The sequence below is a fragment of the Actinomadura geliboluensis genome, from assembly GCF_005889745.1.
Lineage (GTDB): Bacteria > Actinomycetota > Actinomycetes > Streptosporangiales > Streptosporangiaceae > Spirillospora > Spirillospora geliboluensis.
In genome coordinates this window covers 1-41975 of sequence record NZ_VCKZ01000021.1, presented here as the reverse complement: position 1 = coordinate 41975, position 41975 = coordinate 1, and the positions used below count along the sequence as shown (strand labels likewise).

General features: G+C 71.0%; 45 protein-coding genes and 1 pseudogene. 16 read left to right on the top strand and 30 right to left on the bottom strand.

Going from position 1 to position 41975, the window contains the following annotated elements; genetic code table 11:
• On the top strand, positions 1–372 hold a 372-nt coding region (locus ETD96_RS44430; protein ID WP_171068873.1), incomplete at its 5' end, for an HNH endonuclease signature motif containing protein.
• A 316-nt stretch (positions 373–688) separates the two neighbouring features.
• On the top strand, positions 689–1243 hold the full coding sequence (locus ETD96_RS05550) for an AAA family ATPase (protein ID WP_171068872.1): 555 nt from the start codon (positions 689–691) through the stop codon (positions 1241–1243).
• A 52-nt stretch (positions 1244–1295) separates the two neighbouring features.
• Here the strand turns inward: ETD96_RS05550 and ETD96_RS05545 are convergent, their stop codons facing one another.
• Both ETD96_RS05545 and ETD96_RS05540 read right to left on the bottom strand, forming a co-directional pair.
• Positions 1296–2276: an XRE family transcriptional regulator gene (locus ETD96_RS05545; protein ID WP_138635048.1), complete on the bottom strand. Its 981-nt coding sequence runs from the start codon at positions 2274–2276 to the stop codon at positions 1296–1298.
• A 109-nt stretch (positions 2277–2385) separates the two neighbouring features.
• Positions 2386–2643, bottom strand: a complete 258-nt coding sequence (locus tag ETD96_RS05540; protein ID WP_138635045.1) for a winged helix-turn-helix domain-containing protein — start codon at positions 2641–2643, stop codon at positions 2386–2388.
• 85 nt (positions 2644–2728) lie between these two features.
• On the opposite strand from ETD96_RS05540, the gene ETD96_RS05535 reads away from it, so the two are divergent.
• Both ETD96_RS05535 and ddaH read left to right on the top strand, forming a co-directional pair.
• Positions 2729–3223 (top strand): ATP-binding protein, encoded by a 495-nt coding sequence (locus ETD96_RS05535; protein WP_138635042.1) that lies wholly within the window; start codon positions 2729–2731, stop codon positions 3221–3223.
• Positions 3224–3333: 110 nt separating this feature from the next.
• Positions 3334–4173, top strand: a complete 840-nt coding sequence (gene ddaH / locus ETD96_RS05530; RefSeq protein WP_138635039.1) for a dimethylargininase — start codon at positions 3334–3336, stop codon at positions 4171–4173.
• Between the two features lie 21 nt (positions 4174–4194).
• Here the strand turns inward: ddaH and ETD96_RS05525 are convergent, their stop codons facing one another.
• Together ETD96_RS05525 and ETD96_RS05520 are read right to left on the bottom strand one after the other, a co-directional pair.
• Entirely contained in the window at positions 4195–5433 is a 1239-nt protein-coding gene (locus tag ETD96_RS05525; protein WP_240807268.1) for an MFS transporter, read from the bottom strand.
• Between the two features lie 70 nt (positions 5434–5503).
• Positions 5504–6076, bottom strand: coding sequence for a helix-turn-helix domain-containing protein (locus ETD96_RS05520; RefSeq protein WP_138635036.1), 573 nt, complete (start codon positions 6074–6076; stop codon positions 5504–5506).
• Between the two features lie 63 nt (positions 6077–6139).
• Here ETD96_RS05520 and ETD96_RS05515 point away from each other — a divergent pair, with 63 nt between their 5' ends.
• Both ETD96_RS05515 and ETD96_RS05510 read left to right on the top strand, forming a co-directional pair.
• A complete protein-coding gene (locus ETD96_RS05515) occupies positions 6140–7060 on the top strand; it encodes an NAD(P)/FAD-dependent oxidoreductase (RefSeq protein ID WP_138635033.1) in 921 nt (306 codons plus the stop codon).
• Positions 7061–7102: 42 nt separating this feature from the next.
• The gene (locus ETD96_RS05510) at positions 7103–8098 is read left to right on the top strand and encodes a transcriptional regulator (RefSeq protein WP_138635030.1); all 996 of its coding nucleotides are present in this window, start codon (positions 7103–7105) and stop codon (positions 8096–8098) included.
• On the opposite strand, the gene ETD96_RS05505 is transcribed toward ETD96_RS05510, so the two are convergent.
• On the bottom strand, positions 8085–9530 hold the full coding sequence (locus ETD96_RS05505) for a WS/DGAT/MGAT family O-acyltransferase (RefSeq protein ID WP_138635027.1): 1446 nt from the start codon (positions 9528–9530) through the stop codon (positions 8085–8087). The genes ETD96_RS05510 and ETD96_RS05505 overlap by 14 nt on opposite strands.
• Before the next feature lie 259 nt (positions 9531–9789).
• Between ETD96_RS05505 and ETD96_RS05500 the strand changes: the two genes are divergently transcribed.
• Positions 9790–10467 (top strand): uracil-DNA glycosylase, encoded by a 678-nt coding sequence (locus ETD96_RS05500; RefSeq protein WP_138635024.1) that lies wholly within the window; start codon positions 9790–9792, stop codon positions 10465–10467.
• A 177-nt stretch (positions 10468–10644) separates the two neighbouring features.
• Here the strand turns inward: ETD96_RS05500 and ETD96_RS05495 are convergent, their stop codons facing one another.
• Positions 10645–11505 (bottom strand): hypothetical protein, encoded by an 861-nt coding sequence (locus tag ETD96_RS05495; RefSeq protein WP_138635021.1) that lies wholly within the window; start codon positions 11503–11505, stop codon positions 10645–10647.
• Positions 11506–11640: 135 nt separating this feature from the next.
• Here ETD96_RS05495 and ETD96_RS05490 point away from each other — a divergent pair, with 135 nt between their 5' ends.
• Positions 11641–12417: a lysophospholipid acyltransferase family protein gene (locus ETD96_RS05490; protein WP_138635018.1), complete on the top strand. Its 777-nt coding sequence runs from the start codon at positions 11641–11643 to the stop codon at positions 12415–12417.
• Positions 12418–12468: 51 nt separating this feature from the next.
• Positions 12469–13632 (top strand): DUF5925 domain-containing protein, encoded by a 1164-nt coding sequence (locus tag ETD96_RS05485; protein ID WP_240807266.1) that lies wholly within the window; start codon positions 12469–12471, stop codon positions 13630–13632.
• On the opposite strand, the gene ETD96_RS05480 is transcribed toward ETD96_RS05485, so the two are convergent.
• Both ETD96_RS05480 and ETD96_RS05475 read right to left on the bottom strand, forming a co-directional pair.
• Entirely contained in the window at positions 13629–14813 is a 1185-nt protein-coding gene (locus ETD96_RS05480; protein ID WP_138635015.1) for a trans-sulfuration enzyme family protein, read from the bottom strand. The two genes, ETD96_RS05485 and ETD96_RS05480, sit on opposite strands and share 4 nt — an antisense overlap.
• A gap of 316 nt (positions 14814–15129) precedes the next feature.
• A complete protein-coding gene (locus ETD96_RS05475; RefSeq protein ID WP_240807264.1) occupies positions 15130–15897 on the bottom strand; it encodes a DUF2470 domain-containing protein in 768 nt (255 codons plus the stop codon).
• A gap of 67 nt (positions 15898–15964) precedes the next feature.
• On the opposite strand from ETD96_RS05475, the gene rpsD reads away from it, so the two are divergent.
• Positions 15965–16570 (top strand): 30S ribosomal protein S4, encoded by a 606-nt coding sequence (rpsD, locus tag ETD96_RS05470; protein WP_138635012.1) that lies wholly within the window; start codon positions 15965–15967, stop codon positions 16568–16570.
• Positions 16571–16574: 4 nt separating this feature from the next.
• On the opposite strand, the gene ETD96_RS05465 is transcribed toward rpsD, so the two are convergent.
• From ETD96_RS05465 to ETD96_RS05420, 10 genes are all read right to left on the bottom strand, one after another.
• A complete protein-coding gene (locus ETD96_RS05465) occupies positions 16575–17072 on the bottom strand; it encodes a MarR family winged helix-turn-helix transcriptional regulator (protein WP_138635009.1) in 498 nt (165 codons plus the stop codon).
• A gap of 82 nt (positions 17073–17154) precedes the next feature.
• Positions 17155–18126: a hypothetical protein gene (locus tag ETD96_RS05460; RefSeq protein ID WP_138635006.1), complete on the bottom strand. Its 972-nt coding sequence runs from the start codon at positions 18124–18126 to the stop codon at positions 17155–17157.
• A 24-nt stretch (positions 18127–18150) separates the two neighbouring features.
• Positions 18151–19446 carry an MCE family protein gene (locus ETD96_RS05455; protein ID WP_138635003.1) on the bottom strand — a complete coding sequence of 432 codons (1296 nt, stop codon included), beginning with the start codon at positions 19444–19446 and terminating at the stop codon, positions 18151–18153.
• On the bottom strand, positions 19443–20501 hold the full coding sequence (locus tag ETD96_RS05450; protein WP_138635000.1) for an MlaD family protein: 1059 nt from the start codon (positions 20499–20501) through the stop codon (positions 19443–19445). The genes ETD96_RS05455 and ETD96_RS05450 overlap by 4 nt, the downstream gene beginning before the upstream one ends.
• Positions 20501–21526 carry an MCE family protein gene (locus ETD96_RS05445; protein ID WP_138634997.1) on the bottom strand — a complete coding sequence of 342 codons (1026 nt, stop codon included), beginning with the start codon at positions 21524–21526 and terminating at the stop codon, positions 20501–20503. The genes ETD96_RS05450 and ETD96_RS05445 overlap by 1 nt, the downstream gene beginning before the upstream one ends.
• Positions 21527–22546 (bottom strand): MCE family protein, encoded by a 1020-nt coding sequence (locus ETD96_RS05440; protein WP_138634995.1) that lies wholly within the window; start codon positions 22544–22546, stop codon positions 21527–21529.
• A complete protein-coding gene (locus ETD96_RS05435; RefSeq protein ID WP_240807262.1) occupies positions 22546–23613 on the bottom strand; it encodes an MCE family protein in 1068 nt (355 codons plus the stop codon). Before ETD96_RS05435 ends, ETD96_RS05440 begins: the two co-directional genes overlap by 1 nt.
• An 8-nt stretch (positions 23614–23621) precedes the next feature.
• A complete protein-coding gene (locus ETD96_RS05430; RefSeq protein ID WP_138634992.1) occupies positions 23622–24698 on the bottom strand; it encodes an MlaD family protein in 1077 nt (358 codons plus the stop codon).
• Positions 24695–25549 carry an ABC transporter permease gene (locus ETD96_RS05425; protein WP_089326540.1) on the bottom strand — a complete coding sequence of 285 codons (855 nt, stop codon included), beginning with the start codon at positions 25547–25549 and terminating at the stop codon, positions 24695–24697. Before ETD96_RS05425 ends, ETD96_RS05430 begins: the two co-directional genes overlap by 4 nt.
• Complete coding sequence (locus tag ETD96_RS05420; RefSeq protein ID WP_138634989.1) at positions 25549–26352, bottom strand: MlaE family ABC transporter permease; 804 nt, start codon at positions 26350–26352, stop codon at positions 25549–25551. Before ETD96_RS05420 ends, ETD96_RS05425 begins: the two co-directional genes overlap by 1 nt.
• Before the next feature lie 286 nt (positions 26353–26638).
• Here ETD96_RS05420 and ETD96_RS05415 point away from each other — a divergent pair, with 286 nt between their 5' ends.
• The 3 genes from ETD96_RS05415 (at position 26639) to ETD96_RS05405 (ending at position 28863) form a co-directional block, all read left to right on the top strand.
• On the top strand, positions 26639–27196 hold the full coding sequence (locus ETD96_RS05415; RefSeq protein WP_240807260.1) for a MarR family winged helix-turn-helix transcriptional regulator: 558 nt from the start codon (positions 26639–26641) through the stop codon (positions 27194–27196).
• Between the two features lie 124 nt (positions 27197–27320).
• Entirely contained in the window at positions 27321–28148 is an 828-nt protein-coding gene (locus ETD96_RS05410) for an aggregation-promoting factor C-terminal-like domain-containing protein (RefSeq protein WP_138634986.1), read from the top strand.
• Between the two features lie 49 nt (positions 28149–28197).
• Positions 28198–28863 carry a TetR/AcrR family transcriptional regulator gene (locus tag ETD96_RS05405; protein WP_138634983.1) on the top strand — a complete coding sequence of 222 codons (666 nt, stop codon included), beginning with the start codon at positions 28198–28200 and terminating at the stop codon, positions 28861–28863.
• On the opposite strand, the gene ETD96_RS05400 is transcribed toward ETD96_RS05405, so the two are convergent.
• From ETD96_RS05400 to ETD96_RS05385, 4 genes are all read right to left on the bottom strand, one after another.
• A complete protein-coding gene (locus tag ETD96_RS05400) occupies positions 28820–29395 on the bottom strand; it encodes a hypothetical protein (protein WP_138634980.1) in 576 nt (191 codons plus the stop codon). The two genes, ETD96_RS05405 and ETD96_RS05400, sit on opposite strands and share 44 nt — an antisense overlap.
• A complete protein-coding gene (locus ETD96_RS45725; protein ID WP_205719116.1) occupies positions 29379–30569 on the bottom strand; it encodes a hypothetical protein in 1191 nt (396 codons plus the stop codon). The genes ETD96_RS05400 and ETD96_RS45725 overlap by 17 nt, the downstream gene beginning before the upstream one ends.
• A gap of 106 nt (positions 30570–30675) precedes the next feature.
• Complete coding sequence (locus ETD96_RS05390; RefSeq protein WP_138634977.1) at positions 30676–31968, bottom strand: PucR-like N-terminal domain-containing protein; 1293 nt, start codon at positions 31966–31968, stop codon at positions 30676–30678.
• 256 nt (positions 31969–32224) lie between these two features.
• Positions 32225–33415: a PucR family transcriptional regulator gene (locus ETD96_RS05385; RefSeq protein ID WP_138634973.1), complete on the bottom strand. Its 1191-nt coding sequence runs from the start codon at positions 33413–33415 to the stop codon at positions 32225–32227.
• A gap of 410 nt (positions 33416–33825) precedes the next feature.
• On the opposite strand from ETD96_RS05385, the gene ETD96_RS05380 reads away from it, so the two are divergent.
• The gene (locus ETD96_RS05380; RefSeq protein WP_171068871.1) at positions 33826–34644 is read left to right on the top strand and encodes a phosphotransferase; all 819 of its coding nucleotides are present in this window, start codon (positions 33826–33828) and stop codon (positions 34642–34644) included.
• 188 nt (positions 34645–34832) lie between these two features.
• Here the strand turns inward: ETD96_RS05380 and ETD96_RS05375 are convergent, their stop codons facing one another.
• The 3 genes from ETD96_RS05375 to ETD96_RS05365 form a co-directional block, all read right to left on the bottom strand.
• Positions 34833–35144: a DUF397 domain-containing protein gene (locus tag ETD96_RS05375; protein WP_138634967.1), complete on the bottom strand. Its 312-nt coding sequence runs from the start codon at positions 35142–35144 to the stop codon at positions 34833–34835.
• A 146-nt stretch (positions 35145–35290) separates the two neighbouring features.
• A complete protein-coding gene (locus tag ETD96_RS05370; protein ID WP_138634965.1) occupies positions 35291–35599 on the bottom strand; it encodes a DUF397 domain-containing protein in 309 nt (102 codons plus the stop codon).
• Positions 35600–35625: 26 nt separating this feature from the next.
• Positions 35626–36483, bottom strand: a complete 858-nt coding sequence (locus tag ETD96_RS05365) for a helix-turn-helix domain-containing protein (RefSeq protein ID WP_138634962.1) — start codon at positions 36481–36483, stop codon at positions 35626–35628.
• Between the two features lie 196 nt (positions 36484–36679).
• Between ETD96_RS05365 and ETD96_RS44425 the strand changes: the two genes are divergently transcribed.
• The gene (locus ETD96_RS44425) at positions 36680–36961 is read left to right on the top strand and encodes a hypothetical protein (RefSeq protein ID WP_171068870.1); all 282 of its coding nucleotides are present in this window, start codon (positions 36680–36682) and stop codon (positions 36959–36961) included.
• Positions 36958–37476: an ATP-binding protein gene (locus ETD96_RS05360; RefSeq protein ID WP_171068869.1), complete on the top strand. Its 519-nt coding sequence runs from the start codon at positions 36958–36960 to the stop codon at positions 37474–37476. Before ETD96_RS44425 ends, ETD96_RS05360 begins: the two co-directional genes overlap by 4 nt.
• A 13-nt stretch (positions 37477–37489) precedes the next feature.
• Here ETD96_RS05360 and ETD96_RS05355 read toward each other — a convergent pair whose 3' ends face one another.
• From ETD96_RS05355 to ETD96_RS44420, 5 genes and pseudogenes are all read right to left on the bottom strand, one after another.
• A complete protein-coding gene (locus tag ETD96_RS05355; protein WP_138634956.1) occupies positions 37490–38875 on the bottom strand; it encodes a hypothetical protein in 1386 nt (461 codons plus the stop codon).
• Positions 38876–38946: 71 nt separating this feature from the next.
• Positions 38947–39687, bottom strand: coding sequence for a hypothetical protein (locus ETD96_RS05350; RefSeq protein ID WP_138634953.1), 741 nt, complete (start codon positions 39685–39687; stop codon positions 38947–38949).
• A 249-nt stretch (positions 39688–39936) separates the two neighbouring features.
• The gene (locus ETD96_RS05345) at positions 39937–40530 is read right to left on the bottom strand and encodes a hypothetical protein (protein ID WP_138634950.1); all 594 of its coding nucleotides are present in this window, start codon (positions 40528–40530) and stop codon (positions 39937–39939) included.
• Positions 40531–40817: 287 nt separating this feature from the next.
• Complete coding sequence (locus tag ETD96_RS05340) at positions 40818–41621, bottom strand: hypothetical protein (protein ID WP_138634947.1); 804 nt, start codon at positions 41619–41621, stop codon at positions 40818–40820.
• A 108-nt stretch (positions 41622–41729) separates the two neighbouring features.
• Positions 41730–41975: pseudogene (locus tag ETD96_RS44420) on the bottom strand (hypothetical protein); the annotation flags it as partial.

Below are 41975 nucleotides of genomic sequence, written 5' to 3'. Positions count from 1 at the left end.
GTCTCACCCCTCCTCCTCGGCCAGGGCAACACCCCGCTCTACCTCGGCCACCGGGTGCGGTTCGCCACCGCCTCCCAACGCCAGATCCTGGAGACCCTGTATTCCACCTGTGCGGTGCAGGGATGCGAAGTGCCCGGGACACTGTGCGAAGTCGACCACGTCCACGGCTGGGCCCTCGGCCACAGCCCCACCGACATCGACAAGCTTGCGCTCACCTGCGGGTGGCACAACCGGTACAAACACAGCAACGCCGATCGGCTCCATATCACCAAGGCACAGGACGGCCGCTACACCTACCGCCTCCACCCACCCGGGGCCGAGCCCCTCCACAAGCTAAGACGCCCACCACCCACATGGCCCCAGGCCGCCTGATCAACAGACCGACGCCCACGCGGGCGGTGCCCCACGCGATTCGTGCGGAGCACTCCTCACCCGCGTCCCCTAGCTCGATCGCCAATGTGCCGGACAAGCCCGCGCTCACTCGCAAGAGACCGGTCCGCTCATGCACGGATTCAGCCGATCGAGCAGCCGTCCGACGGCGATGATGTCGGCCGTCAGGGCGCCGATCAACGCACCCGTCGGACGAACCCTGAGCTGCTGATCGTGATCTTGTAGGTGGGGCTGGGGTCTGGCGGTCGGATCGATATCGGATCGCGTGACGTGGCCGGCCGCTGGCACGCTGCCCCCCATGGATCATGCGGAAGTGCTGCTCATCGGAGGACGAGCTGGTGTCGGCAAGACGACGGTGGGGTGGGAGGTCTCGGCGCTGCTGCGCTCCGAGGCGGTCGCTCACGCGATCATCGATGGCGACTTCATGGGGCAGGTGCATCCGGCGCCGGCGGGAGATCCTCACCGCGAGGAGATCACCGAGAGCAACCTGACTGCCGTGTGGGCGAACTTCGCCCAGCGCGGCTACCGACGCCTGATCTATACGAACACCATGAGCGTGCTGCCAGAGGCGACGGGCATGTTCGAGCGTGCCATGGGGGCCGGAGTGGGGATCATACGGGTCCTCCTCACCGCCTCCGATGCCACCGCCCGCGAGCGGCTGGTGGGCCGGGAGCTCGGCTCAGAGCTGGAGCAGGAGTTGGAGGGAAGTGTCCGCAAGGCACGGCTCCTGGACCAGCGGGCCCCCGCGGAGACCGTGCGAGTGGCGACGGACGGACGGCTCGTCGTGGACATCGCGCGTGAGGTAGTCGCCGCCACTGGTTGGGCCGGGCCTCACTTCGCCCACAGATCGTGATCGTGTTGGTGGGCTGGTCCGGGAACCGGCGCGCATGCGCGCTCGGCCTGGTTCACGCCGGCGTGAGGGCGCGGAGTTCGCGGGCTGCGGGTAGGGCCTGTGCTTGGGCGGGGAGGGTGCGCAGGATCTGGCCGGTCATGCGCCGTCGCGCCGGGCTCAGCGGTAGTTCTTGAAGGGTCGCCAGTGTGCGGTCGAGTCCCGTGTCGACCTCGCGGCTTGTGATCATGCCCATCGCGTCGATCATCTTGAGGTTGGCGACCGGGCCGAGAGTGCCGGGCGGGTAGAGCGCCAGGGCGTCGTCCACCGCCTTCCGCGCGCGGGCGTCACCGAGCAGGGTGTAGACGTACGCCTCGTTCCAGCGGAAACGGGCTTCGCTCCATCCGAAGGTGGCCGGGTCGCTCGTCACAGAGTTCGGCAGGTTCTCGAAGACCTCTGAGAGTTCGTGCATCGTCCGGCGAGCCGTGGCCTTGTCGCCGTGCTCTGCGGCAAGGCTGGCGCGCACGGCGTAGGCCCTCGGTAGCCCGCCGTTGGGCGTTCCACCCGAAATTCGTATGGCCTCTGTGGTGCGAGCGCTGATCTCCTGCGGTGAGAGCCCGAACCAGAATGCCTCTTCGGCTTCCCGTGCCCGCACCCATACCCTCAGGTCGCGATCGCCGGACGCGTCGGCGGCTCGGCGGGCCGTGCCCCACGTCAGGCGGGCGCCCCTGCGGTTTCCGATGTCGCCGAACTCGATGGCCAGAAGAGCGGAAAGGCCCGCGCTGACGCGAAGCAAGTCCGCCCGCTGCGCGTCGTCGCGCTTGAGCAGTTCCCCGACGCCGATGATGTCGGCGGTCAGATCGTTGATCAGCGAGCCGACCGGCTGCCGGTTGATCAGGAAACCGTACTCACGTACCGCGCTCTCCCATTCATCGATGTCGACCGGCCGGTCCAGGGCGCGGTCGATGCCGGCGAGGATTTCTTCCAGGGTTCCCGGTGGGACGGCGGCCCCGGCGCCCAGGGCGGCGATCAGCTGGAGTGCGGCGCGACGCTTCACGAACTCGTCCCCATCGTCCGAAACAAGTCTCGGGCTACGAGTACCCGCCCAAGATGACCGAAGACTCCCTCGGCGCCGCATGGAGCAGGGACTTGAGGTTGTACTTCCCTTACCCCGTTCGAGGACGGTCTGCCGGGTCCACGACGAATGTGCCGCGACCGACCACGCCTCGGACGACGCCTTTCTCGCGCAGGACGCCCAGCGCCTCGACCGCCGTCCGGCGCGACACTCCGAACTCATCGGAAAGGGCGGCCGAACTCGGCACGCGCCGTCCCGGCTGGTAGACGCCGTCTTCGATGCGTCGCTCTATCTCGGCGGCCACCTGCCGATACAGCGGCTCGGGGCCGTCCAGATCGACTCCCGTCATGATCAAACCCTAGCCAGCCCAGGTCAATGCCTCTCATCTCGGGCATGCCCTGCGCAGGTCTGCGCAACTGACGTACAGTCATCGCATGAGCACGCGACGCATGCGCCAGGTCGGCGCCGATGAACGTGGCAGCAACCTCCCCAGCGCCCGGTTGACCGCTGCGCGGACGTACAGGTGGCCGCTTGGGGAGCGGGCGCCGGGGGCTGCGCGGCGGGCGGTGCGGGCGGCGCTGGCCGGGTGGGGTGTCGCGGAGTGCGACATCGACGTGGCGGAGCTGCTGACGTCCGAGGTCGTCACCAACGCCGTCCGGCATGGGCGGGTGAGCGGCGTCGTCAAGGTGCGGGTGCGGGTGATGGACGGGCGGCTGCGGGTGGACGTGACCGATCCGGAGCCGGGGCTGCCCCGTGTCATGGCCGCGTCCGACACCGATGAGGGGCATCGCGGCATGGCGATCGTCGCGGGGTGCGCCGATGCGTGGGGCTGGTACCCGGTGGCGGGTGGCAAGAGTGTGTGGTGGACGCAGGTGCTCGACGGCGGCAGCGGGCGGGGGTGCGCAACGAAGAGCCGTCCAAGGGGGTGAAGACGCAACGAAGTGGCAGGTCATCGCAATGTTGGCGCATTGGATCGCGCGGCGTTGCTTCCTAGGCTTCCGGTTGAGTGATCCCCCTTCGGACGTCCTTGGAGACACGTATGACCGTCATGCCGGCAATGGAGCCGAGCACCGTCCGGACCGCGCTGCGGCGGCACTTCCTGATGTGCCGGCCCGAGCACTTCGCCGTGACCTACGCGATCAACCCCTGGATGGATCCGGCGGCCGGGGCCGACGCGGCGCGGGCCGTCGAGCAGTGGGAGGGCCTGCGGGCGGCGTATCTGTCGCTCGGGCACGAGGTGAGCCTGATCGACCCGGTCGCGGGGCTGCCGGACATGGTGTTCGCGGCGAACGGCGCGCTGGTCGTCGGGGGGCGGGTGTACGGGGCGAAGTTCACGCATCCGGAGCGGCACGCGGAGGGGCCCGCGTACGCGAACTGGATGCGGGAGAACGGGTTCGCGGAGGTGCTGGAGCCCCGGCACACCAATGAGGGCGAGGGCGACTTCCTCACGCTCGACGACGTGATCCTGGCGGGGACGGGGTTCCGGACGGACGTGGCCGCCCACCAGGAGGCGCAGGAGTTCCTCGGGCGGCCCGTGGTGACGCTCCGGCTCGTCGACCCGCGCTTCTACCACCTGGACACGGCACTGTTCCCGCTCGGCGGCGGCAACGTCGCCTACTACCCCGGCGCGTTCTCGCCGGGCAGCCGGGCGGTGCTGGAGCGGCTGTTCCCGGACGCGATCATCGCGGGCGAGGACGACGCGGCCGTGCTGGGGCTGAACGCGGTGTGCGACGGCCGCAACGTCGTCATCAACGCCGAGGCGACCGGGTTGATCCGGACGCTGGAGACGCACGGCTACGAGCCCGTTCCGGTTGATCTGTCCGAGCTGCGCAAGGCGGGCGGCGGGCCGAAGTGCTGCACGCTGGAGCTGCGCGGCTGAGCGCGGTGCCGGCCCCGGGGGTCAGCTCCGGGGCCGGCGGCGCGTGGGCAGGCCGAGGTGGCGGCGGGCCAGGGTCCGGGTGCGCAGGACGCCGGCGACGCCGATCGCCCAGATGCCGATCTGGACGGTCCACGCGGCCCGGAACGCCTCGGGCGTGAACTCGCCGTCGGGTGACAGGGCGTCCAGGACGATGCCGATCAGCAGGATCGTGACGAGGGACGCGACGAAGCCGCCCACGTTGACGATGCCGGTGGCGGTGCCCTGCCGGCCGGGCGGGTTGAACGTGCGGGCGTAGTCGAAGCCGATCATGGAGCCGGGGCCGCCGGGCGCGACGCACAGGACGAGCAGGACGAGCAGCCAGGCGGGGGCGGGCGGCGGCCAGGCGAGGACCGCCGCCCAGGCCGCGACGTTCATCCCGACGATGCCGAGGACGAGCCAGGAGCGGCGCAGCGGGTAGCGGGCGACGAGCCGTCCGATGAACGGCCCGGAGATGACGTTGACCAGCACGAACAGCGTCAGGAGGGTGGACGCGGCGGCCGGTTTCATGCCCTGGCCCGACACCAGGTACGGGTAGCCCCACATGAGCGCGAAGGTGTTGGACGAGAACTGCGTCACGAAGTGCGACCAGAGGCCGAGGCGGGTGCCGGGGTGGCGCCAGGCTTCGACGAGGTTGGTGCCGGTCTCGCGGAGGGTGGGGACGTCGGCGCGGCCGGGTCCGTCCCGCAGGAAGGCGATGGACAGCACCGCCATGAGGACGCCGAGGGCGGCGGCCGATCCGAAGGCGGTGGTCCAGCCGGGGCCGTGCAGGAGCGCGACGAGCGGGATGGCGCTGAGCACCTGGCCGAGCTGCCCGAGCTGCCCGGTGAGCTGGGTGACGACGGGGACGTACCGTCCGGGGAACCAGGTCGCGACGATGCCGAGGACGCTGATGAACGTCATCGCGTCGCCCGCGCCGACCATGACGCGGGCGGCGACGGCCGTGCCGATGCCGGTGGACACGGCCATGAGCGCCTGCCCGCCGGCCATGAGCAGCGCGCCGCCGGCGACCATCCGGCGCGGGCCGACGCGGTCGAGCAGCAGGCCCACGGGGACCTGCAGGCCCGCGTAGACGAGCAACTGCAGGACGGTGAAGGACGCGAGGATCCCGGCGGACGCGTCGAACCGGTGGACCGCGTCCAGGCCGACGACGCCGAACGATGTGCGGTGCAGGACCGCGACCGCGTAGGCGAGGACGCCGATGCTCCACAGCACCCACGCCACGGGGGCGGCCTTACGGCGTTCTGGGCATTCCTGGGGAGGTTGGGCGGTCTGCACGGATACCCAATTTATGTCACTTCTGTCGGGGTCTTGCCCGCAGGTGCATGCGCTCCCCCTGCGGCCCGAACAGGCTGAGCACCTCGGCCGGGCCGCCCGCGCCGCCGAACCAGTGCGGCAGCCGGGTGTCGAACTCGGCGGCCTCCCCCGGCTCCAGGATCATGTCGCGGCCGGCGAGGTGGAGGCGCAGCCGCCCGTTCAGCACGTACAGCCAGTCGTAGCCCTCGTGCGTCTGCGGCTCGTCCGTCCAGCGGCGCTCCGGGACGATCATCTTGAACGCCTGCAGCCCGCCGGGCCGCCGGGTCAGCGGCAGCACGGTCATGTCGCCCATCTTCTTCGGGCGCGGCCTGATCCGCGGGTCGCCGACGGCGGGCGCGCCGACCAGCTCGTCCAGCGGGACGCCGTGCGCCTGCGCGAGCGGCAGCAGCAGTTCCAGGCTCGGCCGCCGCTTGCCCGACTCCAGCCGCGACAGCGTGCTCACCGAGATGCCGGTGGCCTCGGCGAGCGCGGTCAGCGTGATGTCGCGCTCCTGCCGCAGCCTGCGCAGCCGCGGTCCGACTCCGGCGAGGACGTCCTCGGTCGTCTCCATGGCTCTATTGCAGAATCGGCAAAGAAGTTTGTCAATCCGGGGAGGGTCGCGCATGCTCGCGGCATGGCTGAGAACAGGGAACGAGAAGTACTGGTCATCGGGGGCGGCCCGGCGGGGCTGAGCGCCGCGCTCGTGCTGTCCCGCGCCCGCCGGGACGTCACCGTGATCGACGCGGGCGAGCCGCGCAACGCGGGGGTCGCGCACATGCAGGGGTTCTTCACCCGGGACGGCATGCCGCCCGCGCAGCTGCTGGAGACCGGCCGCACCGAGGTGCGCGGCTACGGCGGCGAGATCATGTCCGGGACGGTCGAGCGCGCCGCCGGGAACGCGGCCGACGGCTTCGTCCTGACCCTGGCGGACGGCAAGCGACTGCGGGGCCGCCGCCTGCTGGTCACCACCGGCGTCACCGACGTGCTGCCGGACGTCCCCGGTCTCCAGGAGCGGTGGGGGCGCGAGGTGCAGATGTGCCCGTACTGCCACGGCTGGGAGGTCCGCGACAAGCGGATCGTGGTGCTGGCGACGTCGCCGAACTCCGTCCACCAGGCGTCGCTGCTGCGGCAGTGGTCGCCGGACGTGACGTTCCTCGCGGCCGAGGCCCCGGCCGGCGACGACGCGGCCCGGCTCGGCGCGCGCGGCGTCCGCGTCGTGGAGGGCGAGGCGCGGCGGCTCGTCGTCGAGAACGACCGGGTGACCGGGTTCGAGCTGGCGGACGGCTCCGTGCTCGGCGCCGACGCCGTGTTCCTCGCGCCGACGTGGGTCGCCAAGGACGGCCCGCTGACCGACCTCGGCTGCGAGATCGGCGACGACGGCTTCGTGAAGGTGGACACCACCGGCCGGACCAGCGTCCCCGGCGTGTGGGCGGCGGGCAACGTCACCTCCCCGGGAGGCCAGGTCATCATCGCGGCGTCCGCCGGCTCCATGGCCGCCGCGATGGTCAACGCCGACCTCATCGAGGACGACGTGGCGCGCAAGCTCGCCGCCTGACGCCTGGGCACGGGGCCCGGGGCGCGGCCTAGGGTGAGGCGGGTGGACGAGCGGGTGTGGCGGGAGCAGCGGGCCGTGCTGAACGCCGCGCGCGGCCGGTTCGGCGAGGTCGCGAGCGGCCTCTATCCGGACACGCCGCGCGTCGCCGGGACGCCGCTGCTCTGCACGGACGGCTGGATCCCCGACAAGCCGGTCCCGCTGGGCGACGTCCGGTTGGAGTGGGAGGAGCGGCCCGCCCCACCGGCCGTCGCCGACCCGTCCGACGGGCTGCCCGCCGGCTACCGGACGTACGCCGAGGCCATGGCCGCCCTCGCCCCGCCCAAGGTCTTCGAGGACCGCCCGTCCTACCGGCTGCTCGACGTCCGCCTCCCCGTCCTGCGCTTCGGGCCCGCCCGCTACTTCGACGGCGTGAACGTGGGCGAGTCCGCCGCGCACGAGCTCGCCGCCGGGACGGACGGCCTCCCGCTCCGCACCCGCGTCGGCGACCCGTGCGACCTCACCCGCCGTCCCGTCCTCTGCGCGATCACCACACTGACCGTGACGACGTCCGGCTCCTACGTGCTGCACTGGCGCGACCCGGCGAAGGTGGCGCACGCGGGCGGGCTGCACCAGGTGATGCCGGTCGGCGTCTTCCAGCCGCTCCGCGACGAGGCGCCCGACCTGTGGGAGTGCATGGTCCGCGAGTACTCCGAGGAACTCCTCGGGACGGCCGAGGACTACGGCGGCGGCTTCGTCCAGGAGGAGTGGCCCTTCCACCGGGCGATGACCGCCGCCCGCGACGCGGGGCGGCTGCGGCCGTACTTCCTCGGCCTCGGCGTCGACCCGCTGACGTTCGCGCTCGACCTGCTCACGGTCGTCGTCATCGACGCCGGCCTGTTCGGCGACCTGTTCGGCGGGCTGGTCGACGTCAACGAGGAGGGCGCGGTCTCGCTGGCGCCGTTCGACGGGAGCGTCCCGCAGCCGATGCAGCCCGCCGGTGCCGCCGCGCTGGCGCTCGCCCGGCGGCACCGGGAGGCGCTCGGCCTCACTCGCGGCTGAGGGCCTTCAGCTCGTCCAGCGCGTCCACCAGGTGGTCCACGATCTCGGACGGGTCCGGGACGAGGTCGCGGCAGGCGACGATGCCGACGTTGACCTTCCCGTCGTAGGAGAAGACGGTGATGTTCAGCCCGCCGCTGACGTCGGTGACGACGGAGATCGGGTAGTAGCCGAGCACCTTCGCCCCGCACAGGTACAGCGGGAACTGCGGGCCCGGCACGTTCGAGATCATCAGGTTGACCGGGCGCAGCGACAGCGCGGGCGCGGCCTGCAGCGCGAGCTTGGTCACGGCGCCGGCGAGCGGCGCGGGCAGCAGGCCGCTCATCTCCCGCACCCAGCCGCCGGACGTGCGGGTGAACCGCCGCTTGGCGACGTCCAGGTCCTGCCGGACGGCGGTGTACCGCTCGGCCGGGTCCGGGACGTGGGTGGCGAGCGGCGCCGTCATGATCGAGACCTGGTTGCCCGGTTCGGCGACCGCCCCGCGGCGGCGCAGCGACACCGGGACGGCGGCGACGAGCGGGCGGTCCGGCAGGTCGCCGTGCTTGTCGAGCCACTGCCGCAGCGCGGTCGCGCACAGCGCCATGACCACGTCGTTGACGCTGCCGCCGAGCCCGCGCCTGACCTCCTTGATCTCGTCCAGCGGCAGGATGCCGCAGGCGACGGAGCGGCGGCGCCCGATCGGCCGGTTGAACGGGGTCGGCGGCGCGCTGATCCGGGGGGCGTCCGGCATCTCGGGGCGGCGCAGCGCGCCCTGCAGCGCCGACGCCACCAGCCCCACCCCCGGGACGGACGACAGGCCCGGTATGTCGTCGATGTGCGGCGCGGTGCGCGCGACCGACACCGCCGCCCGGACGGGCTGCATCGCGGCCTTGAGCAGCCCGGTGCCGACCATGTCGAACATCCCGGGCGCGCGCGTGGGCGGCGCGTCGTCGGCGGGCACATCGCGCGGCTCGGGCGACAGGTCGAGGAGCGCGGCGAGCGTCTCGGCGGCCATCACCCCGTCGATCGCGGCGTGGTGCACCTTCACGTAGACGGCGGTCAGCCCGCCCTGGAGCCCCTGGATCAGCACCAGCTCCCACAGCGGGCGGGTGCGGTCGAGCGGCTGCTCGTGGAGCATCCCGACGATGTCGGCGAGCTGCCGCGCGGTGCCGGGCGCCGGGAGCCCGATCTCGGTGATGTGCCGCTCGGGGTCGAAGTCGGGGTCGTCCTCCCAGTACGGGTTGTCCAGCCCGAACGGGACCTGGACGAGCCGCTGCCGCAGCGGCCGGGCGGCGAGGTGCGCGCGGTTCCGGATCAGCTCCGCGACGAGCGGAACGCCGAGCCGGCCGCCGGGGCACGCCGCCGGGTCGACGATGCCCAGCCCGGCGATGTGCGCGTGCGTGGTGTCGTTCTCGGCGTGGAGGAAGGTGGCGTCCACGGTGGTCAACTGGCTCATTGCTCGGGTTCCGTCCGCTCGTTGTGCGCCTGCCCTGCCTCTCTAGGAGTTATGCGCTCCCAGACGCCAGGTCAACGTGGTGCGGAAGGAAGCAACAGGGATTTAACGGGGCGTTTCACCCAGTTCATCCGCCATTTTTGGGGTGGCCTGGACAAGATTTTCACCGTCCCCGACCTCATGCGGTCACAAAACTTCACAAAGGCCCCTAACCAGGTGATCCAGCTACGCCGCGGTGATCAGCGCACTAGGCTGGACGGCCATGACGGCACGACCACTCTCGGAGATCGTCGAAGCGGGATGGGCGACCGCGCTGCAGCCCGTCGCCGGGACGATCGCCGCCGCCGGCGACTGGCTGCGCGCCGAGGTCGCCGCCGGCCGCAGGTACCTCCCCGCCGGGAACCTCATCCTGCGCGCGTTCACCCAGCCGTTCGACGACGTCCGCGTCCTCATCGTCGGGCAGGACCCCTACCCGACGCCCGGCCACCCGGTCGGGCTGAGCTTCTCGGTCGCGCCGGACGTCCGCCCGCTGCCCGCGAGCCTCGTCAACATCTTCCGCGAGTACTGCGACGACCTCGGCCACCCCGAGCCGTCCACCGGCGACCTCAGCCCGTGGGCGGAGCGCGGCGTCTGCCTGCTCAACAGGTCGCTGACCGTGATGCCCCGCAAGCCGGGCTCGCACCGCGACAAGGGCTGGGAGCAGGTGACCGAGCAGGCCATCCGCGCCCTCGCCGCGCGCGACCGCCCGCTCGTCGCCATCCTGTGGGGCCGCGACGCCCGCAACCTCAAGCCGATGCTCGGCGACGTCCCCTGCATCGAGTCACCGCACCCGAGCCCCTACTCGGCCGACCGCGGCTTCTTCGGCTCCCGCCCCTTCTCCCGAGCCAACCAACTCCTGGAGAAGCAGGGCGCTCCGCCCTTGGACTGGAAGCTGCCGTAACTCCCAGGGGGGCGACCCCCTGGAACCCCCGTCACGACGCAGGCGATCCTCACGCCGCCGTTGCGGACTGTCGTGCCCGTGCGGGCGTGCGCGGCGTCGCTGCGGTCGCCTGCGTCGGCGGGCATGCCCGCTCCGCTCGCCGGCGCTCGCTCCGCGTGCCTGCCCGTGGCCGGTGGCTCAGCCCTCGTCGGGGAGGTGGCGGAGGAGGGTGGCGAATTCGCCGGTGCCCTCCGTGGGGGCGTCGGCGGCCAGCGGGGTCAGGCGGCGTTCGCCGTGGCTCCAGTAGACGCCGGGCGCGCACGGGTCGTCGGCGCCGTGGTGCATCTCGCGGACGACGTCCGCGAACACCGGCAGCACCTCGCGGACGGCCGTGGACGTGATCGGGTACAGCAGCAGCGTGCTGTGGCACGGGACGCCGACCAGGGCGCCGTGCTCGTTCGGCCACGGCAGGAACTGGTCGACCTCGCTGAGCAGCGCCGACACGTAGCGGCTGCCGGGCTTGGTGACCACGCGGACGTCGCGCCCGGGCAGCAGCGGCTGGTCGTGGACGGAGACGTCCGCCAGCTCCCGGTCATGGGTGTTCGTCATCACGTAGCCGAGTTTGTGCAGGCCGAGCAGCCCCGCGCGGGCCTTCGTGAGCGGGCCGCCGTAGCGCGGGTGCTCTATCATCACGACCGCGTCGAAGTGGTCGCCGGCCGGGACGACGACGAGGCCCTCCCGGTCGCTCGGCGCGAGCTTCGGCACGATCCGCAGCCGCAGCAGCTCGCGGACGTCGCCGAACAGCTCCATCTCGCCGATCGCCAGGAACGCGCGGTCGCCGACCTCCCGGACCCACTCGTCCACGACCCGGGGCCACGCCGAGCGCGGCGCGCGGGCGCACCGCTCCAGGACCGTCCAGCTGGAGGCCCGTGCCTCGGAGCGGCCGACGGGGAGCACCACTTCGGAGGTGCCGGGGTCGAACCAGGCGCTGGGCGCCAGGGCGGGCAGCACGTCGCGGATGAGCGCGTGCACGTCCGCCGCCGCGTCCAACGGTTCCATCAAAGCTCATCCTCCCTCAGCCGTCGGCGGATCACGTCTCCCCCCAACCTTCTCAGAGTTCGGCCCCGTTGTGTGATCCATCGCGATGACCGCCGACCACTCGCTGATCATGGGCTGCTCAAGTACGGTGCCTACATGCGCGAACTCGTCTACCCACCGGTGATCAAGACGGCTGTCGGTGTGTTCAAAGCCCTGAACATCAAGTTCCGTCTGGAGGGGACCGACCAGATCCCCAGCACCGGCGGCGCCGTGCTCGTCAGCAACCACGTGAGCTACCTCGACTTCATCTTCGCCGGCCTCGCCGCCCACCCGGCGAAGCGGCTGGTGCGGTTCATGGCGAAGAAGGAGATCTTCGACAACCGCGTCGCGGGGCCGCTCATGCGCGGCATGCACCACATCCCGGTCGACCGGAACGCGGGCGCCTCCTCCTACGCCGCCGCGCTGAAGGCGCTGAAGGGCGGCGAGATCGTCGGCGTCTTCGCGGAGGCGACCATCAGCCGGTCGTTCACGGTGAAGGAGATCAAGAGCGGCGCGGTGCGGATGGCGGTCGCGTCCAAGGTGCCGCTCATCCCCGTCGCGCTGTGGGGCCCGCAGCGCATGTGGACGAAGGGCCGCAAGCGCCGCCTGCTGCAGCGCAACATCCCGGTGACGATCCTCGTCGGCGAGCCGATGTACCCCAAGCGCGGCGACGACTACGAGGCGGTCACGCAGGAGCTGCACCGCCGCATGTCGGAGCTGCTGGAGAAGGCGCAGCGCGAGTACCCCGACGTCCCGCGCTCGGACGAGACGTGGTGGCAGCCCGCCTACCTCGGCGGGTCGGCGCCGACGCCGGAGGAGGCCGAGAAGCTCGACCTCGAGGAGGCCGAGGCGCGCAAGGCCGCCCGCGAGGCCGAGGAGGCCGGCGGCGCCTGACCCGCCCTAATTCGTTGGACGCGGCGCACCGCGCGGCGTGATCATCTCTGCATGACCATGTCGCAGGAGAGGCCGCAGGAGGTCCTGCATCTGATCGAGCCCCTGGAGAACCCCACCGACCTAGGGGCGGAGTCCGCGCTGCCCGTGGTCTTCAACCTCTCCGACAACAACTCACCGGCCGACGTCATGGACGTGCTGTCGCTGCGCCCGTTCGCGTCCGGCGAGCAGCCGTGGTCGCGGTCGACGCGGCTGGAGCACGTGAAGGCGGACGCTCCGCTGCGCCCGGACGGCGCCCGGCTCGTCCGGGTCGCGCACGAGAAGGGCAAGGAGTCGGTCCTCGCCGAGGGCGACGGCTGGACGCTGCTGACGAACCGCTGGAAGAGCGGCGTCGCCTACCTGGCGGTCTCGGCGGTCACCGACGAGCTGGCCGAGGAGATCCTGGACGCGTCCGTGAAGGACGCGACCGAGCCGCCGAAGACCGACGACACCAGTGTCGAGATGGGCTTCTGGCACATGGGGTCGCACGGCCCGGTCCGCAGCGAGCGCGCCATCACGGCGGACGCGTGGGCGGACATCCGCGGCAACTACACCGCGCCGGTCGCCGAGTCGCTCGACGCGGTGATGGATCTCACCCGCGACGACGTCGCGGGCCGGCTGCTGCTCCTGCACGGCCCGCCCGGCACCGGCAAGACGACGGCGCTGCGCGCGCTCGCCCGCGCGTGGGGCGGCTGGTGCCAGGCCGACTGCGTCCTCGACCCGGAGGCGCTGTTCGGCACGCCGAGCTATCTGATGGAGGTCGCGGTCGGCGACGACGAGGACGAGAACCGCCGCTGGCGGCTGCTCATCCTGGAGGACTGCGACGAGCTGATCCGCGGCGAGGCCAAGCAGTCGACGGGCCAGGGCCTGTCGCGCCTGCTCAACCTCACCGACGGGATGCTCGGGCAGGGCCGGGACGTCCTCGTCGCGATCACCACCAACGAGGACCTGGCGATGCTGCACCCGGCCGTCGTCCGGCCGGGCCGCTGCCTCGCCCAGATCGAGGTGGGCCGCCTCACCCGCGCCGAGGCCCTCACCTGGCTGGACGGCTCCGACGCCGATCCCGCCGAGATCGGCGCGGACGGCGCGACCCTCGCCGAGCTGGCGGCCCTCCGCAAGGGCGAGAAGCGCCCGGAGAACCAGCAGGCCCCGGGCACGGCGACCGGCTTCTACCTCTAGGCGCCGGCCTTCTCCAGGGCCTGGGTGATGTCGGCCCAGAGGTCGTCGGGGTGCTCCAGGCCGACCGCCAGGCGGACGAGTCCTTCGGCGATGCTGGCGGCGGCGAGGGACGGGGCGTCCATCTGGCGGTGGGACGTGCTCGCCGGGTGCATCACCAGCGTCGCGATGTTGCCGAGGGACGGGCCGAGCGAGATCAGTTCGACGGCCTCGGAGAACACGCGGCCCGCGTCGCGGCCGCCGGCGAGTTCGAAGGACAGGACGCCGCCGGCGCCGTCCGGGAGGAGGCGCCGGGCCACCTCGTGCTGCGGGTGGTCCGGCAGCCCCGGGTAGTGGACGCGGGTGACGGCCGGGTGCGCGGCCAGGCGGCCCGCGAGGTCGAGGGCGGAGGCGCTCTGCCGCGCGACGCGCATCGGCATGGTGGCGAGGCCGCGGACGGTCAGCCAGGCGGCGTGCGGGTCGGCGGTGGAGCCGATCTCGATGGCGTGGTCCCAGACCCGCTGGTGGACGGACGGGTCGGCGAAGACGGCGACGCCGCCGATGATGTCGCCGTGCCCGCTGAGGTACTTGGTCGCGGAGTGGACGACGATGTCGGCGCCGTGCGCGATGGGCTTGCACAGCAGCGGCGCGAAGGTGTTGTCGACGACGGTCAGCACGTCGGTGCCTTCGACGGCGGCGGTGAGGGCGGGCAGGTCCGTGACGTGCGTGGTGGGGTTGGCGACCGTCTCCAGGTAGAGGAGGCGCGTCTCGGGCCGCAGCGCGTCGCGTACTTCGGCGGGGTCGTCGCCGGGGATGAAGGTGACGTCCACGCCCCAGCGCTCGGCAAGGTCGTGCAGGAGCGCGTAGGTGCCGCCGTAGAGGGCGGTCTGGGCGATGACGTGGTCGCCGCTGCGGAGCAGGCCCATCAGGACCGCGTTGACCGCGCCCATGCCGGACGCGGTGGCGAGCGCCCCGGAGCCCCCTTCGAGTTCGGCGGCGGCGTGTTCGAGGGAGCGGACGGTCGGGTTGCCCATCCGGGCGTAGAAGAACGCCTCGTCCGGCCCGGCGAAGGCGGCGGCCAGGTCGCCGGCGGAGTCGAAGGCGAACAGGTGGCCCTGGTAGATCGGGACGGCGAGCGGTCGGCTGCCCTCCGGCGTGATCACGGGCGGGTGGACGGCGCGGGTCTGCGGGTGGTGTCCGGTCATGCCTCCAGCCTGCGGCGGGATCCGGCGTGCCGGAACGGCCAATTTCGACCAGTGGCCCGGACCACGCCCCCCGGCGTGCTCCGCGGCGCCGGACCACCGGCCCGGCCGGGGACGCCCGGCGCCCTGTGCCGGTACGGTTCCCGCCGCCGGACCCGCCCACCCCGCGAGGGCCGGCCGGCGATCGGGATCGTCCCGGACAAAAGTGCCTTTCTGGGCGTCTCCCGGCCGGAGACCCGAGCATCACCCGGAAGAGCACCCCGGCGCCATCCGGGAGATCACCGCCACTTCGCGGCGCGCGGCCCCTACGTGGTGGGGGTCAGCCCCGGGCCGCGCGGGCGAACAGCCGCCGGTAGACGCGGCGGAGGCCGTGGATATCACTGACAGGCTCGGCGAACGCCACCCGCACGTCGAACGTCGGCGGCACGTGCGGCGCGTGCGACGAGACGCGCACCCACATGCCGTACCGGTCGAGCGCCAGCGGCCGGACCTGCCCGGACGGGACGGATTCCGGCAGCAGCCCGGCCAGCTCGCCGCGGTGCGCGGAGTCCAGATGGGTGAGGACGCCCGCCTCGATCGCGACGAACGGGTCCGGCGCGGCGGCGGCGTACTCCTCGGGTTCGAGGGTGGCGCTGCCCCAGGCGTCCTCGATCTCGACCTGCGCGACGTCGAGCGCGAGGACCGTCCACTCCCGGCCATCGCCGCCGAGGTCGAGCAGTTCCGGGCGCGGGTGGACGTGGGAGAGCCGCAGCGCGGCGGCGCGCCGCTCGCCGGCGGGGAGCTCGGAGAGCCAGCCGTGCAGCCAGGCCCGGCCGCGCACCCGGTCGGGGAACGCGACCGGCGCGACGTCGGAGATCCGGAGCGTGGCGGGCACGTCGTCGGGTTCGGCGGCGAGCGCGGCGACGATCGGCGCGGCGGCGGGGACGAGCAGCAGCGGCCGCCCGCCGCGGTCGGTGGTGTGCGCCGGGACGGGCGTGTCCGGGACCCCCGGCGTCGCGAGGACGCCGCCCGCGATGCCGTAGGAGAGGGTCCGGGCCCGCTCGGCGGGCGCCGGCCCGCCCTCCACCATGGTCTCCGCTCGCCGCACCGCTGCCTCCTTGACGTACGAGGTTAGGCTTACCTAACTTAGGTTCACCTAACCACTAAGGAGCGTGATGAACAACCCCCGTCCGAAGGTGCGGCTCTCGCGGGCCCTCGGGATCCCGCTGACGCCGAAGAGCGTGAAGTACTTCGAGGCGCGCCCCTACCCGCCCGGCGTGCACGGCCGCGCGCGCAAGCAGGAGACCGACTACAAGGTGCGGCTCCGCGAGAAGCAGCGGCTCCGGGCGCAGTACAACATCCGCGAGGCGCAGCTCCGCAACGCCTTCGACAAGGCCGCGGCGGCGGGCGTCAAGACCGGCGAGGCCCTGCTCACCGACCTGGAGTGCCGGCTGGACGCGCTGGTCCTGCGGTCCGGGTTCGCTCGCACCATCTACCAGGCGCGGCAGTTCGTCGTGCACCGGCACGTGCTGGTGAACGGCCGCCGCGTCGACCGCCCGTCCTACCGGCTCCGGCCCGGCGACGTCATCACGATCGCCGAGCGCAGCCGCGGCATGGACGCGTTCCAGATCGCCGCGGCGGGCGGCCACGCCGAGACCGTCCCGCCCTACCTGGACGTCCGGCACGAGGCGCTCGCCGCGCAGCTCGTCCGGCGGCCCGAGCGCGCCGAGATCCCCGTCGTCTGCGACGAGCAGCTCGTCGTCGAGTACTACTCGCGCTGAGCAGCTAGCGGAGGTCTCCGAGTTCTTCGCGGGACGTGGTGCGCAGGGTGCGCAGGGCGTCCACCAGGACGCGGCGCTGCTCCTCGGTGAGGGGGCCGGTGAAGTGCTCGCGCAGCGTCTCGGCGTGGACGCGCAGAGCCTCGTCCAGCTTCGCGCGGCCCGCCTCCGTGAGCCCGACGAGCTGCCGCCGCCGGTCGCCGGGGGCCGGTTCGCGGCGGACGAGGCCGGCGTCCTCCATCCGGTCGATGATGCGGGTCATGCCGCCGCTGGTCAGGATCAGGTCGCCGGCCAGGCCGCCCATCGACCGGGGGCACTCCCCCGCCGTGCCGGACAGCCGCAGCAGCACCTCGAAGACGGCGTGCTTGATGCCGCAGCGGCGCTCCAGCTCCCGGCCCGCGATCCGCTCCAGCGCGGACGCCGCGCCGAGCAGCGCGCCGAACTCGTGCACCACGTCGTCCGCGACGACCGTCCCCTGCCCGCTCTGCTCCGCCACCGTCGCCATGATGCCCCGCCTTCCCCGTCGGTCCTATCGGACAACATGAAGGCGCCCCGCACGCTTCCGTGCGGGGCGCCTGTGGCCGATGTCAGTTCTTCGGCTTCTCGGTCTTGCCCGGCTTCGGCGACTGCGTCGCCCCGCCGCTGGGCACGCCGGGGATCTGCCCCTGCTGCTGGTTCCGGTTCTGGTCGTTGATGCCGGACGGGTACTGCTGGGTGATCTTCCACTTGCCGTCGATCTTGCTGAGGGAGAGCCGCAGCAGCGTCGCGGGCTGGTTGATCGTGCCGTCCTTGGTCTTCAGCGCCATGTCCATCATGAGCACGGCGGTGGCGAACTTGCCGTTGACGCTGCCGACGAAGACCTGGTTGGTCTTGGACGTCAGCGCCACCTGCGGGTCGGCCTGGAACGCGCTGGCCACGGTCGGCACCGTGTTCTTCTTGTAGTCGTCCAGCATGTCGCCGGCCAGCAGCTTGATCGCCTTGTCGGTCTGCGTCTGGTAGTTCGTCGGGTTGTAGTTGTACGCGACGTCCCCGTAGGCGGACGCGACGTCGCCGATGGCGTCCCGCTCGTCCTGCTCGGACGACAGCGAGCTCGCGCTCGTCCACTTCCAGATCGCCAGGCTCGCCAGCAGCGCGACGAGGACCACGAACACGACGGTCGGCACGAGCGGCAGCCCGAACAGCCCCGGCCGCGCCGCCGCCCCGGCCGCCGCGTCCTCCGCCGGCTGGGCCGGACGCGGCTTCGGCTTCGGCGCGGCCTTCGCGGCGGGCTTCTCCACCGGCACGGCCTCGGCCTCGGGCTCGGCCTTGGTCTTGGCCGGACGGGCCGGAGCCTCCGCCTCGGCCTCCTCCGCCTGCGCGTCCTCGGCGTCGAGGGCCTCCAGCACCTCGTCCAGGTCCTCGTCGTCGATGACCTCGATGACCCGCACGCGGCGCTTGCGCTTGGCGGCGGGACGCGCCGGAGCGGCCGCGGACTCGGCGGCCTCGGCGGCCTCCGCCCGCTCCTCGGCCGGGACCGCCTCGACCTCGTCGGCCTGGTCCTTGCCGGTCTTGGCTGTCACTTGGGGAACTCCTCGGAAGTTGGGTCAGTCCTTGCGCCGGCGCAGCCGGCCCAGACGGGACACCACGGGCACCGAGCCCATCATGACCCTGATCAGTACCAGCAGGGCGATGACCGGGGGAACGTAGATTAGCCACAGCGGCGGCCCGCCGGAAGAGTCCTCGTTGTTCGCGGCCTTCCTGGCCTGCACGTTCTGCTGGTCGAGGGCGGGATCGTGGGTCGGGATCGTCTCGCCCGGGTTCTTGGCCTTGTAGGGCTTCTGCTTGACGGCCGCCGGCTCGCGTCCACCGGGGCAGGTCGGCACCTTGGCCACCGGCGGCTGCGGGAGCGGGTACTTGTACTCCAGCGTCGCGGGCGCGTTCAGCGTGACCTGGAAGACGACGTTCAGGACGGGCTTGCCCTGGTCCATCCCGATCACGTTGTCGAGGACGTTCTTCAGCGCGGGCGCCGACGCGAGCGTCTTGTTCAGGTCCTTGAGGTAGCCGGGGTTGTACTTCCCGACGCCCCAGTTGCCGAGCATGTCGACGGTGCAGCCGAAGTCGCCCTCGGTCTTGTCGAGCAGCCCGTTCACCGTGGCCAGCAGGCCCGGGCCGCGGTCGCGCAGCTCGGCGATCTGCCCGCGGACCTGGCTGAGCGCGGCGGTCAGCGCGGCGAGGTTGTCGACGCCGGCGCCGAGCGAGCCGCGGTTGCGGTTCAGCACGTCGGTGATCCGGCCGAGGTCCTTGGTGAGGCCGTCGAGCAGCTCGGTGTTCTCCGCGAACGTCTTGGTCAGGTCGTCGCCGCCGTTGATGATCTGGCGGAGCGACTCCTCGCGGCCGGACCAGCCGGCGGCGAGCTCGCTGGTGAGGACCTTGGCGTCGTCGGGGTTGATCGCCTTCAGCGAGTCGATGACCGCGCCGAACAGGTCGCCGTACTTGGGCGGCACGGTCGTGTGCGACACCGGGATGACGGTGCCGGGCTTCATCGGCGGCGCGCCCGCCTTGCCGGGGCCGGGGGTCAGCTCGACGACCGGCTCGCCGACCGCGGACTTGCGGGCCGCGGCGGCGGTCACGCCCTGCGGGATCTTGACGCCGCGGTCGATGTCCAGCCGGACGACGACCTTGTTCTTCTCCAGGTCCACCGAGTCGATCTTGCCGATCCGCAGCCCGAGGTAGTCGACCTCGAAGTTCGGGTGCAGGCCCGGCGAGGACTGGAACTCCACCGTGATGTGGTACGGCCGGTCGATGAAGTCGAACCGGACGACGTTGTTGAACGCCCACACCACCATGACCAAGGCGAGGACGCCGAAGGCCACCAGGTTGATCGTCAGCCGGCGGGTCATCCGCGTCCCTCCAGGAGCTTCTCCAGGTCCGGCAGCGCGTCCCCGAGCTTCGGCGGGATCTTCGGCGACGCCTGCTTCTTCTGCGGCTCGCTGAGGCCGGGGAAGAGCGGCCGCCCGTCCGGCCAGGTGACGCGGACGATGGGGTAGAGCAGCAGTTGGCCGTCGTAGCTGGCCAGCGGGATCTTGTACGAGAACGCCACGAGCCCGTCGACCACGGCGGTGAGCCGCTTGCGGTTGTTGCCGAGCTGCTCCAGGACGGGGTCGAGGTCGTTCAGCAGCTGCCGGAACCGGCGGATGCGGCCTTCCAGGACCTTGTCGTTCAGCTCGCGGGCCATCTTGGTGAGCCGGTCGACGGTCTTGATGATCTTTTCTTTGTCGTCGTTCAGCATCCGGGTGGTCCGCTCGAGCTGGCCGGGCGCCTGGGCCAGGGCGTCGCTGCCGTTCGCGAGCGACCGGCCGAGCTTGGCGAACCGGTCGACGGTCTCGCCCAGTTCGACGCGCTGCGCGGCGAACATCTTCACCAGGTCGCTCGCCTGGGCGATCGTCTTGTTGAGCTTCTGCCCGTTGCCGTCCAGCGCGGTCGCGCCGGCGTTGACGACGGTGGCGACGTCGTCGCCGGCGAGCGCCTGGATCAGCGGCCCGGCCTGCCCGACGACCTGCTCGAACGCGGGCTGGACGCGGGTGTCGGTGATCGCGGCGCCGGACGCGAGGTAGGGGCCGCGGGTCATGGAGCCGCCGGGCGGCAGCCGCAGTTCCACGTAGTTCTCGCCGAGCAGCGAGGTCACCTTGATCTCGGCGCGGGTGCCCTTGGGGATCTTGATGCCGTCCTCGATGGACAGCGTCGCCCGCGCCTTGTAGCGGACCAGCTCGACCTTGGTGACGGTGCCGATCTTGATGTCGGACATCTGCACGCTGTGCCCGGCGACGAGGCCCTGGGCGTCGTCGAACGTGGCGGTCAGGGTGAGGTCGCCCTTCGGCGCGCCGGCCGTCTTGTACGAGCAGCCGGAGACCGCGAGGGTCGCGGCCACGAGGACGAGGAGGAACTTCCTGCCCATCAGTTGCCTCCGTCCCAGGGGCAGTTGGAGTTCGGCTTGGGCAGCGGGCAGCCGACGTCGTCGGTGTTCATCAGGCCCTTCAGCCACGTCCGCAGGAACGCGTCGGTGGCGAACCGGATCTGCAGCGACTTGTTCTTCGGGTTGTAGCCGCCGATGAGGGCGTCGCCGATGCCGGGCAGCACGTTCAGCAGCTGCGCGATCTGCTTGGCGTTGCCCTTGAGGACGAGCGCGGCCCGGGTGAGGACGGCGAGGTCGTAGGGCAGGTTGCCCTTGTACTTCTGGATGAGCCGGTCGCCGTTCTTGGCCAGTTCGAGGATGCCGCTGATGAGCTGCTGGAGCTCACCGCGCTCGGAGCTGAGCACCTGGCTGGCGGTGCCGAAGTCCCGGATGATGGTGCCGAGGACCTGCTCGCGGCCCCGCACGACGCCGGCGAGCCGGTCGAGGTTCTTGGCGACCTCGATCAGCTCCTTGTCCTGCCCGGCGACGTTCTCGATGAGGCGGGCGCTCTGTTCGAGGGTGGCGTTGAACTCCTTGCCGTTGCCCTTGACCGTGTCGGCGGCGGTGCCGAGCGCGGTCTGCATCTTGGTCGGGTCGAGCGCGTTCGCCAGGTTGGTGAAGGAGCTGAGCGCGTCGTCCACCTCGACCGGCACGTGGGTGCGCTCGATCGGGATGACGTCGGCGGTCTCCTTCGCCTGCCCCGGCCGCCATGCCGGGTGCAGGACGAGGTTGCGCTCGCCGATGAGGTTCAGCGGCACGATCGACGCCTGCACGCCCTTCGGCAGCGGGACGTCCCGGCGGACGTGGAACGTGACCTTGACCTTGTCGCCCTGGTTCTCGACCTTGTCGACGAGGCCGACGTCGGCGCCCATGACCTTGACCTTCGACTCGGGGTAGAAGGAGCGGGCCTTCGGCACGTAGACGACCATCGTGCGCTCACCGCTCGCCGACGGGGTCAGCGAGCACCCGCCCACGGACGCCGTCAGGGTGAGGCCGAGGGCGATGGCGATTCCCTTCACTCTGCCCATTTAGTTGCCTCCCTGGCGCCGGGTGGAGATCGGGCCCGGCGGCTGCAGCGGGCCGAGGCCGGTGAGGACGCCCTCGATCCAGGGGCCGTTGCCCTTGAGGTTGGCGACCTGCTGGAACGTCGGCCCGAGCAGCGAGAAGTCGGTGTTCAGCGCGTCCATGTTGGGCGCGAGCCGGGTGGTCAGCAGGTGCAGGTTGTCCAGCAGCGAGTCGAGCTGCTTCTGGTTCTTGGAGATCACGTTGGACAGCGTCTGGACGGTCCGGTTGCCCTGCCCGATCGTCGCGGCCAGCTCGTTGCGGCGCCGCACGAGCGCCTGCAGCAGCACCTGGCTGGAGTTGATGATCTCGCGGAGCTGCTCGTCCTTGCTGGCCAGCGTGCCGGTGATCGTCTTGCTGCTCTCGATCAGCTTCTGGATCTGCGGGTAGGAGTCGTTGAGCATCCGGGACAGGTCCTGGACGTTGGTGAGGACCCGGTTCAGCTTCGCCGCGCCCGGCGACCTGATCTTGTTGACCTCGGTGAGCAGCTTGTCGATGCTCTTCTCGTCGAGCTTGCCGACGATGTTCTGCGCGCCCTCCAGCGCGTCCGGGACGGTGAACGGGACGCTGGTGCGGTCGAGCGGGATGCGCCGCCTCGACTCGGGGACGTCCGCCATGTACGGCTTGGACACCGGGCCGGACAGCCGCAGGTAGCGGCCGCCGAGCAGCGTGGTCGTCTGGATCTCCGCGCGGGTCTTCGGCCCGAGGTCGATCCCGGCGTTCACGTGCCACTTCACGATGATCTTGCCGTGCTTGAAGTCGGGCTCCACGGAGGTGATGCGGCCCGACTTCACGCCGGCGACGCGCACGTCCTGGCCCTTCTTCAGCCCGGCCGTGTCGCTGAACTCTCCGCTCATCGTGTAGCCGCGGTCGAACAGGTGGAGCTGGCCGATCGCGAACGCGAACACGCAGCCGGCGCCGAGCGCGGTGAGCGTGACGATCGCGACGACCTTCTGGTTGACGTCGCGCAGCGACTTCAGCGCCATCAGCCGCCACCTCCCTGCAGCATGGTCCTCAGCTTGGCGAGGTCGTCCTTGGTCGGCTGGCCGGTGCCCGGCGCCTTCGGCAGCTCCATCGGGAACGGGCAGGGCCCCTGCATCACGTTCAGGCAGAGCGCGTTGGTGCGCAGGTAGTGGCCGCCGTTCGCGGTGGAGAAGAGCTGCCGCAGCGTCAGCGGGAGCTGCTGCACCATCTTCTCCAGCTGGTCCACGTTCAGCCGGAACGTGGTGGCGAACTTGCCGAGGTTGTCGACGATCCGGGCGAGCTGCGCGTCGTTGCCGCCGAGCACCTGGTTGAGGTTGGTGGTGACGCCGCCGATCTCGACGATGGCGTCGTCGAGCAGCTTGCGGTTGTTGGCGAAGACCTTGGTGAGCGACTCCAGGTTGTCGATGCTCGCCGCGATCTGCTTGTCGCGGGTGGCGACGGCGCCGCTCACCGTCTCGTAGTTGTCGATCATCCCCTCGATCGTCTTCTTGCGGGCCGCGAAGGTCCGCAGCAGCAGGTCGAGGTTGTCGGTCAGCATCGAGATGTTCTGCTCGTTGCCGTCCAGCGCCTGCGAGAACGAGAAGAGGATCTTGTTGAGCTGGTTCGGGTCCAGGTTGCGGGTCAGCGGGCCGAGCGCGTTGACGACCTCGCCGAGGTCCACCACGGACCGGGTGTGCGGGACGCGGTCGCCGTCGCCCAGCATGCTGCCGCTCGACCCCGGCTCCAGGTAGACGACCCGCTGCCCCATCACGTTGCGCCAGCGGATCGCGGCGGTGGAGTCGGACGGCAGCCGGACGTCCTTGTCGACGGCCATCTCGACCACGGCCTTGCCGCGCACCACCTCGATGCTCTTGACCTGGCCGACGGGAGTGCCGGCGACCTTCACGCCGTCGCCCTCCAGCAGCCCGGTCACGTCGTCGAACGTGGCGGTCAGCTTGTAGCGGGAGGCGAAGCTGGTGCCGAGGATCTGCTGGCCGATGTAGAAGGTGAGCAGCCCGGTCACGAGGACGAAGACGAGCGTCTTCAGCATCGTGGTGTAGTCGGGTCCGCGCGCCGCCTTGCGACGCATGCGCGGGCTCATGGCCGCCCCCCGGTCTTGCTCTGGCCCGGGAGCTTCATCTCGAACGCGGTCTTCTGCGGCGTGGTCGCGCAGGCGTCGATGAAGATCTGGCAGATGTCGAGGGGCAGGTCGTCGCGCGCCTGCGCGATGACGGTGCCCTCCGGCCCGGGGATGCGGATGATCTGCGCCAGCAGGTTGAAGAACCCGTTGAGGCTGTCCAGCAGCACCGGGATGTTGCGGCGCTGGTTGTCGAACACCGCGACGATGCCGCTGCCGTTGTCGACGATGTTGCCGAGGTTGCGGCCGTGCTGCTCCAGGTTGCGGCCGAGGGTGTCGCCGAGCTTGCTGGACTCGTCCAGCAGCTGCGAGACCTTGTCGGGCTTCGCGCTGATCGTCTGCGACAGCTTGTTGAAGTCGCCGGTGAACGCGGTGAACGTGTCGCCGCGGGACGCGAGCGTGCCCGACAGCCCGTTGATGTTGCGCAGCAGCGCGTTGATCGCGGCCCGGTCCTTGTGGGTGGCGTCGACGACGATCGCGCCGTTGTCGATCGTCCGGCGGAGCGCGGGCCCCTGCCCGGACAGCCCCGCGCCGAACGTGTGCAGCAGCGCGGCGACGTCGTCGGGGTTGATCGCCTTGGTGAGGTCGTAGGCGAGCCAGGCGGTGTCGGACAGCTCCTTCGGGTCGTTGGTCTCGGTGATCGTGGCGCCGTCCTTCAGGTACGGGCCGGTGAGCTCGTTCTTGCCGAGGTCGAGGTTGAGGTCCTTCGGGCCGAACACCGAGACGGGCTCGACCGTCGCGACGGTCGTGTCGGCGATGCGGACGCCCTTGTCGAGCCGGAGCCGCACCTTGACGCGGCCCTGGTCGTCCAGGTCGAGGCTGTCGACGGCGCCGACCGCGATGCCGCGGACCTTCACCTCGGACTTGCCCGGGTCGAGGCCCTGCCCCGCCCGTCCGAACGTGGCGTTGTAGTACGTGGAGCCCGAGTGGTCCGGGGTGGAGCCGATCGCGACGAACGCGGCGGCGGCCGCGATGACGCCCGCGCCGACCAGCCCGAACATCGTCCGGGAGCGCTGGGAGATGCTCTCTTCGCTCATCCGGTCAACTTCACTGTGCTGCCGTGGCCCCAGAAGATGTACGACAGGACCAGGTTCATGAGGATCATCAGGATGGTCGACTCCCGGATCGCGCGGCCCGCGGCGACGCCGACGCCGACCGGCCCGCCCGCCGCGTAGTAGCCGCGGTAGCAGTGGATGAACATGATGATGAACGCGAACACCGCCACCTTGATGACGCTGTAGAAGACGTCGATCGGGGGGAGGTAGAGGTGGAAGTAGTAGTCGTAGATGCCGGGTGAGAGCCCGAAGTACTGGATCGTGATGAACCGGGTGGCGAAGAACGCCATGAACAGCGAGACCAGGTACAGCGGCACGAGGGCGATGACGCCGGCGGCGACCCGGGTGCAGACCAGGTAGGCCAGCGAGTTGATGCCCATGACCTCCAGCGCGTCGATCTCCTCGGAGATCCGCATCGCGCCGATCTCGGCGGTGAACCCGGTGCCGACCTGCGCGACCAGCGCGACGCCCGCGATGATCGGGGTGACCTCGCGGACGTTGGAGTAGCTCGCGACCAGTCCGGTGAACGCCTCGGCGCCGATGCGCTCCAGGCCGGGGTAGCCCTGGAGGCCGACCATCGCGCCGGTGGCGAGCGACATCGTGGCGATCACGAAGATCATGCCGCCGCCGATGACGAGCGCGCCGACGCCGACGGTGATGTCGCTGACCTGTTTGGCGAGCGTCTTGCCGTACTTGCGCTTGATGATGATGTCGACGAACAGGTGGTAGAGGACCCGGCCGAGGAAGACCGGGAGGTCGGCGGACGCGGCGAGGCCCGCGGTCCGGCCGCGGACGGCGCGGCCCAGCTTGCGGACGGGGGATATGGCGACCATCAGAACCTCGGGGGGAACAGGACCTGGTAGATCATGGTGAGGATGTAGTTCGTCGCGAACACCACGATCGAGGTGACGACGACGGCCTTGTTCACCGCGCGGCCGACGCCGACGGGGCCGTAGTCGCAGTTCATGCCCATGTAGCAGGCGACGGCGGCGGCGATGAAGCCGAACACCCACGCCTTGAACAGGGTGATCACCAGGTCTGAGAACTGCAGCAGGGTGGTCGAGCCGTCGAAGAACGCGCCCGGGCTGACGCCCTGCTGGATGACGTTGAAGTAGTAGCCGCCGACCACGCCCGCCAGGATCACCACCGAGCACAGCAGCCCGGACACCATGCTCGCCGCCCACAGCCTGGGGGTGACCAGGCGGTGGATCGGGTTGATGCCCATGACCTCCATCGCCGCGAGTTCGTCGCGGATGTTGCGGGCGCCCATGTCGGCGGTGATCGCCGAGCCGCCCACGCCGGAGACCAGCAGCGCCGCGGCCAGCGGCGCCACCTGCTGGATCATCGCGGCGGTGAGCAGCGCTCCGGTGCCCGACTGCGCGCCGAGCTGGCGGGCGATGTCGCCGACCTGGAGCGAGATGGTGGCGCCGAGCGGCACGGCGATGAGCATGACCGGCACGCTCGTGACGCGTGCCAGGAACCAGCACTGCTCGATGAACTCGCCCCACCACTGGCGCAGGTCCCAGGAGCGGCGCAGCCCTTCGAGGAGGGTCACGCACAGCAGTCCCGTCTCGTCGAGCGCTCGCCCGACGCGTCTGCGTGCCAGGTCCGGGGCCTTCGTGAGGCTCAGGGCCATCAGCCGGCGACCTCCCCCGGGGGGCGGGGGTGAAGGTACATACCAGCCTCCTTCGTTCTCGGACGTCGGCGCCCATCCGATACGCCGGCTCCCGCCGGGCCACAGGCGGCGCCCACGTCCTCTTCGTCGTCGCGCGCCACCGTGGTCTCGGCAGAGACCGGGATCACAGCATGACCCAAGCAAGCACTCGGGCACCACCGCTGTGATCTGAGGCACTCTATTGGAAGAAGGTCTAAGAAGCGAGTACTTACATCTGGATTTGTCCGAAGCTACGATCGGGCGCACGATGATCGACACGGGGCGTGAGATGGAAGACGACATGGACGGCGGTGCCGACCCGCTGGTCATGGGCGTCCGGGACCGGTGGGAGGAGCAGGGGCTCCAGGGCGGCCCGTGGCCGTTCATGGCGATCTGCGCGGTGGGACGGCTCGATCAGCTGTTCAAGAAGGCCCTCGAAGCGGAGCTGAAACGGCTGGGCCTGACCCGCAGCGGCTACCTGCTGCTGACCACGCTGGCCCTCACGACCCGCGGCAGCGCGCGGCTGAGCACGCTCGGCCGGATCCTGATGGTGCACCCGACGACGGTGACGCTGACCGTCGAGCAGCTGGAGGCGGTCGGTCTCGTCGCCCGCACCCGGCATCCCCGCGACCGGCGCGCGACGCTGGTGGAGATCACCGAGGCGGGACGGGAGCGGGCCAACGAGGCGAGCCTGGCGCTGGAGTCGCCCGGCGGCGCGTTCGCCCCGTTCGCCGGGACGCACCGCGAGGTGTTCGAGGCGCTCCAGCCGGCGCGGCTCGCGGCCGGCGACGTGGAGCTGCTGAACCCCGGCGGCGCCCGGAGCTGACGCACCGCCCCCGTGACCGGGGTGACGGCGAGAGAAGACGCGGGGCGGGTGAACCGCGTACGATGCCGCCCGCGTACCTTCAGTTCGACGACACGACCCCGGGCGATAAGGCAGTCTTCATCCCATGCCCCAGAGTCACGGCACCCGCAGACGTTCCGCCGAGGGCCGGCGCGCCCGCTCCGAGCGGGTTCCCGCACCGCGTCCGGCGGCCGACGAGTACGACGCGTACGGCGCCTACGGCGGGCCGGGCGGGACCGGGCCGACGCCGATGCCGCCCGCCGTCCCGCCGGAGAAGAAGCGGCGCCTGCGGCGGGTCCTCACCAGCAACGTGACCATCACCGTCGCGGCGATCGCCGCGCTCGGCACGGCGGTGGCGGTGGTCGACCTCAACGCTTTCACCGGCGACGACACCAAGCCGCCGAAGGCCGCCGCGGCCGGGCTGTCGACCAACGACATGCTCGCCCAGCTGACGTCCGCGACCGACATGGACAAGGTCGCGGCCGACGCGATCGCCACCGCCAAGAAGCGCGCCTACGAGGAGCACCAGCGCGAGCTGAAGCGCCTCAAGGAGAAGGCCAAGCGGGACGCGGCGGCGCGGGCGAAGCTCAAGGCGCAGCAGGAGCGCGAGCGGCTCGCCAAGATGAACCCCAGCGCCGGGCAGAACAAGGCGTACGGCAAGAAGATGAACGCCATGAAGGGCTGGGGCCGCTGCTGGCCGTCCCTGCTGACGCTGTGGAACCACGAGAGCGGCTGGAACGAGCGGGCCGTCAACCCGTCCAGCGGCGCCTACGGCATCCCGCAGGCGCTGCCGGGTTCCAAGCTGGCGAGCGCCGGGGCCGACTGGCGCACCAGCTCCCCCACCCAGATCGCGTGGGGGCTCGGCTACATCAAGGCCCGCTACAAGGACCCGTGCGGCGCCTGGTCGTTCTGGCAGGCGCACAACTGGTACTAGCCGTCCGCTACTCCCCGTCTGCGGGCCCGCGACCTGGCACCATGAAGGGATGCGGACGAGCAGGACGCGCCACGGCAACGACACGGGGAACGGCGACGGGCCGGGCGGCGGCTCGGCGGGCGGCGGGCGGCAGTGGGCCCGCGCCGACGCGACGCGCCACGCGCTGCTGAGCGCGGCGCAGCAGGTCTTCGCCGACCGCGGCTACGCCGACGCGGGCATCGCCGAGATCGTCGAGCGGTCCGGGATCAGCGTCGGCAGCCTCTACCACCACTACGGCGGCAAGGCCGGCCTGTACGTCGCGCTGTGGGAGGACCTCACCGCCGAGCAGGAGGCGAGCGCCGCGCAGGCGGTGTCCGCCGCGCGCAAGAGCGGCGAGTCCGACCCGATCGCGCTGTTCACCGCGGGGGCCCGCGCCTACCTGCTGGTGTGCTGGGAGCGGCGGGAGGCGGCCCGGCTGTTCCTCGCCGGGGAGGGCCCGTCGGGGTCGTCGCTGATGCGCCGCAGCCGCGCCCAGCACTGGATCGCGCAGAACACCAAGCTGCTGCGCGGCCCCGCGCCCGGCGAGCCCGCCGGGCGCGCCGACCAGGTGCTGAGCCTGGTGCTGACCACCGTCATCGGCGAGGCCGGACGGGAGATCGCCACGGCCGAGAACGAGGCCGAGGCCGCGGAGATCATCGACGAGGTGTGCCGGATCCTGATCCGGCTGGCGCGCTGACCCCCGTCTGGAACCCGGCGGCGGGCAGCGCGAGGAGCGCCGCGGCGGCCAGCGCGGCGGCGCCGACGGCCAGCGTGCAGGCGGCGACGGTGACGTCCGCTCCCGGCTCGGGGAGCGCCATGGCGGCGCGGCGCATCGGCTCGGCGGCGAGGAGCGGCACGGCGGCCCAGACGGTCAGCCGCGCCGTCCGGGATCCGGTGAGCAGTTCCGGCGCGGTGTGGGTGAGGAGCGCGCCGGCGGCGAGGAGGAGCGCGCACAGGGCCATGCCGGTGCCGATGTCCGGCCCGGCCGTCGGCGGACCCGCCGGGCCGGGCACGAGGCCGTCCAGCACCCGCAGCGGCCAGACGCGGGAGCCGGTGCTGGCGAGGACGCCGATGACGAGGACGGCCGACGCCGCCCACGCCGCGCACAGCAGTGCCACGGCCGCGACGGCGAGGTGGGGCTGCTCCCACGCCTGATCCTGGAGCGGCGGCCCGCCGGGACGTTCGGGGGCGGCGTCCCGGAGGCCGCCGCGGTCAGGGGCGGACGACACGGACCTGCCCGACCGACAGCCGGATCGGCGGGACCGGCTGGAGCGGGCGGACCGGCCGCGCGCGGGCGGGCTGCGGCGGCAGGGTGCGCAGCCGCGCGGCGGTGGGCCGCTTGCCCGCGAGGTGCCGGCGGGCGGCGCGGAGCCGGCGGCGCATGACCCGCTGGGCGCGGGCGTCGCTGCGGCGGATCAGCCGCAGCCGCATCAGCAGCAGCGTCACCCCGGCGCCGAGCGCGGCGAGGAAGCCCGCCTGGAGCGCGGCCAGTTCCTCGTAGGTGAACGGCTCGGCGGGGATCGTGCGCAGGTTCGACACCGGGACGAGCGGCCCGGACGCCGGCGCGATCTGGGGGGCGTTGGCGGGCACGATCGGCGGCAGCGCCACCTGCGGGCCCTTCATCCCGGCGAGCGGGTTGAACCCGGACGGCGTCAGCGGCGGCACGCCGGGCGGCAGGGTCCCCGCGCTGATCCCGGGCGGCAGCGCGCCGGACGCCGAGGTGATGATCAGCTTGTAGGTGCGGGACACGCTGCGCGCCTTGGCCGCCGACACCGACGCCCGCAGCGTGATGACGCCGGGCTTGGCGTTGGACGGCGCCCGCACGGTCGCGATCGCGGCGGCCCCGCCGGAGCCGACGCTGCCGAGGGACTGCGCGCCGGGGCTGACCGACGCGCCCGAGGCCGACATCCGCAGCGCGACGCCGGTCGCGGTCGCGTACGCCGACGAGATCCGCACGGTCGCGGTGATCGAGCCGCCGGGCTTCATCGTCGCCTGAGACACCGTCAGCCCGAGCGACAGCACCGGTGTCTTCGGCTTGCCCGGTCCGGGCGGCGGCGTCGTCGGCGGGTCCGTGGGCGTCGTGGTCGGCGGCGGACTCGTCGGCGGATCCGTCGGCGGATCGGTCGGCGGGTCCGACGTCGGCGGGTCCGTGGGCGGGTCGGTCGGCGGGTCCGACGTCGGCGGATCCGTGGGCGGGTCGGACGTCGGCGGATCGGTCGGCGGATCGGACGTCGGCGGGTCGGTCGGGGTCTCCGTCGCCGGGGGCGGGTCGGACGGCGTGTCGGTCACCGTCGTCTCGGGCGACGGGGTCTCGTCCGCGTACACGGGGTGGACGCCCACCGTGCCGATGAGCGTCACCGCGCCGAGTCCGGCCAGGACCGAGACTGCCGATCGTGAACGCACCCCGAACGCACCTCCACCGCGTCGCGACCATCCCACCGAAATTGCGCTGAATTGGATGGAAGCATGCGCCGATTCGGTCCATCAACCCCGCACGTCAAGGTCCGTTTCAGTTGCTCATATTCCGCCGATCCGTAAATGACCGATTATCATCGGGTGAGGGTTTCCGCGGGGCGTCGCCGTCCCGCCGGGAGGCCCCTCCGGCAGCCGCGCCGGCGCGCTCGCGCAGCCGCATGGCGCGCAGCACCGCCTCGATCGCGAAGCGCGCGTCGGAGTCGGCGAGCCGGTCGCCGAGGGTGCTCTCGACCTGCCGCATCCGGTAGCGGACGGTCTGCGGGTGGATGCCGAGCTCCGCCGCGATGTCGTTGGCGCTGCCGCGGGTCGTCAGCCAGGCGCGCAGCGTCTCGAGCAGGCGTTCGCGCTGCCGGCAGGTGAGGTCGTCCATGTCGCCGAGGTGCCGGGCCGCGAGCTGGTCGATGAGCGCCTGGTCGGACAGCAGCCACAGGGTGATGAGGTGCTCCTCGCAGTCGGTGACGGGCGTGTCGCCGAGGACGCCGTCCTCCACCAGGCGGAGGGCGCACCGCGCCCACCGCAGCGAGTCGACGACGCCCGAGGGCGGCACCGTGAGGCCGATGACGAGCTGCCCGTCCGGCAGGACGCGCAGCAGGGACCGGCGCCGCTCCCGGGTCGCCTTGCCGGGGACGACGAGGAACGGCTGGGTGGCGGTGAGGTCGGCGAGGACGTCCTCGTCGAGCGCGGCCCGCACGTACCGGGCGCCGGGCGGGGCGACGACGACGGTCACCTCGTCGGGGATCGTCCACCCGGCCTTTTCGGCGGCCTCGGCCAGGACGCGCGGGGACGCGGCGGGCCGCAGCAGCAGTTCCAGTAAGCGCCGCCGGTGCGCCTCGGCCTCGCCGTCCGGGCGGGCGTCCAGGTAGCCCTCCAGCGCGAGCGCGGCGAGTTCGTCGATGTAGGCGAACAGGGCGTCGGCGAGCTGGGCCATGACCTCGGGCGACACCCGGCGGCGCGGCCCGACCTTCATGATGCGCCGCCACGCGACCTGGGCGCCGATGCGCAGCGCGGCCTGGAGCGTGTCGAGCGTCCGGCCCTCCTGCGCCTCGAACCGGCCGAGGCGGCGGTAGGTCTCGTGGTGGCGCTCGCGCGGGGCGAGGGGGTTGGCCACCCGGTCGACGAAGTCGGTCAGCGCGCGTTCCACGCCGATCCGCAGGGCCTCCACGTAGGGGCCCTTGAGGGGTCGCCCGTACTCGGGGATCGACCGGCGGACCTCGTCGATGATCTCCTGGGCGAGGCTGGGCAGTTCCGGGCGCATCAGCAGGGCGAGCCGGCGGGGCAGCCGCGTCCGGCGCTTCACCGTCCCCCGCGTCAACGTCTGCTGTGCCATGGGCACACCTCCAAGTCGCCGACGTCGCGGACCGGGGCATGGCGCCGGGCGGGGGCACCCGGCCGTCCGGACGGTCGACCGTATGGCGTAATACCGAGGGCGCGCCGAGCGGGGGACCCCTGCACACCCCCCGCAATCAGTGAGCTGAAGCACATTGAACTTAGATCAAATAGGGCGCGTCAAGGTAAATGAAACGCAAAATCAGCAGTGTGTGGCCTCATGGCCACATTCAGCGTCCAATTGGGACGGGCTCATTTCACGGGGCGCCCCGCTCCCGTAGCCGGTGGGCGCGCAGCACCGCGTCGAGCACGAATCGTGCCGCCGGATCGGTGAGCTGCCGGTCGAACGTCGCACTGATCTGCCGCATCCGGTAGCGGACGGTCTGCGGGTGCAGCCGGAGCCGGCGGGCCGCCTCCACCGCGTTCCCCTGTGCCTCCAGCCACGCCCCGAGGGTTTCGGTCATGCGCATACGACGGGTCCGCGGGAGATGGGACAGCGCGGCCAATTCGCGCCGGGCGAGCTGGTCGAGGAGCGGACCGTCCGACAGCAGCCAGAGTTCGAGAAGGTGCCGCTCGCACAGCGTCGGCCCGCCGTCCTCCAGCAGCCCCGCGTCCACGAGTGCCAAAGCGCGCCGTGCCCACCGCAGCGAGTCGGCGGCCTCCCCCAGCGGGACGGTGAGGCCCACCGCGAACCGGCGTTCGGGCATCGCGCGGCCCAGCATCGCCGCGCGCTCGGGCCCGTATCCGCCGGGGATCAGCAGGTGGGGTTCGGCGTCCGCGAGGTTGACCAGGACGTCGGCGTCCATCGCCTCGCGGATGCAGCGGGCCCCGCCCGGCAGCGCGACCATCGTCACGGTGTCGGGGACGTCCCAGCCGGACGCGGCGGCGGCCCCGGCGAGCGCGCCGCTCGCGGCCCCCGGCCCGAGCACCATCCGCAGCAGCCGGTGGTCGCCGGGCGGCTCGTCGGCGGACGAGCGGACCTCCAGGTAGCCCTCGACCGACAGGGAGGCCAGCTCGTCGATGTAGGCGAAGAGGGCCTCGGCCAGCCGGGACATGACCTCGGCGGGCAGCCGCCGCTCCCGCGCGACGGCCGCGACCCGCCGCCACGCGACCTGCACGCCGACCCGGTAGGCGGCCTGGAGCGAGTCGAGGGTGCGCCCTTGGTAGGCCACGCCGCGGCCGAGTTCCCGGCACAACTCGTCGCGGCGCTCATGCGCGCCGCTGGCGCCGGAGACCTGGTCGAGAAAGGCCGTCATGGCCTGCTCGACGGTGACCCGGAATCCGGCCGGAGTCGTCGGCCCGTCCTGCCGCGAGTACTCCGGGACCGACCGCCGGATCTCCTCGATGATCTCCCCGGCGAGCGTGGGCAGCTCCGCGCTCAGAATCGCGATGACCTGCGGCGGCAGAGCCCCAGGACGACCCCCTCCCCCAACGAGGGTCTTCGTCATCCGCTCTCCCCTTCACGAGGTCAAAGGAATTGCCCCATTAAAAGGTAACCCACCCCGCGCCCGCCGCACACCATTACAGAAAGATCTTCAGACCTTGAATGCCGGGAACACTCACCCGGCAACAAAAACGACCCCATTCATTGATCACCCGGAGACAATCCGAAGGGGGCCCGTACGGACCGGCGCCCGCGCGGCCTCATCACGGCGGACGCCCCCACCCTCACCTCAGTGGGATCTTTAGGCACAATTCCGTCATTACGCCACGTAACGGCTAGAGCGCCGTCGCGGGCCGCTTAACACACCACCTGCCGATCATGGACGGGCATCCGTTCCGGGCGGGCGTCCGCGTGCTGGAATGGCGGAGGGACGGCGAGTCCCGCCACGCCTGTCACCGCCACGGGGGGCGATCGATGCGCACCGACCGGTCTGGCCTGCCGCCCGAGGTGCTCGGCGCGGTCGAGGCGCACGCCGGCCCCGTCCACGGGGTCGAGCCCGCACCCGCAGGCAACCACGCCGACATCACCGCGACCGTCCACACTGCGGACGGCCGGTTGTTCATCAAGGCCGCCCGCAGAACCGCGTCCGGCACCGACGGCCCGGAGGTGTGGTCGCTGCGCTGGGAGGCCGCGATCAATCCCCACGTCACCGACTACGCCCCTCGCCTCCTGTGGACGGCGGAGGCGGACGGGTGGCTTGTCTTGGCCTTCGAGCACGTCCAGGCCCGGCACGCCGACTACACCCCCGGCTCACCGGACCTGGCCGTCCTCGCAAAGATCATCGGGGATCTGCAGGCGCACCCGCTCCCCGACGTGCTCGAACGCAGGCGGGTCGAGCGCCGCTGGGAGTCGATGGGCGACGTGTCCGCGCTGGCCGGCGACACACTGCTGCACGCCGACCTGAACCCTGCCAACGTCCTGCTCGGCGACGACGAAACCGCCTACGTCGTGGACTGGACGTTCACCGGACGCGGTGCCGCATTCCTCGAAATGGCGCTGCTCATCCCCTGGCTACTGAAAGCCGGGCACACCCCGGCCGAAGCGGAACTCTGGGTCTCGCAGTTCCCCGCCTGGACGTCCACCGCCCCGACCACCATCGACCTGTTCGCCCGCGTCTTCGCCACGAAATGGGAAGCCAACCTAGCCACCAACAGCGAGGCTTGGGCCCTCGAACACGCGACCGCAGCACGGCAGTGGGCGTCGCACCGGCACGCACATACTTCCGCGAACTGAAAGAGGCACCAGAACGCGACCGCGATGGGGACAAGCCGAATTCCTACGGCGCATCGTGCGACGGGGTCGCGGCGCCCACGCAGAGGAGCGGGTGACCTGGACCGCCGGGATGACGTCCAGGATGGTGCTCGGGTGCGCCGGTCGCGGCCTACGCGGACGCGCCGTCCACGAGGGGCCAGGAGGGGGCGTCAGGCTAGGTCGAGGCGCCCGCTCTTGACGGCGTTGAGGAACGCCGCCCAAGCGCCGGCCCCGAACCCCAGCACGGGCCCGTCCGGATCCTTGGAATCCCGCGCCAGCACCACCGCCGCCCCCGCCGCAACCTCCACACAGTTGCCGCCATTGCCCGTGCTGTGAGTGCTCGTGCGCCAGGCCCGGACCTCTACGCACTCTCCGCCGTTGCCGGTGCTGTGGCTGCTTGTGCGCCACATGGCCACTTCGATGCAGTGTCCCTCGGCAGCACTGCGGCTGCTCTTGCGCCAGACGATGTTGCTGTTGTCCATCGCGACTCCCCACCTGGTTCTACGGCACAGTGTGCGGCTGAGTCGCGGTACCCATGTGGGGAGGTAGGGCTGTCCTGGACGCCGTACTGACGTCCAGGACCATGCCCGGACGCGGCCTTGGACCTGCTGCGTGTGGACGGGAGGCGTCAGGCGAGGTCGAGGTGCCCGCTCTTCACGGTGTTGAGGAACACAGCCCAGGCGTCAGCGCCAAAGCCCAGCACCGGTCCGTCCGGATCCTTGGAGTCCCGCGCCAGCACGATCGTTTCGCCTGTCGCGACCTCAACGCACTGGCCGCCGTTGCCCGTGCTGTGGCTACTCTTTCGCCAGGCGCCAAGCTCCACACAGTTGCCTTGCTTACCACTGTGGCTGCTCGTGCGCCAAGCGCCGACTTCAACGCAATTGCCTTGCTGGGTGCTGTGGCTACTCGTGCGCCACTCGATGTGGGGGAACTTCATGAAGGCCTCTGCTTCAAGTTGTACTTCTAGACCATTTCTTCGATTACTTGCCCCATCAAAGCACGGGACGCGTCCGGACTGAGCGCACAGGAGCGCAGGTGATCGAATAGATCGACGTAGGCGTTGACGTCCGTGGCGTCTTCCAGGTAGATGCTTCCCCGGCGGTACTGGATATACACGACATCTGGGTCCGCTGGCTCAGGAAACCTCAAGACGTTGCAGGGCCCGTCCATAGAGGGGTGCGCGCCAGCACTGTGCGGCAGGACCACAACGTTGATGTGGTTGAGCAGGGATATCGAGGTGAGGTGTTCGAGTTGCTCCCGCATGGTCTCTGGCCCACCAACCTGCCTTCGGACCACTGCCTCGTTGAGCACAGCCCACATCTTTGGCGCGTCAGCGCTGGTCATTCGCTCCTGGCGCTTCAGTCGAAGAGAGACCTGTCGGTCGATCTCCTCCTCGCGCGGGACCCGGATGTCTGCGAGAAGCATCGCCCGCATGTACCGCTCGGTCTGAAGTAGCCCTGGGACGGCTTCGGATTCGTACGTCAGGATCTCGTTGGCTTCCTCTTCGAGGCCGACAAAGACCTCGAACCACTCGGGGATGGAGCCGGAGTACTGGTGCCACCAGCCGCGCTTGCGTGCCTCGCGGCACAGGGTGAGGAGGACGTCGCGCCTCCTGCCCTCTACTCCGTAGAACTCCAGCATCCTTGCGACGATCGGGACCGTCCCTGCGGTCTGAGCGCCTTCGATGCGAGTGATCGTTACGGGCGAGCAGCCAACGAAGCCGGCAACCTGCTCCCGGGTCTTACCCGAGTCGCGGCGGAGCTGCCGCAGCTCCTTCGACAGGCGGCGACGGCGAACCGTAGGGCTTGATCGGCCAGCCATTACATCTCCTTTCGCCCGGTTTGGGTGACACTTGCAAGAAAATCAAATGCACTAGTCCATCCGAACCCTTTACGGAGAGTAGATCGACAGTGCACACTCTGACCGTAGCGAAAATTACGCACGGTGTATGGGTGATCACGGAAGAAAGCTGGGTGAATCGTGGTCGTCCTCGTGCCTGGAGAAGGGGCGTCCGACGATGTCAGCGGATCAGCGGCCGCACGCGGTGCGGTTCGGCCTCCTGGCTGATCTGTGTTACAAGCTGGGAGAACGCCAGCAGTGCACCTCCATGCTCGTCCACCCGTCGCGGGGTGAGGCGGTGCTGTGGGTGCCGGAGCGGGCCTGGCCGCGCAAGTGGCTCGGGGTCGCGGCGGTGGACCACCGGGGACGATGGCTCTACGCCTTCGGCGACCAGTGGAGCATCGCCGGGGACGTGGCCGAGGCCGCGGCCCGGGTGGCATGGGCGGTGCGGGCCCGATGAAGCACTTGGGGACGTGCGTCATCCCGTCCGCCCGAAAGAACGTGGCCAACGGACGGCGGTGGCTGCTCGGGCGGCTCGAACCGCTGCTCGGCGCGACGCACAGCGCCTGCGATGACAGCGTCCTGCTGCTGTCGGAGACGCTGACGAACGCGATCGTCCACGGAACGGGCCACCTCGTGGAGGTGGACGCCTACGTGGACACGGCCAACATCCGGATCGAGGTCACGGACGAGGGCGGCAGCACCGTCCCGCATCACCGGGACGATCCGCACGGCGAGCACGGGCGCGGCCTGCCCATCCTGTCGATGCTCGCCAAGTCGTGGGGGTTCGAGCAGCTCGACGACGGTCGGCTGCGTGTGTGGTTCGAGGTGCCGCATACGGCACGTCCCGAGAACCGCGAGGACGGCCGCGCCAAGGCGTTCGAGGGCGCTCCGACTCCGCCGCGTCCGCGAGACGGCACGCACGACGGGACGTCGCTCAGGGCGAACACCTCCGCGCATACCGGCGATCGCTGACGGCGAAGGCGCGTCAGTCTTCGGTGGGACGTGGTCGCCAGCGGTCGAGGGCGACGACGGCGAGGCCCGCCAGAAGCAAGAGGACGGTGTAGAGCCAGAGGTGGCCGGGTTCGCGGAACAGCTCCGCGTTCGGTCCCCGACGGCCGGTTCCCTGCCAGTCGCCGAGCAGGCCGCAGGCACCGATGACGGTCGCGAACATCAGCGGGCCCAGGACGGCAGGGGAAAGTCCGTCCTGGGTCAGCCAGACACCGAGTGAAGCGATCGCGAGCGTGATGGTGGCGGCGAGAAGAAGGAGCATGACGACCGTCATGCGGTCCGGGCGGACCACCATCGTCAGGGCGAGGACGGCGGCACACGAGGTGCATACGGTGAGGGCGGCCCAGTGGCGCCAGGGCGGGAACGCGGCGGCGGCACCCGCCACCACGCCGAGCGCCACCAGGAACCACATGCTGATAAAGCCCGAATGCTGCCCTTGTATGAGCGCGCTTGCCGGGCCAGAGAAGCCGATGACGGCGGCCGAGGCGACGATGGTGCCGACCGCCGCGCGAAGCCCCGCCAGCGCAGCCGCCACCAGACCGGCGGCCAGCAGCAGCCAGCACGCTTTGACCGCGAAGCCGCCCTTGACCGTCTCCATGCCGGCGGCCGGGATGAACGCGAGGACCGCCACCGCGCCCGCGATCGCCGTCCGGACGCCCATCGCGGGCTCGGCGTCGCCGGACGGTGCGGCCAGCTCGGGACGTCCGTCGTAGCGGTAGTACAGGCCCAGCGCCAGGAAGGCCCCACCGATCGACGTGGCCAGGAAGAAGAGACGGATCAGGATCTGGACGACTTCGGCGAAGTCCCACGGGTAGCCACCAGGCCGCGCGATCTCGATGTGCGCTATCAACATGTCCGTGGACGCGCCGAAGACCTGCGCGCCCACTCCCGCCCCGATCAGGATCGCGCCCGCACCGGGCGCCCCGATGTGGACGAGCCGGAGCCCGGCGGCCAGCGTCCCTAACAACACCAGTTGCGCCCCGGCGGTGACCGAGCCGAAGTAGAACCAGGCCGCGCCGGTGTAAAAGTCGTTCCGCGCCACGACGTACACGAACTCGGTCGGGAGCATCAGCACAACCCCCGCGACCAGGAGCCACGGCCAGCTCCGGCGCAGCGACCACCACATCGCCGCCAAGCCGGCGACCGTCACCACCGCGACCACGGCGGCCTGCTCGGCCTGCACCACGCCCGGGTTGATGCGCAGGACGTCCGCGAACCCGGCCGCGCGCCCGACGTGGCCTCTGGGCCGCGCAGAGTTGGCGACCGCCCCGAGCGTCCCGATCGCGCAGAGCAAGACGGCGCCGATCACCCATGGACGGCTGGTCTCGAACGGAATCCGGTTACTCAAGGCTGCGGTTGCCATGACACTCCTACGGGTTCCTCATCGTCCGCTGGGCGCGGTCGAGTCGTCGGCTTTCGGCTCCGGCGGCATCGTCACTGGCGGTCGTCGTCGTTCCTGTAGTCGTCCTGTTCAGAGAGCCGTTTGAGGTTCTTGCCCATCTCCCAGGCCGCGGCCGCGACGCCCGCGATGCCGGGATCCCGGCGCGTGGGCCGCTCCGCGATGGGCGTATCGGGCGAGTAGCGCATGACCGCCTCGGCCAGCCTTTCCCCGTCCAGCCGCCAGCCCTGGATCCTTTGCGACGCCAGCGACGGCTCGGCGCCCATGCGGCGCAGCCAGGGACCGAAGACGGCCTCCTTGAACTGCTCCTCCGCGACGGTCGCCGGAGGGAGTTCCGGTGGCCTGGGCAAACGGCTCATCCGGGTGGTGACACCGGCGGCGTTGAGTTCGACCCCCACGTAGTGATGGCGCGTCCTCTGCCTGCCGCTGCGCACGATCCGGTCGAAGGTCACGATGCAGTCGATCCATGACCAGGGGATCAGCTCCGGCTCGGCGTCTTCTGCGGTGTAGCCGAAGTAGACGCCGCGCGCGTCCACCGCGAACGAAACCTCCCCGCGACGCACCGACCTCGTGACAAGCACGGCGAGTATCGCGGTCACTCCGCTGAACATCGTCAGTCCGAGGGCGATGCCGGGCCCGGGATTACGAATGGTCTGATAGAGCAGGAACGCGTCCACGGCGCCGCAGCCCACCAAGACCGGCAGATTGCCCCACCAGGTCTGCCTGGCGATATAAGCGCCCTCGGCGAATCCGTCGGGGCTGTCGTCGGGTCTCATGTGGTCCGCGCCTCACCACCGAACACCTGTGGATCGCTGTGCGAGCCGACAGTGCCGAGTTCCAGAATGCCACCGTGCGACCTGAGCGCGCCAGGCCCATTTTCGCAGTCGGCGTCAATGGCGCTGGACTCGTTCTCAGGGCCCCGCCACCTCTCATGGCGGGGCCCTGAGAAACGCACGGCCAGAATTGCTGCTCGACAGATGGCGGGAGGGGCGCCGCGCAATACTCGGTGCCCAGACCGCCGCCGGTCAGGGAAGGTTGTTGATGCCGAGCAGGGCGATGTAGTGGTCGAGGACGACCGTGTTCGTGCCTGCCGGGGACGGCAGGCCGGCCGCCGAGTTCACGAGGTCGTCGATGTTCGTCCCGGACTGCTCGCATCCCCGCGCGGCGGGTGCGGGGAAGGCGTTGTCCACGTGCGTCGCCGACATGACGGTCGCCTTCCCGACGGTCCCCGCCCGCGTGAACGGGACGCCGGTGATCGGGGTGTTCGGCGGAGGCGGGTTCGTGGTACCCGTCGTCATGCTCAGCGGAATCGGGTCCTCGTCGCTGCCGATCACGCAGGAACCGCCGAGCCCGGCCCCGCTCAGGCGGATCTTCAGACCGATCGTCATGTCCGGGTAGTTGATCGTGAAGCCGCCCGCGTACTCGGGAGCCGCGAAGACCGTCCTGCCCGGCGGAAGGCCGATGGCCTCCGAGGGCAGCGCCACCTTCTTCGTGTGCAGCGGCCCCACCAGGAGCTGCCTCTCCCCGGTCGTCAATTCCGTCACCTGGGCGTAGGTGAACTTGATCGGGTCAGTGATCTCGTGACTGAGCCGACCGATCTGGATCCGGCCACCGACCACGACTTGGTCGTAGCACGTCCCAATGTATCTTTCGTAATCCTCCGGAACGGAGGGGCAATCAGAGAAGTCGAAGTCCGGCAGGCCGGTTTCGGCGGGTGCCGTCGGAACCGTACGAGCTTGGGCGGAGGAGCTTCCCGCCAAGAACATCCCAGTCGCGGCGAGCGAACACACCGCGCCGACGGCGGCCCTTCTACGCGTTAATGCCCAATTCATGCACCTCTCCTCTCTCGTCCGGCAGCGTGGTCCGTGCCCGCGGGGTCGCCGCGGGCACGGACCGGTCGGGCAGCTCAGGATCCGAGCTCGGCGTACGTCTTCTTGACGATGTACTCGTTCTGGATCATCGTGTTGGTGCCGGCCGGCGAGGGGAAGCCGCCGATCTGGTTCACCAGCCAGTCGGTGACGCCGGCGCCGAACGCGCAGTTGTCGGCCTCGGGGACCGCGAAGTCGTTGCCGACGTGCTTGGCGGACCGGACGACGATGGGGTCGGTCTGCACGACCTGGAGGCCCTCGCCGGTGATCGGGGTGTTGGGCGGCGGCGGGCTGGTGGTCCCCGTGGTGAGGTTCAGCAGGATCGGGTTCGCGTTGGACCCGACATAGCAGTTGCTGCCGAGCAGCGGGTTGATGAGGCGGACCTTCACCCCGAGCTTGATCTGGAAGTCAGAGCTCACCGGCATCTCGAACGCGCCCGCGTACTCGACCTTGGCATACACGGCCGACACGAACGGGTCACCGAACAGCCCGGGCTGGACGAGCATCTTCGGCGCTTCAAGGCCTCCGAAGATGATCTTTGTCTCGAAGGTGGTGGGGTTGAAGGTGTTCGCGTACGTGAACCTGAGCGGCTCCTCGATCTGCTGATCGAAGTTCCCGATCTTGAAGCTGCCGCTCGTGACGACGCCCACGTAGCAGTTCGAGAAGGTCGGGTTCGCCCCCTCCGGGAGGGGCGGGCAGTCGGAGAAGTCGAAGCTCGACGGGATCGGGTCCGGGTTGGCCGCCGAGGCAGCGGTCGCCATGCCGAAGGTCAGCAGCGCAGCGGCGGCCATGGCGGGAAGCGCGAACCGGGAACGACGCCTCCGGAAACGAGTGGACTTCACGAGTCCGTCCTTTCATCTTGCCAGGGGGAGCGGGCATTGAACGGCGGACGGCCAGGCCGTGGAACCGTGCCCGCGGGGTCGCCGCGGGCACGGACCGGTCGGGCGGGCTCAGGATCCGAGCTGGGCGTACGTCTTCTTGACGATGTACTCGTTCTGGATCATCGTGTTCTTGCCGGCCGCCGAGGGGAAGCCGCCGATCTGGTTCACCAGCCAGTCGGCGACGCCGCCGCCGAACAGGCAGCCCTTGGCGCCGGGCACCGCGAAGTCGTTGCCGACGTGCTTGGCGCTCCGAACGACCTCGGGAGTGGTCTGCACGACCTGGAGGCCCTCACCGGTGATCGGGGTGTTGGGGGC

Coding starts and splice junctions, on each gene's coding strand:
- ETD96_RS05495 (WP_138635021.1), bottom strand. CDS start 11,505: ATGGAACCGTTGGACGCGGCGGCGGACGTGCACGCGCTCATCCGCGAC.
- ETD96_RS05500 (WP_138635024.1), top strand. CDS start 9,790: ATGACGGCACGACCACTCTCGGAGATCGTCGAAGCGGGATGGGCGACC.
- ETD96_RS05410 (WP_138634986.1), top strand. CDS start 27,321: ATGCCCCAGAGTCACGGCACCCGCAGACGTTCCGCCGAGGGCCGGCGC.
- ETD96_RS05550 (WP_171068872.1), top strand. CDS start 689: ATGGATCATGCGGAAGTGCTGCTCATCGGAGGACGAGCTGGTGTCGGC.
- ETD96_RS05450 (WP_138635000.1), bottom strand. CDS start 20,501: ATGGGCAGGAAGTTCCTCCTCGTCCTCGTGGCCGCGACCCTCGCGGTC.
- ETD96_RS05480 (WP_138635015.1), bottom strand. CDS start 14,813: ATGACCGGACACCACCCGCAGACCCGCGCCGTCCACCCGCCCGTGATC.
- ETD96_RS05440 (WP_138634995.1), bottom strand. CDS start 22,546: ATGGCGCTGAAGTCGCTGCGCGACGTCAACCAGAAGGTCGTCGCGATC.
- ETD96_RS05370 (WP_138634965.1), bottom strand. CDS start 35,599: ATGAAGTTCCCCCACATCGAGTGGCGCACGAGTAGCCACAGCACCCAG.
- ETD96_RS05380 (WP_171068871.1), top strand. CDS start 33,826: ATGCGCACCGACCGGTCTGGCCTGCCGCCCGAGGTGCTCGGCGCGGTC.
- ETD96_RS44425 (WP_171068870.1), top strand. CDS start 36,680: ATGTCAGCGGATCAGCGGCCGCACGCGGTGCGGTTCGGCCTCCTGGCT.
- ETD96_RS05415 (WP_240807260.1), top strand. CDS start 26,639: ATGATCGACACGGGGCGTGAGATGGAAGACGACATGGACGGCGGTGCC.
- ETD96_RS05430 (WP_138634992.1), bottom strand. CDS start 24,698: ATGAGCGAAGAGAGCATCTCCCAGCGCTCCCGGACGATGTTCGGGCTG.
- rpsD (WP_138635012.1), top strand. CDS start 15,965: ATGAACAACCCCCGTCCGAAGGTGCGGCTCTCGCGGGCCCTCGGGATC.
- ETD96_RS05445 (WP_138634997.1), bottom strand. CDS start 21,526: ATGGGCAGAGTGAAGGGAATCGCCATCGCCCTCGGCCTCACCCTGACG.
- ETD96_RS05390 (WP_138634977.1), bottom strand. CDS start 31,968: ATGGCACAGCAGACGTTGACGCGGGGGACGGTGAAGCGCCGGACGCGG.
- ETD96_RS05425 (WP_089326540.1), bottom strand. CDS start 25,549: ATGGTCGCCATATCCCCCGTCCGCAAGCTGGGCCGCGCCGTCCGCGGC.
- ETD96_RS05360 (WP_171068869.1), top strand. CDS start 36,958: ATGAAGCACTTGGGGACGTGCGTCATCCCGTCCGCCCGAAAGAACGTG.
- ETD96_RS05515 (WP_138635033.1), top strand. CDS start 6,140: ATGGCTGAGAACAGGGAACGAGAAGTACTGGTCATCGGGGGCGGCCCG.
- ETD96_RS05435 (WP_240807262.1), bottom strand. CDS start 23,613: ATGCGTCGCAAGGCGGCGCGCGGACCCGACTACACCACGATGCTGAAG.
- ETD96_RS05490 (WP_138635018.1), top strand. CDS start 11,641: ATGCGCGAACTCGTCTACCCACCGGTGATCAAGACGGCTGTCGGTGTG.
- ETD96_RS05350 (WP_138634953.1), bottom strand. CDS start 39,687: ATGAGACCCGACGACAGCCCCGACGGATTCGCCGAGGGCGCTTATATC.
- ETD96_RS05505 (WP_138635027.1), bottom strand. CDS start 9,530: ATGAGCCAGTTGACCACCGTGGACGCCACCTTCCTCCACGCCGAGAAC.
- ETD96_RS05355 (WP_138634956.1), bottom strand. CDS start 38,875: ATGGCAACCGCAGCCTTGAGTAACCGGATTCCGTTCGAGACCAGCCGT.
- ETD96_RS05405 (WP_138634983.1), top strand. CDS start 28,198: ATGCGGACGAGCAGGACGCGCCACGGCAACGACACGGGGAACGGCGAC.
- ETD96_RS05375 (WP_138634967.1), bottom strand. CDS start 35,144: ATGGACAACAGCAACATCGTCTGGCGCAAGAGCAGCCGCAGTGCTGCC.
- ETD96_RS05520 (WP_138635036.1), bottom strand. CDS start 6,076: ATGGAGACGACCGAGGACGTCCTCGCCGGAGTCGGACCGCGGCTGCGC.
- ETD96_RS05465 (WP_138635009.1), bottom strand. CDS start 17,072: ATGGCGACGGTGGCGGAGCAGAGCGGGCAGGGGACGGTCGTCGCGGAC.
- ETD96_RS05535 (WP_138635042.1), top strand. CDS start 2,729: ATGAGCACGCGACGCATGCGCCAGGTCGGCGCCGATGAACGTGGCAGC.
- ddaH (WP_138635039.1), top strand. CDS start 3,334: ATGACCGTCATGCCGGCAATGGAGCCGAGCACCGTCCGGACCGCGCTG.
- ETD96_RS05420 (WP_138634989.1), bottom strand. CDS start 26,352: ATGGCCCTGAGCCTCACGAAGGCCCCGGACCTGGCACGCAGACGCGTC.
- ETD96_RS05540 (WP_138635045.1), bottom strand. CDS start 2,643: ATGACGGGAGTCGATCTGGACGGCCCCGAGCCGCTGTATCGGCAGGTG.
- ETD96_RS05365 (WP_138634962.1), bottom strand. CDS start 36,483: ATGGCTGGCCGATCAAGCCCTACGGTTCGCCGTCGCCGCCTGTCGAAG.
- ETD96_RS05455 (WP_138635003.1), bottom strand. CDS start 19,446: ATGACCCGCCGGCTGACGATCAACCTGGTGGCCTTCGGCGTCCTCGCC.
- ETD96_RS05485 (WP_240807266.1), top strand. CDS start 12,469: ATGACCATGTCGCAGGAGAGGCCGCAGGAGGTCCTGCATCTGATCGAG.
- ETD96_RS05385 (WP_138634973.1), bottom strand. CDS start 33,415: ATGACGAAGACCCTCGTTGGGGGAGGGGGTCGTCCTGGGGCTCTGCCG.